A 57671-nucleotide genomic window follows, 5' to 3' on the forward strand; every position below is an offset into this window, starting at 1 on the left:
AGTGGTGAGTAATTCGGTGAGTACGAATTGAAAACCATTCAAGATATCAAATAAGCGCAGAAAATTAAGGTTAAAACAAATCCCTAACTCTCCGCATCAAGTATTATTCAGTTAGGATAAAAAGCGCTGTAAATGAAATATTTACGGCGCTTTCTGTTTTTAGCCATCGCCAAAATAAACCGATCAATCGCGTTGTTCCGGTACCCGTGGGTGACCTTTTTCAAGGTAAGCTTGCCGATCACCGGAACGTTATAAGTCTCCTATATTGAACATTTTCTTAATTTAAACATCTTGATTTCAGTAGGATATGTAACTGATTTTATTCACTTAAAGCTTCAGTGATGAACAGATCTTTTAACCTCCTCTTTTACGTAAAGAGATCAAAAGCAAATGCCGAAGGCCTCGCCACATTTACCTGCGTATTACTACCACTGGGCACTTTAGATTGGCGAAGAGGGGGCAATATCACTGGTATATCCAAATTACCGCCTGAAACCGTCATTTTTCAGGGCGCAAAAAGGGCGCAGGAAAGAATTTAATTACAGTCTATTTAAGTCCTTTCAATCACTTATTTAAATACATAAACATCTTAATAACAGTACATTAACAAATAAATGCGCCTAAAATTAGAAACTAATTTCAGGCGCATACATATGCTTCAGCTTTCGGTTCTCTTCCTCCATCTCTTTCAGCCGCTTCAGTTCCTGGCTATCCATACCGGCATACTTTTTACGCCAGTTGTAAAAGGTTGATTTGTGAACGCCCAGTTCGCGGCATAAATCGTTAAACTCACGGCCTCCTTCGTATTCTTTGATCGCCTTGACAATCTGTGCTTCGGTAATAATAGAGTGCTTCATCGTTTGACTGTTTAAAGTTAAGGCTTTTCGTCCTTTAAGCAGTCCGATTTTTAGGAGGGGTTACACTGCTCCCGCTTAATCAAATAACGACCACAATCGTTACTGTTTTGCCAGTCCCTTAAGATATCCTAAGCAACCTTTTTACTAACCCTTTATCAAATCAGGTTGGAATCTACGTAAGCCGCTTTTGCCTCATATATTCTCTTTAGCTGAGCATTTGCGCGAGTAAAGTTTCTGATTAACATCTCTTTATCGTCATTATTTCCTTTTGATACATCAGAATAGCCGAAGTATTTTTGCACCGAAATAAACGGGAAAAACACCATTTTATTAATCACCATTTTGGAAAGCAGAATATCCGCAACTACATTATTATTATAGGGTTCGTCCAATATTTTTTGAAATACAGGTTTATACAAAATAGTAAATTGTGTACAATGGGAATAGCCTATCCAGGCTCTATTATTGGTAATGGGAAGGGCCTTAATCAATCCACAGATACCACCCAACAGCATCTCGGCCTGCTGCAAATAAGCCTCCATAATATTTTTAAGTAAAAATGACCTGGAGTAGTCGGATGTAAACTCATGATCATCTTCACAAATAATAATTACATCATCCCCGTTTTCAATAGCTAGTTTTATAATTTTACGAACGGTTTCCCATAAGCCAACGGCGCCGACTGGATTTTTACAGGCCTCTATTATCTGGATATTGAACTCATCCTTCCCAGCAAATTGCCCTTTTATATGTTCCAGTCTTTCCGTTCGTTCCGGCAGATTAATTATATATGTTGGAATAATGACGTTATCATAGTTTTCTTCATTTAAGGCATCTGCATTTTCGATTGAAAATGACTTATAAAAGGCAGAAATGCGTTCTATTAGTTCAACTTGTTCCGAAGCATTGAAACTTGGTCGTTTTACGCGTGCCTCATTAGTATCCGACTTTAAACCGGTACCTTTTGGCTCTGTCAAATTTGATATAAATGGATATATAAAGAATTGTCCATTCGCAATTGAAAATATATTTTTATCCGCCAGTAATATGTCTTCAAAAAATGGGCGAAATATAATTGTAAACTGCGATTCGGAGAAATTCTCTACCCAAAATATGTTATTTGAAACTCTTATCGCACTCCCAAATGAGGTTACGTCACCACATAAAATATCTGCACCTAACTTTTCTGCCTGCCTTATACATTCTAATAAATTATCCGTCGAATAATTGGCCGTAAATTGATGGCTGTCTTTACATATCAAAATGTAATCTGCATTTGTGCTTATTACATTTTGTACAATTTGTTGGATAGTTTTCCATAAATCACTTATTTTATTTTCATCGGTAATGGGTTCCACAAAATTCAGTGCAAATTCTTCTTTCCCGTTAAACTCCTTAAGGATATTTCCTTTAAAATCCATCCGGTCTTTGGGGTTGATAATAAAGGTGGGGATGCATTGTCTTGTCATATTCATTTTTATAACTATTAATACGTGATGGGTAAAACAATCACTGATGATTGTTCTTAAATATTTCGAATCTATACATTAGAACATACAATTCTTGTCAGGACATTTGCAAACTCGAATAAGCGGCCTTTGCTTCATATATTCGCTTTAATCTTGTGTTCTCGCGATAAAATGACTTGGCAAACAACTCTATATTTTCATGATTACCTTTAGTTACATCTGAATAGCCAAACGGCTTTTGGGCAGAGATAAATGGGAAAAACACCATTTTATTACTCAGTATCATCGAAAGCATTGCATCTGCCGTTACCGTATTGTCGTAAGGGGTGTCCAATATTTTTTGAAATACAGGTTTATATAAAATTATAAATTGCGTACAAAAGGAAGTACTCACCCAGGCTCTGTTAGTGGTAACAGGAAGGGCTTTATGGAACTCACAGATACCGCCCGAAATCATTTCCGTATGCTGTTCATGAGCTTCCAATATATTTTTAAGTAAAAGTGATTTGGAATAATCGGCCGTAAACTGATGATCGTCCTCGCAAATAATGATTACATCATCTTCGTTATCCATAGCAATCTTTACTATCTTCCGAATGCTTTCCCAAAGCCCAACCGCACCAATCGGATTTTTGCAAGCTTCGATTATTTGAACTTTGAACTCATCCTTTCCCGCGAATTGCTTTTTTATATGGTCGAGTCGTTCTGTTCGCTCGGGAAGATTGATAATATAGGTTGGAATAGCTACATCATTCAAAAATTCTTCGCCCAAGTCGTTCTGCTTTTGCCCGGAAAATTCTTGATAAAATGCGGAAATATTATCTAATATTTCAACTTGTGCTGAAGCCAACCCGCTTACATTTTCCGTTCTGCTTATTTCGGTATTGCCGGGCGTTGCGTTATCACGGACGAGTTCCTTCTTAATTGATATAAAAGGATATATAAAAAATTTACCATTGGTAAATGGGAAAGTTTTATAATCATCTGTTAGAATGGATTCGAAGAATGAGCGGAAGACAATTGTAAATGGCAACCCTGCAAAATCCTCTACCCAAAAAATATGTTTTGAAATCCTCAAAGCACTCCTGAATGTGCCCAGCCCACCACATAAAATATCGGCACCTAAATCTTTGGCCTGACTAATGCACTTAATTAAATTATTCTTTGAATAGCTATCGGTAAATTGATGGTCATCCTGGCATATTAGAATATAATCGGTTTCGGTTGCCGTCACTTTTCGGATAATATGCTGAATAGTTTTTGGTAAGCTTATTACATTATCTTCGTCCATTACGGGCGCTATAATGTTTACCAGAAATTCCTTTTTTCCTGAAAATTCTTTCAAAACAGTTTCTGTGCCATCTGTACTGTTGTTGTTAATAATAAATGCGGGGATGAAGGTTTGATTTGTCATTTCTTGTTTTGCGATTATTAGGCTGGTAAATTTGCTTCCACCTTTTATGGAATTCCCACCTATGTTACTTTTCAGAAGCAACCGATTGTTTTATTTATTTAGCTTGGCGACTTTCCAGGCTTTAACAGTAAAGGCTCAACCTACCAAGAAAAACCCAGCGTATTCAAGTTTATATAGCCTTGTTCATTTTATTTAACAGCTTTAATTATTTTAGCTTGTAACATAAGTTTTATTCTACCGATAATTAACAACTCAAATTCAGCTAAAGAAGCCTTAAGATCATCCGGCTCAAAAACGGACCTTATTTCAGTTAATACATCATTTATTGCTACCGGCTGTTCCGATATCTGTAATAAGCGCATATCCAAATCATCAATTATTGACAACGAATAGCCCTTGTAATGGCATTCCGGTATAATGCATACATAAACACTTGTTGGCGTTTCATTTAAATTTAGCGGCCGTTTCTTTAAATTTTTACTGATTTCAGTATCAAACGACCTCCAGTCAAACGAGCTTTCCGTTATTTGAACTATCTTATCTGCTACGATCTTCTTAGCATAGCTACTGTCTCTGTCAGCAAAAATGTATTCAAAATAATTAGTATGTGCAATGTCTCGTTGGTACAGAAATTCATTTGAATGTTGAGAAAAATCGTTTTCTATAGTATCATTAAGCCTTGCCTCAAATAACTTTGCGTCATTCAGCATTTTGGAATATATGGCATCATCTATATTATTTGTTTCTGTATTATCGATCGCTGCTAATACATTTTCAACTATTTTACTTTGAAACTGACGTTTGGTTTCTGATTTAATACCTGTATTCTTTTCTGATATTACCAAATCCGGATGTTGTTGGCAATCCTTCAAATTAAAATATCTATCTGTTAAATATTTTTCGGTGGGCTGATTAATAAAATAGTAATAATCCTTTTTTAAGGGAGTCTGCTGATTCTTAAACAATGCAATTATCCGGTAATAATATTCAGGATAATCCTGCCTTAACCTGTTTGCCAGTTGTTGACAAACATTCGAAGTTCTTTTATATTGACCTATCAGATGCAGGTAATTTTTGTTAAAAGGCACTTCCGTAAAATCGCCGAACGATTTATATTGGTTATCAGGAATGATCTCATCAAATAACACATTTACCTTTTTATTAAATTTAGCTGCCAGGCAATAAAAAAAGATTTTGCTCAAAATATATATTGAAAGCGCCAATGTTAATATTGGAGAGACTATTGACATTATTGCTTATTGTTTCCTTTGATCGTGCTGTATAAAGGTTAAAAAAACTCAAGTCGTTGCCGCCTATGATCCCGGCGTTGTAGGCATATATTTTATCTTTTTTATCTTTTTCTTCTGTTACTTCAATTGGAATGTAGGTTAATCTGGGTTCCAATTCGCTAAATAAATTTTCATAAAAGCTAGTTCCAACTTCCAAATTCTGTGCTATCAAATCGCCATGAAGCAGACTTTCATCAAAGGGTTTCCAAATAATTACATCTCCGTCCACGTGTAAAAATGGTACGGCTTGTTGTGAATAGGTATGTATTTTGGGCAACCCCCATAACTCAGAGGGGTTTTGATCGAATTGATCCAAGTCGCATACTACATCTGTATAGGGTAGCCGTAAGGTATCAATTAGAGTTTTTGCTGTAACACTATCGGCATGTAATACAACCTCATCGTAATATTTTTTTAATTGCAGACAGCTTAAAGCCCAGCCCATTAAATGATATTCGGGCGAATACCATCCGGCATTAAATTTCAGCATATCCTTTTGATTACATGCCCAGGAAGTTTGAACGATTTTCATATTGGATTTTTAGTTGTGTAAATGTTCTAAGTCATTATTTAGCCGGTTAATGAATAAAGCTCCCGTCTCCCCTGCGTTTCAACGGCTGGCCGTTATGCATCGGCGTCCCCCCCCATTTTTGCAGATTTAATTTTAGCCCCACCAAAAAATATCGACTTAAAGTATTTGACTGTGTGTAAGTTGTGGACTGCGGCGTAACCGATTGCTGTAAAAAATTGTTCTGGTGTAATAGATCGAATACATCAAAGGTGAGTGCCAAACTCTGTGTCCGCATTGAAAATCGCTTTTCAAAACCGGCATTAATTACCAGCGGGTTTTGTTTATAATTTGTAAAGCCCGATATGTAATTCTTGATGGCATTATAATGTAACTGAAAATTTCTTGGTAAATAGATCTGACCATCAATCGCCAATTTGGTGGTTTGAATGGTGTTTGAAGTTGCATTTAATGTGTTGGTGAATGACCTGTTGACCTCATAACCTATGTAAGGGCTTATTATAAACTTATTATCATTTAAACTTATCTGAGGGCCAAACCTTTCATTAAAATCCCATTGGGATGTATGGTAGGATATACTATTGCTTACCGCATTGAAATAGCCATAAGTAATGCTTCCGTTTAACCCAAGATAATAGTTCCGATCATTTAATTGTTTTGAAATTGAGTAGCCGCCTGTTATTGCCTTGTCGCCGTTTATATTAACATAATTAATTTCATTGATGGTTTTATTTAATGTCGCCGAAATGGGTGCTGTGATCTGCACAATATTGGTCGCTACCTGATTATCATATAATCTTCCGTCTACATTAAAAGAAATATTAAACTTGTCATTGGGGAAATATTTGTTGTAACTGGCCGTAACGCTATGGGTAAAGGTAGGCTTAAGGTTGGGGTTGCCTATAATAATGTTATTGGGATCCGATCTGTCTATAAAAGGCTGTATTTGTTGAAACTCCGGCTCGGTGTTGATACCGGAATACGCTATTTGAAATCTTTCGGAAGTTGACCAGGAGTAGGAATACCTGAATACGGGTATGATCCTAAAATCCAATCGGGAGGTAGAAACATTATTGGCCGTATTATTGTCGACCTGTGTGCCTGATAGTGCGGTAGATACAAATGTAGCCCCCAGGGATAAATTACTCTTTCGGCCGCTATACCGGTAATCAACCGTGGTCCTTGTTTCTGTAAACGAAAAATGATAAGTATTCTCTAACCGGGTGAGTTCCTGTAACTGACCATTCGCCAACACCGTATCCGATATCGCTTTATTGTCATAAACTGCGTTTCTTATTTGTCCGGTAAACTCAAGTTGCGCCCTGGCCGTTAACGGCTCAACATAAGTAACAACGGAACGATAGACTTTGCTGTTACTTGTTTTGTTAATTATTAAATGGGATAAGGAGTCCTTTACCAACGTGTTCTGCGTTGTGTCAAGGTAATAACGGTACTCAGTGCTTTTATCCCCCTTTATCTGGCTATTTGATTGAGTGAAGCCAGCCTGAATAGAAAAGTTTCTTTTGGGCTTTTTAAATGTATGCACAAATAGTGCTGTTAAACCATAGCCATGACCGGTAGTTGAATTGACTGCTTCGAGGTTTACCACCGGGTGTTCAAATCCAGTGGTAAAATAATTTAAATTACTTGTTAGCGTACTGGTGGTTGCCGAGGAATTAATATTATTGAATGTTGCGTTGATTTGGAGATAGTTGGATTTATCAAGGTTATCCTCCAGTTGAAATTTTACAGTGTTGCCACGGCTTGAGTTTTTAACCGTGCTATTGTTAATGAAATTACTTAACCCATTGCTTGAATTTGCAAAGCCGTAAGTATTGCTTATTGAGTTGGTATTATTAAAATTGTAAACGTAACTGCCGGTGGCCACTATTTTACTGCCCCAATCATCAGTATAACTAAAGGTAGGTGACCCGGATCGGGTTGTTCCGGGAGCGGATATCACGGAACTTGTTGGCGACGTTGAAGCGACACCATTGACAGTGCTGCTTACATTGCCAATTAAATTTATTACCCGGTTGGCATTGATATGCTGTACCGAAAGCTGTTCATTATACCGGCCATGATTTCCTTCTTGCGATACGATCCGGGCAATAGTACCAATTGACTTATCGGCCCTGGTGGTGATGTTCAATGTTTTTGAAGGGGCGCCATCTTTTATCCCGGTCCGGGCAGCCTGATCTCCATAATCATCAACTATCTGAATTTTATCCACGATGGAAGCCGGCAAATTCTGGATGGCCTGTGCTACATTTCCCCCTCCAAATACTTTTCCGTTAAGCTTGGCTTTTGTCACTTGTTGACCCTGGTGTACCAATGTCCCATCTGCTCCAACCTCCATTCCCTCCATCTTCTTCAGTAACTGATCCACGGTAGAGTAAGCGGGTACTTTATAATCGCTGGCCCTGTATTGGACGGTGTCCGTTTTATAAACAATCGTGGGCGTTCCGTTAACGTTGACTTGTTTAAGCTGATAATATTGATCTTTGAGTATTATTGGTGCCAGTACAATTTTTTTTGTCTCCTCATTATTTAAATACCGGCTCACCTTGGTTGTAAATCCTACTTCGGATACGGTAAGTAAAAATGTCGCCTCTCTTACATTCTCGAATATAAAAATCCCATCTTTATCAGAGCTTGTCGCCATCGAATCTTTTGCAGACTTTAGTATGACCGTAGCCCTGGCAACCGGCGTTCCGGTACTGTCCTGTACAATCCCGCTAACCTGGCGAAACTCCCGCGCAGGCAACTTCGGTGCGTCTTTATTGATAATTTGTTGCGCCTTCAAATTTGTCGCTACCATTAAAAAAAGGATAAAAAAAATATGTTTCATTTTATCCCTCTCATTAAGCTGTTAATTAAACGGTGAAATAAAGTGGCTTTGGCTGTTATAATTTCGGCGTCGGCTATCATCCCGTTCTTCAATAATAAATATCCGCTTCCATGGTTATCAAAAGCCACCTCTGCAACATATTCTCCTGTTTTTACTTGATCATCGGTAACATACCTGATTATACCGTCCAACGTACGTTGGTCATCAACAGGATTTCTAAGTTTAATTAATACTGTTTGCCCTGATTTAACCTTATAAATATCATTTTGCGAAACAATCATTTCTCCGTAAAACCCTCTATTCTCACCAACTATAAAAAATACATTCTGATTAGGATGTAATTGTTCATTTTCATGTATCACCCCCGCATAAATTAATTGCCCATCGACCGGTGCTTTAAGGTTCTTTCTGCCGGTCGAATTTTCGAGGACTGCCAAATAATCGTCTTTCTTGACGGAGCTATTATTTTGTACCAATATCTTGATTAATCTCGCCGAATCTTTTATTGACAAGCCATATGGTGAGTTTACCGAATGTATTTTTATCTGTGTTTGAATAGCTTCGGGATAGCTTATAGTTGATGAAATGAACACACATATTATTGCGATAGCTAATACCAGACTTATTCCCCACCTATACAACCACATTGGCGGTGTACCGATAATATCCTGCATTTCTTCAGCATGTACCGGCTCTTCTTGATTTAATAATTCCTTTGCCATGTAATTATATGCCTAATTCAAGTTGATTTTTTACCAGGTTAAAATATTCCCCCCTCATTTCAGTTAGTTGGCGATGAGTACCTTGTTCAATAATTTTGCCCTTATCCATAACAATAATATTATCAGCATTTCTTACGGTGCTTAAGCGATGTGCAACCACCACCACGGTTTTTCCGTTAGTAAACTGGTTCAGGTTGTCCATTATTATTTTTTCGTTGTTTGCGTCCAATGCATTCGTTGCTTCATCAAAAAATAAATAAGCCGGATTTTTATAAACAGCACGGGCGATAAGCAGGCGTTGTTTTTGGCCCTGACTTATTCCATGTCCACCTGCTCCAATCTTGGTATAGAGACCAAAAGGCAGCTCGCTTACAAAATCATTCAGGTTCGCTGTTTCAATGGCCTTATTTAATTTATCCAAATCCGGAAAATCATCTCCAACCGCTATATTATTGGCTATAGTGTCTCCAAAAATAAATCCGTCCTGCATTACGGTCCCGCAACTGCTCCGCCAAATCTTATAGCTTAAGCTGGTTAAGTGTATTTTTCCAACTTTTATTTTTCCGGTTTCGAGCGGATAAAAACGGAGAAGTAATTTCAGCAATGTGGTTTTACCGCTGCCGCTCATTCCCACTATTGCCGTAGTTTTACCCTGCGGAATGTTTAAATTTATATTTTCCAAGGCGGGATTGGCATCGGCTCCCGGATATCTGAAAGTAAGGTCTTTAATACTAATGCTTTTGTCAGCGGGCAATTCATTGATAAACGTACAGTCAGCAGGCTCTTCATCTTTTAGCTGGTGCACTTCATTCAAACGTCCCAGGCTAATTTTGGCATCCTGATACGCCTGTATAAAACCAATCATTTGTTCGATAGGGTTACTTACCTGACCAACAATGTATTGTATAGCCATCATGCCGCCTAAAGTAATATTGCCGTCAATAACAGCCTTTACGCTTATAAATGTTATCAGTATGTTTTTTCCCTGATTTATGAATGCTGATCCGGTTTGCTGTATCTGGCTTAGGGCAAGATTTTTTATTTTAAATTTGTAAAGGCTTGCCTGTATATTTTCCCAGTGCCAGCGTTTTTGTTTTTCACAATTATTCAATTTAATCTCCTGCATACCATTTACAAGCTCTATTACATTGCTTTGATTATTTGAAGCGATGCCGAACTGTCTGTAGTTAAGGTCACGCCTGCGTTTCAAAAACAGAATTATCCATAAAACATAGAGTACGGTACTAATAAGAGAAATTAAAAAAATCAGCGTATTATAATAAATCAATACAATGGTAAAAACCACCAGGTTAAGCAATGAAAACAAGGTGGTTAATGCGGTGCCGGTTAAAAAGTTTTCTATCTTTTGCTGGTCATTCATTCGCTGCAGAACGTCGCCTGTAGTTTTTGTTTCAAAATAGCTGATTGGCAACTTCATGAGTTTTACCAAAAAATCGGTTAAAATAGAAACATTGATACGCACACTGATGTGAAGCAGTATCCATGATCTGATGAAATTGATGCTCATACTTCCCAAAAAAAACATCAGCTGAGCAATCAAAATCAAATAAACGAAGTTAAGGTTACGGGTATTGATGCCTGTATCTACCAGGGCCTGCGTAAAAAACGGGGTGACCAACTGTATTAATGTGCCAACACCCAGTCCAATAATCAACTGAAAAAAAAGTTGTTTATATTGGAAATAGTAACGGAGGATGGCACTCCATTTGACCTCATTTTGCTTATCTTCTTCAAGTTCATAAAACGAAGGCATTGGTCCTAGTAAAAGTGAGATGCCATCATAAAGCTCTTTGTGCGAAAACCAATTTGATTTAAATTCTTCTTCCTGTAGCATAACCAACCCTTTGGCCGGATCGGCGATGTAGTAGGCCGTGCCTCCTATTTTATAAAGTATAACATAATGGTTTTGACGCCAATGCAAAATACAGGGCAGTTGTACTTGCTTAAGCTGTTCAATAGTTACCCTTACGCCTAATGAGCGTAAGCCTATTTTTTCTGCCGCGTCGCTGATGTTCCATAAAGTTGTCCCCCCTCTGCCCGTAAAACACAAAGCCCTCAATTTTTGAATGGAATAATTGCGATTATAATACTTCGCAATCATCCGCAAACATGTTGGGCCGCAATCTAAATTGTCTTGCTGTTTGTAAAAGGTAAATTTCAATTGACTTGAGTTATTTTATTGTTTTCTGCCAAGGCATACTAGCCGAAAAAATCTATAGTTTGAATACCCAGGTATAAAGCGTTCTTGGGCATCAATGCGCTGAATTTGTTTTGCTTTTAATTTTCATACCGGCAGGTTCACGCGGACTGTTTTTTGAAAGATGTAGAGACTTTAAGCTTTCTTACCAGTAATGCTAAGCGCCATAACAAACAATATCAGTTTAAAATTCATTATTTATCCATTTACTTTTTTGCTAAAGTATATTCACCCCAAAAATCTGTGGAGGAAGTAAAAGCCTCTATATGGACTTTAACAGGAAACGAAGGCTGGTTATTTTTGATGTATTCGTCGCTAACCCCAGGCAGGGGCCCGATGGGGACAACATATACTCCCCCAGCCAACGTTGTTGCTTGGCCGGCCGCGTTATATACAGCGGCCATATCTACGCCCGGCAATTTAATATTATAAGTAAATTTTGCAGGCGCATTTGCATCAAGTCCCAATTGTTTTAAACTGATAGACAACTCATAGGTAAAAAACAATTTATTATTAAAAGCTCCGGCTGCTTTGATGCCATCATGATTGTATACCGAAATAAGGCTGTCCATGCTTTTTATTCCGGTTACCTTAATGAGTTTGGATGCATTTGCGTAATCTGTATTTTTTACCTTCATAATCGAGTCGGCTTCCGTCTGAGAAGCTGGCTGGTATTTTAGATTAACCCAGACCCGGTTGTGCATATCTGGGAAAGGATAAGTTATACTAATGCCATTTTTGATGTTTTTTTGATTAGATGGATTAATAGTCAGAATGATACCGCCTCCCAGTATTTTATTGATATTGGTATGTTCCGTTGCCTGTATAGTTAAATACAAGTTATCATCATCGTTAGCCATCGTATAAAAAATATCTGTAGCATGGTTATAAGCCTGAAATTTGTTGCTCCATTCCGTTGATTTCCCGTCAATTTTCACGTTCGACGGAGCGCGCAGGCTGCTTTGTTGGATGCCGGGCAGCTTTTGAGCATAAATAATAACGGGTATTACGATTGACAACAACAGTAGTGAGAGGTGTTTAAAGTTCATTTTTTTACAAAAAAAGATTCACGGAAAAAACAACCATGATTTTTGTTATCATGGTTGTTTACTCAAAAATTAATAACAATCAACATTGTCGCAACAATCGTTCGTATTGCAATTATTATCTGCACCAGATTGAGTACCACTTGTGATACTGGTGTGAACTCCTACTGCCCCTGCACAACCGGGGGCACTACTCCAGTACCATGTACATGAGCCTCCACTAATCATTTTCATTTGATCTTTGGTGAGCATTTCCTTAATGTCTCCAAACTTAAGTTCCAACTTTTTCATAAATTTTTGTTTTTAAATTGATGCCTCTATTTTAGGGTTGCGGCTTTCCTTATCCTGTTTTACCAAGGCAGGCAACTTTTTTGTTCGCGAAACAAATTCTTTACACCTTTTACAAAACATATTTAATATCTTCTGCCTGGTAAGCAGAAGGTAATCTGCGACCGTTGATGAACAGCGTTGGCGTACTTGTAATTTCTACCATCTTACACCACTCTTTTTGCGCTGAAAGTGCGTTAGATTCAATCGCAGTTCCCATAGCCGGGTATTTCTCTTTCCATAATTCATATTTTTTTTTCTCCTGTTTATACCAGTCATTTATTGCTTCTTTAAGCCTGATTTCGTTCTTTTCAAACTTTAATGCCATAAAGTGGCTGATAACATTTTTGTCCAGTTCTTTTTGATATAGTCTGTTAACAAAAACCAATTGAAGTTTTATATCATCTCTTGAATCAAGTAAATTATCCAAAAGCATATGTGTTTTTGTACAATGAATGCAAAAAGGGTTAGATACCAGCGTAATCACGTTGGTAGCTTCTTTGTTACCTATCATGATAGTATTTTCTTCGGTTGGCAAAGCATACTTATTCTCCCGGTGCAGCATATTTTGGAATAATTCTTTATTGTATTTATACCTATACAACTCCAGTCGAAGCATTTGTAATTGCATAGAATTAATCAAGTAAGGCTTTATGAAGACCCATAAAAGGATCGGAACAAGTATTCCGACAAACAAATTGCTCAAGGTATGTAAATCGGGATACTGAATTCCATTGGATAGATAAGGTATAAAAGCAGCAAACTCCAGCCATAAAAGAGCCTGGACCGTGCAACAGAAAATACACCATTGCTTTGCTACCCGCCACTGATAATAAATGGAATAAAAAGTATAGGGTAAGCTTAGTAAATTTAGAATTCCCAATATTTGTATTAAGTGGGCGTTTGCGGCATTAAATAGCAAAGCAACCAATGTACCTGAATAGTAAAAAAAACCAATTTCGCTCCAACTCAATTCTTCGGTTACTTTTGCAGCCTTTGATGATAATATGACATGGCAATTTTTACTATTATCGTCCCCGCAAAATTTTTGTATCAGAGGATTATTTGCATCGATGCTTTGTATTAGTAACAATATGGAAGCTAATAAGCCTACCGTCTTAAAAAAAGCTAAGATGCCGATATGCCAATTTATAGTTTGTAGATAGGATTGATTGAAAAACAAATAAGCGAGAAAAACAATGATTAGTCCTGATACAACAAACGGCATGCGTAGGGTCTCGATGATTTCTTCCCTGCGTTTGGCAGAATAATCATACTCACCGGATGAGTCATCTTTTTGAAACGCTAATATAGATCCCTGATAACGACTTTTAAATTCGTCTATACTAAATGAATGGTTATTCCAATGGTCATTCGATATGGTGATTTGGCTTTCATCTTTTTGGTTTACTAAAACAAATTCCCCTTTTGCAAAACAAGCTATAAAAGGCAAAGGTATTTCCGTCTCAATTAATTCTTCAACACTAACCTGGTAAGCTTCATTGGGGATATTCCAATAGGTCAATACCTCACTGATAGCAAGTAGGCTGGAAGCATCGGTATGTTTTTGCAATTCACTAATAATGCTATTCCGGGTGACGGGAATACCCAATTGTTTCACGACAAGGCTTATTACCTTAACTGAGTTACGGTGTTCCATAGGATATTAAAATGGCTAAGCGATGGTCAATAAACGAGGACGATCAGGATGTTTTTCGAATTCCTTAGTGATATTATCACCAATAACGGATATATCAAATGCGTGGCCAATACAGGTTATTACCTGCGAAAAATTACTTTTCATAATAAGGTTTAGATGTACAATTAATACTCTTCAGTACTAATTAGTTGTATTAAATTGATCGTATTTAATCGGTAGTATAAATTGGTATTTCAAATATATAATTATATATGTCAATAACACAAGTATTTTAAAAATAATTTTCATTTACATGTATACCGGCCTATTTAATCTGGATCGTTGTGTTTTGTCCATATCCAAATCCGCAATTAACCCCCTTGAATTCGAATTTTCCAACTTCGAATAACTGCTTAAGCAAGATATTGTTATGAATTCCAAATTTTGTTTGACTTTTTCCCTGATTGTCATTTCGAGATTTGTGAATTGCGGCTTTCTAATATCGATCTTAGCTTTGTTTTTCCAGCGGCAAGAGGTCTTTTTGCCCTACAAAAAGTCTCTTGCCCTCCGGGGATTTGTCGGAATTTCGCAACTCATTCCGATGTATTAAATATTTTAAGTTCTATTTGAAAATATAATTTCGAGTATCTGAAAAATATCGATTTCAATTTTTGGAGTTTCATTACTACGTCGTCGTTAAATCGGCAGACACTTTTCTTTCAGTAGCCAAATGTACGAGCCTCATTTTTGTTGCCTGTCGTTTAACGGCGGTTGACAAACCAGGCAGGACAGCGCCGGAATTCCGCAATCATGAACAAGCCTGATTCTACCATGGGATCTGATTTAAAAACATTTTCTAAAGTGATGGCTGATTGCTTCCGCCCTACTATTGAAGATTTCTTTTTGGGGGTGGTAAAACGTTTGCTTTACTTTATGCTTAAGCTGATGGTCCGAAGGGGAAAATAACCTCTTCGAATGAAAAATACGACTTTCCATGTTACGTATTTTACATTTTTATTTATGCCGGATTACCACCCTTTTCGCGCTGTTTTCGCTATCTAAAACCCTGTTCATTTGCTCATAAGAAACAATTCTTAAAAATGGAACAAGCATCGGTCAACGAAAAAAGATCAGTAGCAGCACCCGGGCACTCCATTTACCTCCTGGAACAAGGTATTACATTTTCGCATACCCACCCTATCTGATCTCGGGCGCTCTGACCGGTCCGGAATCCTGGCTGATCCACCTCTCTATCGTAAGCCAGCAATTTGATTCGTACATCAGGCCAATCCTGGATTTCCTGAAATCAGAAGGTCTGCCATTGGCTATACCCGCAGACGCTGTACAACATAACAGCATATTGGGTGGCACAGGCGGTTTTCAGTTCACCGGCAAAGTGATCTCGGTCAGGGTTAGCAGAACCAATGACCTGACAAGAATAACCGAAAAGATGCGCGATCTGACCAGGCACTGTCGTTTCTGGAGCCATGCGGCGCTCCTATTTACCCTCCCGTATGCTACTTACGTGATCCTCATGTACTGGGTACAGTTGGCGACGGTGATCCCCGAATCGCTGCGTGACCCGCGCGAAACCATCTTAACGGTAAAACCGCATTCCATTTTCTGGACGCTGGATGCGCTCGGTTTTATCTGCATGGGAAGTTCCACGTTTTTGGCGGCCTTGCGCTGGAAAAGAGCGACCGGAAAGCTTGCCGGCTGCGCGGCTTTTTACTGGCCAACGGCTTGCCTATTTCTACCCGCGTTTTTCCACCTTAGTGCTGTTCATCGTTTCGCCCTGGCTGGTCACCGCGCCGGGGTCGATGCTGGCGATGGCGATGTTTCTATGGACGACACAGGATGAACTTTAATGACCGGAAAACGCTGCTGCTGGCTTATGCGGCTTCCAAAGCTGTATCGCAGCTTTCTTTTCCCTGGCCGGACCCATGAACGATACCATATGGTATCGGTTTGATACTTGCAATATTATCTCGATGAATTCATCTTTAAATATAATCATAGAGGCAATAGACAATCTTTAACTTTTTAGTCAAAAAAACGGCTACTGCCTCCTGATGGGCTATTACTTTCAAGAGCCCCCGCCGGGGCAAAACAAACTAAAATAATTAAGCGCGCGACCAGTGGGATCTTTACTATTTTAGGGATTCCGATCGGACAATGCATCGATTATTTACTTAAAAGCTTAATAAAAGCCTGCCCAAAATTGTCACCATTTTCTATTTCAAAATCATTTGATATAGCGAAACTGAAGATACAGCCCAATAATAACCGCATAACACATACTGCCTACAATCGCCACAATTAATCCTGTTATAAACAGATGCCCGTTATAACAGGCGGGGCGTGGTACGTCGGTCTTTTTTTTTGCCATTTTTAATGCGTAATCCGGAATTGTATTAACAAAGTATCCATTTGATTAAATCACCCAAGAGGCGATCTGCTTAAATGTCGATGGTAAAACCAACCCGCTCTTATTTAAAATCAGCTGATAAATCAGCTGTTTGATAGTAATCTGTAACAGAATTGGCGTCGCCGTTGGGCATAATCGAAATAAGCTGGCTGTCTCCTTTTGCAAAGGGGACAAATTGTCCGTAATTGTTTTCTGGGTCGGTGATGAAAACATGTTCACTGCTCTTATAGGGCAGATCCTTCGTTCCGGATTTATAGACCTTGAAATAATACTGATGATCGGGTTCAAGCGAAGGCAGTTCCATGAAGTCACTGAACGCGCCGCTTACATTCTTAATTACTTTATTCAAGGGTTTATAAACAAACTCAAATTTGTCATAGTCTATATATTCGTCAAAAAACTCGACATCAACAGGCCCTCCGTAAAAATCAATAAAAGTTGTTGTAAACCGGAGACGAAAGCCCATGTTTTCAGGGTTTTTAACAGGTGTAATAGCGACATTATCAGAAAACGTCACACCGTCATAAAAGATCCGTTTGGTCTGATTAAAAGGATTTTCTGCCAAACTGATCCTACTGACGGCCTTATGGTCGCTTTTTTTGCGGACCTGTATCTGATCACTTGCGTTAAAAAGTGACACGTTAATTTTAAACTCGTTGTTGATGGCTTCGCCGATATTTTTATCATTCAGTGTAAATTCAAGTGTATCAGTCAGCACCAGCCCTTTAATGTTGAGTTGTACAGCTTTTACAGGATTGTTATTTAACAACTGCTCTTTCTTACAGGCAAATAAAAACAACGATAATATTGGGAGCAGGTATTTTATTTTGATCATATGTTAATTATTTGAAGAAAACCGGGACATCAGCTGATGCCCCGGTAAATCACAATTCGGTGAAAATATTAGAAAGTAAATTTGGTCCAGTTGGCAACCCAGTTACCTGAACCAACGGTTAATGCACCGCTTGTACCAGGAGCAAGGAAATTAACCGCGCCTGCATTGTAGAATGGCTGGCTCATGCCCCAGGTAGGTGCAGTGGCAGCTGTTGATGTAGGATTGGCTACAGTGCTGGAATAAGCGCCGGTTGCTACAGAGATAGCAGCGCTGAAGCCGTGAACACTGGTACCATTGATGGTTGATGGTGTAGCACTTGCATCAGCATCAAAGACAACACCGGAAGGATAACCGGTAAAGAATGAGTTGCTCAAAGTAACTTCAGTACCACGACGGTTACGGAAGCCGTATTTAAAGCCTGGTGAGGTGATAGCCGGCGATAATGTAGCAGTTTTTGTACCGATAACACTAAAATTAGCTAACGTAGGGTGTGTTTTTGGTAATAAGCTGAAGGTAGCATCTTCAGTAGGTGCATTATTATCAGATTCGATACCGTTTGAATCACTTGCACCACTGCTGGCACTGTGTGTAGAGTAGGCATCAGCCACAGCGATGGCGTATTGGATAGAACCTGTAAAACCGTTATCAAAGTCAAACTGGTCGTCATCGTTACCAAATGAAACCAGGTATTTAGGGCTTACTTTACCACCAAAGAACTCAAACCCGTCATCCAGGCCGTATGAAGCCTGTACGTGATCAATGGTTGTTCCGCTACCGACGCCACCTAAAGTTAAAGAGTTTACCTCCACATTTGGTGCCAGTACGTAACCAGCATATTCAATACGGGCATATTGCAGGGTACCGCTGTTGTCTGCATCGTTCGAACCACCGTAATGGAATTTAGGATCATCAGCCAGACCTTCGATCAGTTTATCACCAACGTTGATCTTCGCGTTACCTAACAGGATGACACCGCCGAAATCACCAGGATGACCAACAGTGCTTGCGTTACCGTCCAATAAATAACGGCTGGTGAATACAATCGGGTTTGTTGAAGTACCAACTGCGTTGATTTTAGCACCTTTGGCAATTACCAAAACACCATTTTGAACACCAGCAGTGTTTACAGTTGATTTGATGAAAGTACCGGCATTGATGGTCAGGGTAGCACCGCTTCTAACAGTAACTACACCACTAATTTCCCATACATGACTTGCATCCCAGGTGGTATTGGTAGTAATATCACCACTAACAGTTGTAACCGGTAATGATGACGCGCTGTAATCTGCAGCTGATGTACTGCGGTTGTCAAATGCTTCAACGTTTTTGGCTTCTTTTTTACAAGATGATACGAAGATACCCGCAGCAAGGCACAGGGTAATTATTGATAATTTTTTCATTTTTTCTGTTTTTCAGGGAGGTAATTTTTGTTTTATGCTCCCACTTTTTAAGGTTCATTTTTGGATTTGGATCATACCGGTAAACTTTATACTGCTTTGCGAGATTAGATCAGCTCCATGTTTCCGGCATACATTTTTTATTATATCTTTGCCGCCAGTCCAAATCCAACAGCAACGATCTTATGTTTATACCCTTGGTTTAAACACGTATCCCTTTCGGGGGCTGATATATTACTTTCAGGTTATCCTGTTTGTGCCGGTAGCGGGCAAGCTAATCGGTTTTAAACGAAGGACTGTACGAGGTCCTTCGTTTTATTTTATGGCACAGCGGATTTACTTCATCCTCCTTTTTTTTAGTTAAACCATTATATATCTACATACAGGATGTATTCGTTCTGTTAAAAATTGTAGGTGAGCGATGTGCTGAAGGTCCGTCCAAAACGCTGTTGAAACATCACCTGGTCACCCTTTTCATAATTATTACTAAATCCGTTTTTTAAGCGATAAGCTTTGCTTTTATCACCACCGTTATCGCCTGGTATAAGTTCGTAGCTGGCAGTGTTACGATAAACATTGAATATATTATTGGTAAGATTGGCCACGTTGAATTTAGCCTCCATCTTATTTTTCAGGAAACGATAGCTGATCTGAATATCAAGTTGTTCTCTTGGCCTTTCATATTCAATAAAAGTAGGATCGTCACTAACGATGTAGGTTTTACGCCCCGACTTATTATAAGCCGCGTTGAAACCAAGATGATTGCCAAGATATTGCAGACCGATATTATACAAATAAGGTGATTGCCCATACAGCGATCGTTTTTGTTGGGATGGAACCTGTATGTAGGGTTTGCCGCCTCCGGGGTCTACGGTATAGGTATTTTGAACAGTTGATTTTTGAAAGGTAAGGTTACCGTACCCTGCTATATTTTTGAAGATCTCATTATCAGCTATAAAGCTGAAGTTTTTTCGCAATTCAAATTCCAGGCCGTATACTTTTGCCCAGTCCGCGTTTTGAAGGTAATAATTAGGATTGCCGTTTACCATAATAGCGTTCAGCTCTACGGGCTTATCAAAGCGTTTATAAAAACCGCCCACCGAAATAATCTCACCCAGGCCGGGAAACAATTCCGCTTTAAGGTCATAACTGTTGATACGGGTACTGTATAAGCCTTTATTACCGTATAAAGCATCAAGCGTGGGGCTATATCTCAAAAAGGGATTATTATCCATCAGCTCGGGCCGTACCACGCTGCTGGAAACAGCTCCCCGGATGTTTAGCGACTGTATAGGGCTATAGGTCAGATTAACCGATGGAAGCCATTGCCATCTTTTATCAGGTTTTACCGCGAAAATATTCTCTCCGCCTCCCTTAATGATCGCGCCTGCTTTGATCTCGGTATATTTATAATATTCGCCCCTTAAGCCCCACACTAACCGGAGCTTATCAAATAGCCGGTTATCAAGCATCACATAGCCCGCGTGTGTTTGGCTTTTGCCTTTATAATTGTCTATAAAGGAAGGATCAATCGCATATACATATTTATCATAAGCTATATTTCCAGGACTGATCAACTGTCCAATTGGCTTATAGCCTGAACTGTCCGCATATTTTTCAGTTGTGGCCAGGGCTGCGATCTGCCAGTCAAATTCCGCTTTTTTATGCGTGCCGAAATAGCCGGTTTTTATGGTGCTGCGGAAACCTGCCAATGTGAAAGGCAATGTGCCGGAGAGGTTCCATGAATAATGAGTTTCTTTATTAGCAGCATGCTGACGCGAGGTTTGCGATATCCTGGGTTCCGTAAGTTTACTCCCGTTATAGAAGTATTGATAGCGATCACCGACCAAAACAGGTCCGCTTGTGGCAATACCAGCGTCCTTTTCCTGCCTGTTTACCGAAGTTCTGGCTACGTCCCACTCTATCTTTAATTTTGCCACCTGGTGCTGCCCGTTTAGTTTATTTTGCAGCAAAGAGGTATAGGTAGGATCATCGGCCTCTAAAACCCGTCTTGGAGGCCTGCCGGCAGCTATGTCACCCGCCCCGTTATCCGGCTCGTAGCCAGCAATTCTTGTTAGGGTATTATCATACACATGGGTATAGGTATTGCGCAGGCCAAAGCGGTTATTGCCCAGTTGCAAACCCATATTGAGCAATGCCCCCAGGGTGGTGTTAAATACGTAGGCCGAACCGGTATTTAAATCTGGTCGCTGAATATACCAGCCTCCCCTTGATTGATCATCAATAACATTGATATTTTGTGTGTTACGGTAACTTACAGCGCCTGTAAAACCAAATTTGTTGTTCCTGGCAGTATCCAACGCCAACAAACGGCCTATCGAGAACTGATAGTTTTGCGAGGGAGCCGTTTTGTATTTATACATGGTAAAGTTGTCATTGATCAATCTTTTACTTTGATCAACTACCTTTTTTTGATACTCTGCGTCAGAAAGTGCGCGGTTAGGCTCAGTATTTCTGTTGGTGTGTACCAGCCCTGCGGGGAAATCTCTCCTGCCATCATCAAAACCCCAGTAATCGTACTTCCCGCGTTTGTGGCTCAGGAAATCTTTACCTGTGCTTTGGTCATTATACGAGGCCCCTGCCGTAAAATTCATGAAATTTTCGGCCGGGATATCCTTTGTATTCACCTGGATCAGGCCGCCCCCAAAACTGGCATTCATATCCGGGGTAACTGTTTTGCTGACAACCACGTTATCCACCAAACCTGCAGGGATCATATCGAACGAAAAGTTGCGGCTTTGTGCCTCTGTACTTGGCAATACCGTTCCATCCATCATGGCTGTATTGTAGCGCTCACCAATGCCCCGTACCAGTACAAACTTATTGTCAACAGTGCTTACGCCGCTAATCCTTTTCAGACTTTCGCCTATGTTCCTGTCGGGTGTGCGGTCCAATTGCTCGGCGCTGATGCCATTGCTGATCTGCGATGCGTTTTTTTGCCTGGCGAGCAATCCTTCGACCGATGCTTTTTGATAACTTGCCGTAACGACAACTTCTCTCAAGGCCGATGCGGCAGGCTTTAAAGTCACATCAAGTGCTGTATTTTTGTTTTCGTTAACAACTATTCCGGTTATACGCTGTGTTTGATAGGATATATAGCTGACTTCCAGGGCGTAGGATCCGGGTGGCAGGTTCAGCAAATAAGTCCCGTCAACGCTTGTTTGTGTTCCTGCGTCGCTTCCGATCACTTTTACCGAAGCACCAGGTAAGGTTTCCCCTTTCTCATCCAGCACTTTTCCTGCTATGGTACCGGGCTTGACAGGAACAGGAAGTTTGTACAGCAATATCGTTGACTGGTCCGCAAATTTAAACGTGACATGGGTATTAGCTAAAATTATTTTAAGCACGTCTGTAAGGGAAACATCCTTTACCTCCAGGCTGATCCTGCTGTTGGGTTTAAAAATTGCTTTGTTGTAATTAATTACGCAACCCGCTTTATTTTCGAGTGCAGTAAGCCCCTGGGGAATGCTAACCGCTACCAGTTTAAGTGTGATAGTATGAGGAGGTGTTCCCTGATAAGCAGTTGCATAGGTATCCCCGAAAAGCAGGGCAAGCATCAGGGGTACAAGCAGGATTGCCCTACAGCTAATTTTGAAAAAATACAGATATACTTTTTTGTAAAAGCTTATATTCATAAGTTTACGATGTTTTTTAATTTTCACGATTTAAAAACTATTCCCGAAACCGTTCTGTTGGCGCAGAGCGGTTTCCTTGTATGATAAGTGGCGAACCCCACAACGGGCAACTGTTTGCCTGACTTTATAAGGTTATGTCTTCATTCACAAGTCTCCCCCCATAAGACGACTGTTTTATTGTTGTTGATCCTGTATTTGATGTGCCCGCTGCTCATAATGCTGAGCTGCCGCATAACACCATGGATGTTTTGGTTAAAAAAGGTAGCATTAAACCTGCAACGGGCAAGTGCCGGGTTTTTTATCTCAAAACGAACGTCATAATAGCGCTGAAGTTTAAAAAGGATATCACCCAGGTTTTCGTCCCTGAAAACGAAACGGTTGCTTATCCAACCATCAGACTCTGTGGCCTTAACACTGCTAACCTGGTAATTATGGTCATTGTTACGGTACGTTATCCGCATACCCGGCGACAGCAATGACAGGGTGGTACGAATGCCGTTCCGGTTCTCGATAACACCCACTTTCCCTGTTCGTACGGTCACGGTTACTGTATTATCGGCAGGGTAGGCATAAACATTAAAAGAGGTACCCAAAACCCTGGTTTCCAGCTTTCCGGATTTTATAATGAACGGGCGGGTTGCGTCGTGCTTCACCTCAAAAAAAGCTTCGCCTTCAAGGCTTATATACCTGGGATGGCCAGGTTCAAAATGTTCTGGCCAGGTAATTTTTGTTTCGCTTCCGAGATAAACTACAGAACTGTCAGGCAGCAGCATTTTAATTTTTTCACTGGCCACGGTTGTTTTACTTACCAGAGCGACGGGATCAACCACATGCTGCCGGCCCGGTTTCAACTTGTACCAGATCACTGCAGCCGAGCAAAGTAAAATCAGTGCCCCGGCATATCTGAGCAGTGGGAAATGGGTGCTTCTTTTCCGCCTGCTCCGGTTAATTTTGGTCCATATCAGCTCCAGTTCAGCTTCCGGGTCAGTTGCTTCGTCTATGGCCATTTCCTCCTCCCGCCACACCGCTTCCATAACAGCTGACAACTCTGATTCCGCATCTTTATGATCTCGCAGGTACCGTAACAGGATTTTCTCCTGAACCGCGTCAGTTTTACCTTCCAGATACATTTTGAATAAGCTCTTTATTTCGTCGCTGTGTTCCACGTTTGTTACTTCTGCCGCAATTGGCCATTTTATAGTATATAAGACTGGCAGGCGAAGTATGGCTATATGAATATGAAATTATTTGAAAAAAGTTCGGGCTTGAATAAAAAGCATCTCCTCAAACACGATAACGATGTTCTACCTCTGTATAACCTGCGTGCGCAATTAAGGCAAACCGGCATATCGCCGTGTTTGCTATTTGAAGCAATAGGAGAACTTATAGGAAAAGAGAATTTAGCCCAGTTCCGGGGTAAGGGATATGATTATCAGCAAAGCAGGAAGAATTGTATCTGGAGACAGATATCGAAATCTTGCACGGATGTGGCCCAGGGATTTTTTAATGTGGTTATTAACGGTATTGGGAGAGATACCCATTTGTTGTGATATAGCAGCGTGTGAGCAGCCGCCTTCCCTGCTCAAAAGGTAAGCAGCCCTGGCCTGTGGAGACAAAGACTCGATCGCCTGCATGGCAATTTTTCCGCACTCGCGCAGCTCGATATATTGGTCTGTGGAATTATGGGTTGGTTCGCCTTGGTTCGCCGCTCTGTAAACAGACATCCTTGTTTTCTTTTTAAGAGCATCCAGAAAATAACTTCGTACCATACTGAACAGATAAGCGTCAAAGTTTTTTTCCGGGTCTATCTTACCACGGCTTTCCCAAAGACGGACAAAAACATCCTGCGTAAGCTCATGCGCATCTTCTGCACATCTTACAAAACGATAAGCGAAAGTGTAAACTTTTTTTCTGTATAGTCTATAAATTTCACCGAAAGCATCGCCATCCCCAGCTTTGACGTTTGCTAAAAGTTGCTTAACAGATAAGGTTTTCAAATATTTCATACAGCAGCAGGTTAAGACAATTGCAAGTTAACCGGGTTAATTTGAAGTTAATGTTAAATGTGCAAGATGCTTTTGAGTTTTAGCGGTGTGTAACAACCACACTTGATGAACTGGCCGATAGTTTGGAGTCTGCAAGTACAGTTAGCGCCCCCGTCGTCCTTTTTTTCGTTTGCGCAGCGAGCGTTACTCTTTGCGCATGAGCATCTTTGATAATAGTTATTGCGGTGTTTATAAGCGGATCATTCTCCGATCCAAGCGGGAGCAACGGTAAAGTCGCCAGCTCGTTTACGGAAATATCAGGATTAATCCCTCCGCTGTAATCTCCGCTCCCGACGGCGTTAAAGAGTTTATACACTATCGGATGCATTTCCCATGCTACCCGCTTAGGTACGCGCATATCAGAAATTTTAAAGGACGCAGCATCCTTCCCCCGCGTTACTTCGCCTATAAGCGTAACCTGCATGTACGGTTTTAAATTATTGATCATAACCTCAGATGCAGAAGCAGTAGCTCCGGTGCCCAGTATATAAATTTGTTTTAAGCCTAAGTTGTATTGTAATGCCAGCTCAAAATTTACGGTACCATCATAAGTAGCGGCATCCCCGACAGACTCTTTTCGCCTGCCGCCGTTCTTATTGCCCTGGTAAATGATAAAGGGCGTTGAATAATTTATACCATTCGCTATCATTGCCGTAAGACCGGCAGCCTCTGCAACTTGTCCGCCGGAGTTATAACGCAGATCAAGTATCAGATCTGAAATCCCGGAACTTTTAAACCCTGCAAAAACACTATAAAGAGAAGCAGCCAGCCCGGGGCTAAAATCATTGATATAGAGATAACCGATCTTTTTATTTCCGGCCGCTATAACTTTGCTGGTGGCCGGCTGTTCAAAGGTGGCACCTGATGAAATTTCCACATCCCTATCCGCGATCAGCTGATCTCCGCTAATGCGAGCTATGGATAATGTGACACTATTGCCAGAAAGTAGTTCGCTCTGGAGGTCTTTGGCGTTATCACGGGTTAATTGCTTACCGTTGATCTTGTTGATATAATCCCCCCTCACCAAACTGTTCCTGGAGGCAGGCGAATCATTCAGTACCAGTTTAATTACGCCAATAACCAAACCTGTTCTTTGTTCAACGATCGTACTGTAATCAAATCCGAATTTACTTTTGCTGTTCGCAATCCCGCTTGTAGGATCGCTGGGGAGAATAATATAAGAAAAGGGATCGGCCGTGTTTTTTACAGTGTTAAAATATACCAAAGGGGGCTTGCTGATGTCTGCATGTGCAGGCAGTTGGTCTGTCCAATAATAATATCGTTTGAGACTATCCGTTATCCAGGTATTAATATCTTCATTGCTCCCGGCAGGATACACAACTTTAACGTTCTCTTTTTTGCAGGAAAACTGAACCAAAATACTGAAACAGAGCAGCAGATTTGGTAATTGCCTTTTAGACAACCGGAAAAAAAGCACCATAGGTATGATAGGTTTTTCACAAAGCTATCATAAGCTTGTTAACAAATAGTTAATATATCATATATTATATGATATATTAGCAACTATCTTTTTATCTCTAAAACAATGTGTTGCGCCGCTTTTCAACCATTCTTCACAAGGAATAATATCTTCATTGCTAAAATATTCTGGTGTAACATATATACAACCAACGCGGTTCGCCACTGGCTATATTCAGTTTTTGAGATCTGGCAGTATTATAGTTTTTGAAAACTTTTGAAGGAATAAAACCGTTCCGACCAGACCATGGTTCTCATTGAAGAAAACTGTCGACCAGGGAGGGTGATGCGCCGCTGCCGTCCTTCAAACAAAAAGCCTTTACCTAATTCCAGCATAAAGTGCTCCAGTTTATTGATGATGGCGGTCTCCAGATCATTCTCCGAATAGCCGCTATCCTCCTTTAAGCCCAAAAACTCCAGTACGAACGGGCTTTTCAACGCGCGAATGGGTTCTTAGCTTGTTTGACCTGCCTCCGCACCATCCGGTACGCATTTTTTATCGCGGCTTAACGCCAGCCGCTCGAACAGGGAAGAATTGTACTGACGCTGCAATTCCCGGACTGACCAGTTATTCGTTACCGATTGCTGCTCATAAAATTCCCGTTCACCGGGGTCGGCAATCTTCATTAACTGGATGTAATGTGTCCAGCTTAATTTGAACAGACCGGAAAACGCAATCAGTGATTGCGGAATCTGTTCCTGATATAACAGGTAGAACCTTTTGAAATAGTCCAGGTTACGATGCGAATAACCTTTGCCATATTCGCGCGTCAGCGCTTGACTGAGGTCTTTGACGATTGTTTCCGTATAAGCGGCCCGCTGGCTGCCGGCCTGCTCTTCATTGACGATCATTTCACCTATATGATAATAGGTGTAGGTCATTACGGTGTTCACATTCCGAACAACCTCGCTGCGGGATTTTTCGATCAGTTCCCTGACTGACCTGAAAAGTTTGTCATTGGTTAGCTGTTCCATTAGCTAACGCGTTTCATTGCGGGTTTAACATTCGATCTTCTTGCTGCCGGGCGCTTGGGTTCCGGTTTCTGTTTTTCCTTCAGCACGCTCATATCCTCGCTGATCTTTTTAAGCAGTACACGGGCATAGATCTGCGTCGTGGCGATCTTGGTATGGCCCATCATTTTGCTGACGGTTTCAATAGGTACGTTATTGGCTAAGGTGATCGTCGTGGCAAACGTGTGGCGGGCTACACCGAAGGTGAGGGTCTTTTTGATACCTAAGATCTTGGCAATCTCTTTAAGGTGCATATTAACCTTCTGGTTGGTGAGGGTCGGAAAGATCGTGCCGTGGTAAACTGCCCTGGGATCGTCTTCATACTTCTTCATCAGGGCAAGTGCCGGTGCCAGCAAAGGGATATTGGTTGCCTTATTGCTTTTCTGCCGGAACAGCTTCAGCCATTTTCCACCGTCTTCGCCATCGACCACATTGCGTTCCGTCAGATTCATCAGGTCGACGAACGAAAGGCCGGTATAACAGGCATATACAAAAAGGTCGCGGATCATGACGAGCGACCCGGAAGCGAACTCATGCTCCTGAACGAGCTTCAGTTCTGAATTGGAAAGGAAGGCTGTTTCTACCTTCTTATACCGGAACCTGTAATTTTTGAAGGGGTCTTTATTGATCCATTGCAGTTTGAAAGCCAGCGTGGTCATCTTGCGCAGTCGGATCAAATGTTTCATCACACCATTATTGTTGATCGGCTGAGGGTGGTCAGCTGGCTTGTGATTGCGCAAATACGTTTCAAAATCGACGATAAATTTGTAGTCGATCTCATGGATGCGGATATCGGTGGTCTTGCGTTTCTCTTTCAGGAACTTTTCCAGGTAGCACCGGATCACCGCGTAGTGCTTAAGGGTACTCCAGGTGAATGCTGCCGAAGCGACCTCATAATGATAATCCATCAGCCTACTGAGCGAGTAGGTTTCCTCAGTTACTTCGCCGAGGAAGCAAGCTTTGAGTAAAGCCGGCGTGATCTCTTTTCCGGCGATCTGCAATTGCCGGTAGTAGGTGGTAATGGTGAATCTGACCTGCTCCAGATAGGTGTTGGATTCTTTGGCTTCCGGCAGCCTGACCTTGACACAGCCGCGTCCTTTGTCCCAGCTTTCTGCATTCACGAAATGCGGCAGGGCAATGATTACTTTTTCCTTGTTGACCGTGATCGAGGCGTAAACCTTGGTTTTACCATCTTCTTTTTCTCTTCCTTTCTTGATGCTGAAATGCACATCAAACGACTGCGATGTTTTCATTTTTGTAACAGTTTGTTTATGAATAAATGATTAATTACATCCTGAAACCGTTCTTTTCAGGCCGCTTTTGTCCGCCGGATTGCGATTTTTAACAGTTTTTCTGAGTGCATTTGAGTCCTTATTTCAGGAACTCAACTAACTGTATTACAATCAATTAATTCATAAAAGCGGACAAATCTAAAAAACGATTTTTGTCCGCCGGATTGTCCGCCAAAACGGTGCATTCGAAAGGATTGAGAAGGATTGGAATAAAATAAAAAATCCTGTAAATCAACGACTTACAGGATTTTCTTAGTGCCGAAAACACTAATTTGTGCGCCCACCTGGGCTCGAACCAGGGACCAAAAGATTATGAGTCTTCTACTCTAACCGACTGAGCTATAGGCGCGGTTATTTTGTTTTTGTTTGCGGGTGCAATTTTACATATTTGCGGCCATATCTCAAACTCTTTTTATGGAAAATATTAAAAATATCATCTTCGATTATGGTAACGTTATTTTCAGTATCGACTTTCTCCGGGTTCAACAATCTTGGAATCAATTAGGTATAAGTAACCCTGAAGCGTTTTTTGGCCACAAAACCCAGGATGAAATTTTTGATAAATTTGATCGTGGCGAAGTTACCGCGGCACAATTCAGGGATTACGTAAGGGAAAAAACCAACAACCTTTCCCTGACGGATGATCAGATTGATGCCGCATGGAACAGTATCCTGGTCGGAATTGCCGAAGGAAATCACGAATTACTGTTAAAGCTGAAAGACAAATACCGTACTTTTTTGCTTAGCAATATTAACGCTATCCATTATGATTATATCATGAACTATCTTAAAACCGATTTCGGTTTTGAAGGAAACGATCTCCTGTTCGAAAAAACATATTACTCGCACCTTACAGGCAAGCGCAAGCCAGAGCCTGCCATTTTTGAACAGGTACTTAAGGAGAATAATTTAAAACCCGAAGAAACCTTATTTATTGACGATAGTCCGCAGCATTTGGAGGCCGCAAAAAAGTTGGGTATCCAAACCTTTCTAATGACAACTCCAGATACCATACAGTCCTTTGCAAAAAGAGAGCAATTAATTTAATAAATGCCCTCTTTGTATGGTAGTTTTATAAGTTAAGCGCTTCGGCGCTTTCTTTCTTTTGTAATTAGACTCAACTCGCGGCTCATTTGCCCGGCTATAGCTGTATTTTCCTGTGCACGGCGAAATAAATATGGCAGTACAGCCTTTACTGGTCCATAAGGCACGTATTTGGCTACATTATAATCGGCATGGGCCAGGTTAAAACTTAAGTTATCGCTCATGCCAAGCAATTGCGAAAAATAAACATGCGGATGTTTATGATCAATACCTTTATTGTCCAGTAATTCGGCCAGCAAACGGCAACTTTCTTCATTATGTGTACCTGCAATAAAAGCTATTTCATTGATATGACTTGTACAATAATCAAGCGCCGAATCATAATCAAGATCAGCAGATTTTTTATCGGGCTGAATTGGCGATGGGTAGCCCTTTTCTTCGGCACGTTTACGTTCTTTTTCCATGTAAGCACCGCGTACTATTTTTGCTCCCAATATAAAACCTTCGCTTTGAGCGATGGCATGATCATTTAACATCGAGGCCAGTTTATCATGCCTGTACATTTGATAGGTATTATAAACTATCGGCTTTTGCTTGTTAAATTGGGTCATCATGGTAAGCGCTAAAAGATCAATAGTATCCTGAATCCAGCTTTCTTCAGCATCTATCATTACAGGCACGTTGTTTTTGAACGCTTTATCACAAATAGCCAGTACACGGTTTTGTACCCTTCTCCACTCCTCTTCTTCGGTATCGTTCAATTTAACACGGGCATCCAATTTTTCAAGGAGGCCCAAACGTCCCACCCCCGTTACTTTAAATACGGTAAGAGGGATCGCTTTGTCTTTGGCAGCGCGGTCAATGGTACGGATAATCTCATCGCGGGTATTATCAAATACGGTTTCTTCCTCTTCACCTTCTACCGAGTAGTCCAAAATGGTACCCACCCTGCCGCTATAAAGGTTTTTGATGGTATAATCACATTCGGCAATAGTTTCGCCGCCGCAAAAATGTTTAAATATGGTAGCTTTGATAATATTCCTTATCGGCAAACCTATCTTCATGGCAAAATTGGTAACCGGTGGGCCTATCTTTACCAAAAAGTTAATATTGATCATCCTGAACAACCAGTAGGCACGGTTCAGATCGGTATTGGATGAATGGCGAAAAGCTATTTCTGTATTTTCGAACGAGGGCGTATTTCGTCCTTGATTATTGTTAGTTTCAAAAGAGGTCATCTGCAAAATTATAAAATGATAACTCATAATTGCATGAATAGTTTATTTTTGCCATCCCATGATCGAATTTAAGTTAGAAGGGGACTTTATCCCCATGATCCAGCTACTCAAGGCTGCGAACTTAGTGCAAACCGGCGGCGAGGCGCAAATAGTTGTAACTGAAGGCCTCGTGAAGTACAATGGTGTAGTTGACTACAGAAAACGCCTCAAAGTAAAAAGAGGTGACACGGTTGAGTTCGATGGAAATAAAATTATAGTCATATAATAATGAACACTATTTTAAGCGATAATTACTCGGTTTATTTTGATAATAGCCTTGATAAATTAGTTGATTTTGTTAAAAAAGGCAACTATTCAAAATTCTTTATTTTAACCGACGAAAATACAGGCGAACACTGCCTGCCCTTACTTACCAGCAAACTTAAAGATTTTAATAATTACGACCTGATCGAGATTTCGTCGGGAGAGGAAAGCAAAAACATTGATTTTTGTGTGGGCGTTTGGAAAATGCTGATTGACTTTGGTGCCGATCGTAAAAGCCTCATGATTAACTTAGGTGGCGGTGTTATTACAGACATGGGTGGCTTTGCCGCTTCTACCTATAAAAGAGGGATAGATTTTGTACAGGTGCCAACTACCCTCCTTTCACAGGTTGATGCCTCTGTGGGCGGCAAAACAGGTATCGATGTTGACGGCATAAAAAATATTATCGGGACATTTACTATGCCTAAAGCTGTGTTTATAGCGCACGAGTTTTTACAAAGCCTTCCGCCTCGCCAGATCCTTTCGGGTTTGGCCGAAATGCTGAAACATGGTTTAATTGTTGATGCCAGTTATTGGAATCAACTTAAAAATAGCGACCTGAAAAACCCTTCGGTTGAGCTTGTTTACCGCTCCGTAGAAATCAAGAATGAAATCACCATTGAGGATCCGCATGAGAAAGGTATCCGCAAGGCGTTAAACTTTGGGCATACTATCGGGCACGCGGTTGAAACATACTCTTTATTACATGACGAAGACAGCCTTTCGCACGGTGAAGCAGTAGCTATCGGCATGATCTGCGAATCATACCTCGCCCACAAAAAAACAGGGTTGCCTTCAGAAGAACTTCATGAAATTGTAAAGGTATTGACCGATCTTTATCCGAGGTATACCATCAACGAAGACAGTTTTGACGAACTGCTGTTGAATATGAAAAAGGACAAAAAGAACATTGGAGACGAAATTAATTGCACCCTGTTAACACATATAGGTGAGTTTAGTATTGATAATGTGTGCACCGCCCACGAACTTTGTGAAAGTTTAAGATATTACATTAACCTGTAACATGTTTCAGCATTTAGATCCGCGAAATCAGGCGGCCCTTGTTTTAATGGGCTTATTGGTTGTTTTAACGCTTGTTGAAATGGCTCTGAGCTATTGGGAAGATCGCAAGTACTATCAAACCCGCGATACGTTAACCAATATTTATCTTACTTCGCTGGCCGTTATTACTAATCTCTGCGTTAAGGTATTTACCTTTTTTATACTTGATTATACCTACCAGCATTACAGGCTTTTTCAAATTCAGAATGTTTTTTGGTACTGGTTTGTGTTGGTTGTTGTACAGGACTTTTTATACTGGGTACTGCATTATACGGGGCATTACTGCCGTATGTTTTGGGCAATGCATGTTACCCATCATTCGTCCGAGCATTTTAACTTCACCACGGGCTTTCGGTCAACAGTATTTGAACCGCTTTACCGGGTATTCTTTTACCTCCCGCTTGCTTTAATGGGCTTTACCGCTTTAGATATCCTGTACGCATACCTTATTACCCAGCTTTATGGCAATCTGGTGCATACGCAGTACAAAATTCCCTTGCCAAAATGGTATGGGTGGATTTTTGTAACGCCCGCGCATCACCGCGTTCACCATGCTTCAAACATCCCTTATCTTGACAAAAATATGGGAATGGTGCTTATCATCTGGGATAGGCTATTCGGCACTTTCCGTGATGAAGATTTGCCCGAGCCTGTTAAATATGGCCTGACCAAACAACCGGAAGATATGGGACCGGTAAACGTTTTGTTCCATGAATGGAAAGCCCTGCTGCATGATGTAAAAAATGCCCCCGATCTTAAATCAAAAATCAGCTATTTCCTAAATCCACCGGGCTGGAGCCATGACGGCAGTACACAAACTGCGCGTGTGCTGCAACGTGAATATAAGGCAATGGAAGGGGCTCATAGAAAACACGAAACTGCCGCATAACAATATTATATTTGGCGTGACACTTTTGTGTCGCGCTAAACCATGTTACAATTAATATCCAAACTCCAGCACAACACTTACGAAAAAAGCGAATATTCTGACGAGCAACTTCGTAATGTTGATGAGACTATCCAAGTCATTAAAGATTTCCCGTGGGACGCAGAGCGGGCATTAACTGATATCCAGTTAACCGGGCCATCGGTAGTTATTCAGGATAATAACCTGAACTACCTCAAGCTTGGCCTTTACTTTAATAGTAAATTCTGCGTTTATTATCTTGATAACGGCAATCATCTATATGAATATTATGCCTCCACCATTGATAAGGCTTGCGATCTGGTAAAAGACTTTTTTGAGCAGACACTCAATCTGAGTTCATTTGAAAAACACTTCTTTAATATCGGGAATCAACCACATTTCGTAACCAGTGACTTTATCTATAGAGTTAACCCGGCGAGAATATTTGTTCTTGCAGCTTTTTTCTCAATATATCTATTATTTGCCATTTCAGTATTTTGTGCAAGCGTACTTCATATTGGCGGCGGTTCGTATCCGATAGTGCTTCTTTTAATAATTCTTGGACTGGGGATATTTATTGGCAGTATATCCTCTGTAGCCATAAAAGGCCGTAATCAGTATTTGCGAATATCACGTGGCAACCACATATTCTATTACGGGATTGACGAAAAACACATTAAGGAGTACAATAAAGCCGATGTAGCAGAACTTGCTCATAGAACAGCGACGAGCGACCGGAATATGGGTAACGTACAAATCAGGTTCAAAAACGGAGAATTTATACAACCTAAAATGTTAATCCATGATATGGATCTTATTCAGAAGTTTCCGGAAAATTTGGGAATAAAGATAATCTATCCCCAAAATTCTCTCTTCAAACGCTCCCAAAGCGCCTAACACAGAATTTAATTTGGTTGATCTATTATTTTTTACAAAAAATAAAATTTTCTATTGACAAACTCTTTTTTTACCGTACATTTACGTCGTAATAAAAAACAGCAAATGAAATTAACAGGTGCATACTTCTTTGGCTACTACTTTTACTTTACCAGTGAGAGCCGGGACTAATATGTACAAAACAAACATATAAAGAAACTAAAAAGTCCCGGCCTACCAGCCGGGACTTTTTGCTTTAAGCAGGTTTATGAAAATAGAACAACCAAAAGTCGCAATTCAGGGTATCCGGGCCTCTTTTCACGAAGAAGCTGCATTGAAATACTTCGGCGAAAACACCGAGACCATTGAATGCAACTCTTTCAAACAAACATTTGAGAGTTTAAAGAACCGTGAGGCCGATTATGTGGTAATGGCTATCGAAAACAGCATCGCCGGCAGCATCCTGCCAAATTATACCTTGCTGCTTGATTATGGCTTCCCAGTAGTTGGTGAAATTTACCTGCCCATCCAGCTGCACCTGATGGCTTTACCGGGAGTAAAATTCGAGGATATTAAATACGTAACCTCCCACCCTATTGCCTTACGCCAGTGTGTTGATTTTTTTGACGAATATCCGCACCTTAAAATTGTGGAGAGCAGTGATACCGCGGCCTGTGCTAAACGCATCAGGGATGAGCAGCTAACAGATACGGTTGCTATTGCAAACTCTTTAGCCGCTAAGCTTTACGGCCTGGATGTTTTGGAACGTCGCATCGAATCGAACAAAAGAAACTTTACCCGTTTTCTGATCCTAACCCATCATGATAATATTGAAAAGAAACCGGCTAACAAGGCTTCTTTGTGCTTCCAGGTAAGTAACAAAGTTGGTGCATTAGCTAAAGTGCTTAATATTTTTGCCGAAGAAGGCGTAAATATGAGCAAAATTCAGTCGATGCCGATTTTAGGCAAGCGCAACGAATACAATTTTTATGTAGATATAGAATGGGAGGAACAAAAACAATATGACGCTTCAATAAGGCAGATCCTTAAGTATACCCATAACTTCAATATCCTTGGCGAGTACGAAAGGCACGATGATGAACATGCGGTGAGCCCGAAACCTCGCCGGGCCGAACGGAGCATCCGCAAGTATATCAATATCAGGCGTAATGTATAAATAAAGACCATTAACAAGCAGAAACCAAAAAAACTAACATAATTTAAATTATTAACTAACATTCCCGGCTATCGCCGGACAAACAAAAAAACGATGAAACTAAATTTAAACATACAGCCGCTTAACACCTGGATTAAAACAGGTAAGGAACCCTTGGTTATTTCAGGCCCGTGCAGTGCTGAAACAGAGGAACAATTAGTAGCCACAGCTCATTTATTAGCCCAAACAGGTAAAATCTCAGCTTTGCGTGCAGGTATCTGGAAACCACGTACACGCCCGGGTGAGTTTGAAGGTATTGGCAGCATTGGTTTGGAGTGGTTAAAACGCGCCAAAGAAGAAACAGGCTTGCCAACAGCTGTTGAGGTTGCTACTGCAAAACACGTTGAAGAAGCTTTAAAAGCCGGCGTTGATATCCTTTGGGTAGGCGCCCGTTCAACTGCTAACCCTTTTACAGTCCAGGAAATTGCTGATGCTTTAAAAGGTGTTGATGTTCCTGTAATGGTTAAAAACCCGGTAAATCCTGATCTTTCGTTATGGGTTGGCGCTTTAGAGCGTATCAACAACGCAGGTATTACCAAATTAGCTGCAATTCACCGTGGTTTCTCATCTTACGAAAAATCAGCTTTCCGTAACGAACCAATGTGGGATGTTGCTATCGCCTTAAAAACCCTGGCTCCTGAGTTACCTCTTATTAATGACCCAAGCCATATTTCGGGTAACCGCGATCTGATCGGTTATGTTTCACAAAAAGCTTTGGATCTTGATATGCAAGGCTTAATGATCGAATCACATATCGATCCAAGCGTAGCCTGGACAGATGCTAAACAACAGGTTACCCCTGCTGCTCTTGCCGATATCATTGACCACTTAACTTTGCGTAAAGCGGAAGTTAGAAATTCTGAAGTAAATGATAAGCTGGCCGAGCTACGTAACCAAATCGACAAGATTGATGACCTGGTGATCCAGAAAATTGCTGAGCGTATGCAGATTGCTGAGAAAATCGGTCAGTACAAAAAAGATAATAACATTACTATTTTACAAGTTGGCCGTTGGGATGAAATCCTTCAAAAACGTACAACTTACGGTAAAGCATTAAAATTAAGCGCCGAGTTTACTGAAAAATTGCTTGAACTGGTTCACAACGAATCTATTCGCAGGCAAACAGAAGTAATGAACGCCGACGCCGCTCAGGGCCAGGCAGCAGAAAAACTTACACACGCCTAATATTTTAAATGATGCATAACATCATTCTGAAAAGAAACAACAAGTTCATTAACGGCACGGTTAACCTTACCGGTTCAAAAAGTGAGTGTAACCGCGCCCTGATCATCGAAGCGTTAAGCAAAGGTAAAGTAAGGGTTGAAAACGTATCTGACGCCGCTGACGCTGTTTTACTGGCAGGTGTTTTAAGGGAGAACCAGGACTCAAGAACTAAGAGCCAGGAGGTTCCGGCAGGAAACGCTTCTCCCGATAATTACGAAATTGAAAATTGCAGATCCGAAATCGTAGACATCGGTCCGGCGGGTACGGCTATGCGTTTTTTGACGGCTTACTATGCTATACAGGAAGATGAAGTGATCTTAACCGGTAGTAAACGCATGAAGGAACGGCCAATAGGTATACTGGTTGATGCATTACGGGTGCTGGGCGCTAATATTGATTATGAAGAGACTAATGGCTATCCTCCTATCAAATTAAAAGGAGGTTTCAGGCAACAAACCAATAAGATCAGTATAAAGGGGAATATCAGTAGCCAATACATTACCGCATTGTTACTCATTGCAGCTCAGTTGCCTTTGGGCTTGGAATTGCATATTGAAAGCGAATTAACCTCGCGCCCTTATGTTGAAATGACACTGGCCATGCTGGAAACCGCCGGCATCAAGCATGCCTGGCAAGACAATGTCATTGCAATTGCTAACCAGGAATTTACAACAACATCATTACACGTTGAACCTGATTGGAGCGCTGCTTCCTACTGGTACGCTATTGCTGCGCTTGCAGATGAGGCCGAATTGTTTTTAACAGGCCTTACTCCTTACAGTTTACAGGGCGATAGTGTGATCACCGAAATCATGGCTAACTTTGGTATTACTTCGCAGTTCAGGGATGGTGGCGTTCATCTTAAAAAAGAGAACAAACCTATCTCCCGCCGTGAGTTTGACCTGAAAGAATGCCCCGATCTGGCACAAACAGTAATTGTTGTTTGCGCCGCGCTTAATCATGAAGCATCTTTTACCGGCCTTGAAACTTTAAAGATCAAAGAAACCGACCGCATCCTGGCCCTGCAAACAGAGCTTGGCAAAATGGGTGTTAAGCTGATTGAAAAAGATGAAGTTTACACGCTTGATTGCAGCGACAAATTTATCCCTGATAGTATCTTCATCAATACTTATCATGACCACAGAATGGCAATGGCCTTCGCGCCGCTGGCCCTCATTCTTCCGCAAATGGAATTTGAGAACGGTCCGGTGGTTGATAAATCATATCCCGCTTTCTGGAATGACCTGGAAAAGCAAGGGTTTGAAGTGGTAGAGAAGGAAGCTTAAAGCTGAAGGCAAAAAGCCTAAAGCAAAAAACATACAAAAAATGCGTCACTACGGGGTACGAAGTAATCCCAGGCGAGGTTAAGACTTACGAAGTTTTGAAAACTTCGTAAGTCTCGATTTTACAATTACAGTTATAAAACAACCAATTAAAGATATTCAGATAGGATTTTCTCCTGTCTCCTATCTAACATCTCATATCTAAAACTATGGCAGGCAATTCATTCGGGCAATTATTCAGGATAACCACTTTTGGCGAATCACATGGCGAAGCCATAGGCGTAATTATTGACGGATGCCCGGCCGGCTTACAAGTTGATCTTGATTATATCCAGGGCGAACTGGATAAACGTAAGCCTGGCCAGTCAAAGATCACTACCCAACGTAAAGAAAGCGACACGGTAAAAATCCTTTCGGGTGTATTTGAAGATAAAACTACGGGCACCCCTATTGCTATGCTGATCCCCAATGAAGACCAGCGTTCAAAAGATTACAGCCACAACGTGGATGTATATCGTCCGTCGCATGCCGATTATACTTATCAAACTAAATATGGTATCCGTGACCATCGCGGCGGCGGCCGCTCATCTGCCCGCGAAACCGCAGCCCGCGTTGCTGCAGGCGCTTTGGCCAAACTGTTGCTTAAAACACAGGGCATTGAAATTGTTGCCCATGTGAGCAGCGTAGGTAAAATCAATGCACCAAATGTATTTATTAACGATCCGCTTGAGTTTATTGAGGAGCGCGAAAAAAATATTGTACGCTGCGCCGACCCGGCCACTGCGGAAGAGATGATCGAATTTATTGACAGCGTACGTAAGGATGGCGATACCGTTGGCGGCAAGATCAGCTGCTATGTAAAAAACTGCCCGGTTGGCCTTGGCGACCCTGTGTTTGATAAACTGCATGCCGATTTAGGCAAAGCGATGCTAAGCATCAACGCTGTTCATGGCTTTGAGTTTGGCTCGGGCTTTGAAGGCAGCGAAATGCGTGGGTCTGAGCATAACGATATCTTTGTAAAATCGCACCTGGGTGATATACAAACCATTACCAATTTCTCGGGCGGGATCCAGGGAGGCATCAGCAATGGTATGCCTATCGAATTTAAGATAGCCTTTAAACCCGTAGCCACCATCATGAAAAACCAGGCAACCATCGACAGCCAGGGCAATGCTGCTGAAATATCGGGCAAAGGCCGTCACGATCCTTGTGTGGTTCCGCGCGCCGTACCTATTGTTGAAGCCATGGCTGCTCTCGTATTGGCTGATCATTGGCTCAGGAACAGAAACGCTAAGTTAAGCTGAAAGCATTTTTTTAGCTCAAAGCAAAAGGCCGAAAGCTTAAAGCGTTCTACTGAAAAGCTTTGAGTTTTCGGCTTATTATTTATCATATTTTCTTTGCTTTGGGCTTTCTGCTTTAAGCTTTCCGCTCAATAACCTACCTTTATAAAGTCATGCTTATCTCAATTATCCAATTATACAAACAAGCCTATAGCGGACTTTCAAAAAACAGCTGGTACCTGAGCATCGTAATGCTCATTAACCGTAGCGGTACCATGGTTGTACCTTTCATGACCATTTATACCATCAGGCAGCTGCATTTTACCATTGAGCAATCAGGATACATCATGGCCATTTTTGGTGTGGGCGCAGTGTCCGGCGGTTTTATTGGCGGTAAGCTGATTAATAAGATAGGGTTTTATGATTTGCAGGTTGGCGCATTGCTTACGGGCGGTTTGCTATTCCTGGTACTGGGCTATCAAACAAGTTTCATCAGCATGGCTATTTTTACATTGGTTTTGAGCATTTGCAATGAATCATTCCGACCCGCAAACTCAACTGCTATAGCGCACTACAGTACTGGAGAAAACAAAACGCGCTCCTACTCGCTTAACCGGTTAGCTACAAACTTAGGCTGGGCCTTTGGCGGCGGTTTAGGGGGATTATTGGCGTCTATAAATTATCATTTACTTTTTTGGGTAGATGGTTGTACCAATATCGCAGCAGGTATACTATTGCTCACTTTGATGCCCCGTTCAAAAGTGGCAAAAACAATCAAAGAAGCAGTGGCCGGTTTTGATGAAGTGGTTTCATCGGCTTATAAAGATGGTGTTTACCTGCTGTTTATCTTATTGGCAACCCTGTTCGCAACTTGCTTTTTCCAGTTCTTTATTATGCAGCCTGTATTTTATAAAATACAATGGCATTTTAACGAGCGTTTTATCGGTTTCCTGCTGGCGCTAAACGGGATACTTATCGTTTTGATTGAAATGATATTGATTAACTGGCTTGAAGGCAAACGCCATGCGCTAACTTATATTATCTCGGGTATCCTGGTTACCGGGGCTGGTTTTGTTTTGCTTAATCTGATGCCGCATGTGCCTTTGGTAGCCATATTAATTGTCTGCATGATAACTTTGGGTGAAATGCTTTCCATGCCATTTATGAACACGTTTTGGATAAGCCGTTCAAATGTACGCAACCGAGGTGAGTATGCTGCATTATACAGCATGTCATGGGCCGGCGCACAAATCATTGCTCCATTTTTGGGCAGCCAGGTTATCGCCTACGGAGGGTTTGAGCTTTTGTGGTGGCTACTTGGCGGTGTCTGCCTGATTGTGGCCTGCGGCTATTTGATCATGAAACGTTCAATACATACCACTAAACGTGTGCCTGTTTTACCTTAATTTGCTATCATGAAAAAAGCCATCATATTGGATCTTGATAATACCATATACCCTGTAAGTTCCATTGCCGATCATTTGTTTAATGAACTGTTCAACTTTCTTGATCAGCATATTACCGGCGAGGGTATCGAGCATATCAATAAAGCAAAGGAGGATTTAAAGAAGGTTCCCTATCAGAAGGTGGCAGACAAATACCAATTCAGCGATCTCATTAAAAACAAAGGGCTCGAACTATTAAATAATATTGAGTACAACCGGCCGATGCAGCCTTTTGATGATTATAAGCATATCCGCGAAACTAAGATCACCAAGTTTTTGGTTACCACGGGCTTTACCAAACTGCAATGGAGCAAAGTTAAAATGCTGAACATTGAAGCAGATTTTGAAGCCATCCACATTGTTGACCCTGAACTTTCGCCCCTTACCAAGAAAGATATTTTCGCGTTGATCTTGGAGAAATATGATTACAAACCCGAAGATGTACTCGTTATTGGTGACGATCCCGAATCTGAAATAAAAGCAGCAAGCGATTTGGGTATCGATACTTTTCTATACGATCCCGAAAATAAACATCCAAACGCCCGGGTAACCTATCGCTCACAAAATCTTAAGGATGCGGCCGCTATTGTTGCTTAAGCACCTTTACAGTAACCAAAAGCTGCCCAAGATGGCGCATGGTATGTTCGGCAGAATGCGTATACAAGCCGATAACTGTTGATGGTAATTGCCCCCGGCCTACTCCTCGCCATTCGGTTAATATGGTCTCGTCGGTAGCTTTGAGTTTATCGATAGCGTTATCAACCTCGGTATTAAACGCTTTTATTAAATCAACAACGGTAATTTCATATTCACCAGGTTCACCTTCGGCTGCAAGATAATTTAGTTGTGCCGCACTAAGCCCTTCACCTTTTGCATAGGTAAAAAGCCGATTGAGTACCCCGGTGAGGTGTTGCAAATGAAAAGCCGGCGATGCCACGCCGGCAAGCTTTTCCCACAGCAGCTTTTCCGGAAAATCGGCCATCAATTCATTAAGTTCTTCCCTTGCCTGTAAAAGCGCGTGTGCAACAGGTTGAAGCAAGGCCGGCACATCATCCAGCGGGCCGCGGAGCCAAACTTCAGGTAGTTTTTGAGTAGACATTAGTTTTTATTTAGCATTGTTTTCACCTGTTCGTGATTCAACGTTTGGGGTAAGCCATATATGGTTCTTACCCGTTCATGTGTATTATCAGTCCACAGCCAGCTTGTCCATACCATAAACCAGGCCCATTCGGGTTGGGCTGCCAGAATTTCGGGTTTTGGCAGTTCGCCGGTTTCCGTCAGCGCAATGATCTTGCCATTGGCAACCTTAAGCAAATCGCTATAATCCCGTTGTTCATAATCGAAATGATAGATATCAGCACCTAAAATATCCACATAATCAGCACCGGGATAAAAGTCTTTATAGTCATACGCTTCATCTAATGGCAGGTCGCGCAAACCGTTAGGCCCCCATACCCAAATCAGGTTATTTAAATGATGATAATTGGTATAATGATCATACATCATTTTCCAAAGTTTAATGATGCCGTCATTACCTTTTTTGTTTCCCCACCAAAACCATACGCCGTTCATTTCATGGTAAGGCCGCCATAAAACAGGCACATGGGCATCTCTTAGCTGTTTCAGGTAACCGGCTACCACATCAATCTGGGCAAGCCATTTCTTATTTAAATCTGTATTAGGGGTTGTCAGTTCTTTCCATTGCGCATCAGTCAACTTTCCCTGGATACTTTGTTTCCAATCGTAGGGAGGATTATCAATCGGCCGGCCCTGGTGCCACATGAGTGTTACGAGGTAACCATCCTGCCATTTTTGTTTTGCTTCATTAACCAAATCCTGCCCCAGGTCCTTATCGCCCCAAAGCATAAAATCCGAACCCCACACAGCGGGATAATGTCCTGTAATGGCTTTAGCACTGTCTGAAAAAACGTCACGGTCACTGTTATAATTTTGTTGCCCCGACAAAATATGTTTGCCTTTTATACTATAAAGGAAAGCAAGCAATTTATTTACCTCAGGCGACGCTTCTTTATTTACTGGTTTAAAACTTTGTGCTAATGCCATGAAAGGCAATGATATGATTAAAGTAAGCGGGAGTAGTTTTTTCATTTTAATTAAACAGGCTATTCGGCTTAAAGGCGATAACGGGCTTTGTTCAAAAATAAATAAAAAGTACGGCCGTTTATGGTATGGCTATTGCTATTCATAAGCAATATTTAACTATCTTTCGTCTATATGATACCTATTCCCTTTAGGAAACACTTTATCCCGATTATACTTTCCACGTGTTTGGTTTTGCCTGCTGTATTACAAAGCTGCAAGAAAAAGCATGAAATGATTGCTGAAGATATGTTCAGGATCACACAAAATGAAATTTTCAAAAAGGCCGATACTGAAGGATACATCCCCGTTTTTAAAAGAGTATTCACAAAATACCGGTCTAAGACTGCCAATCCGCTGGTTATCGAATCATTTTTCAAAAAGAATGAATACCAGCCACTTTTAGTTATAAACCATTTAAACAATGGCGATCTCGAAGCTTTACCAGAGTATCTTGATAAGATCAATGAACACGGCCTCGATCCAACTGTGTATCCATCGGCAGAGATCAAAGCACTTGTAGCCAAACTCAAAGACAAAAAGGCTATAAAAACAATTGATGAAGCCTATGAAACTGTTGCCAAGCTTGAGGTGTTAACAGCGGGCGCTTTGATAAAATACTCCAATGCGCTGCAGTACGGGGTGATCAATCCTAAAAAGATCTACTCAAGATATTTTATGGCCACCCGCCGACCCGATAGCACAACGATGCTTGCCGCTTTAAACCGGGCAGATTTTAAAGCATTCCTTGACAGTATCCAACCCAAAAGCCCTCAATATTTAGCATTGCAAAAAGCATACAGGGATAGTGCAATTATAGAAGGCCTTTCCCGCGAGGAGAGCAAACGCTACTTATTGGTGAGCCTGGAGCGGCTGCGTTGGAGAAATAAACCTTTCGAACCCAAATATGTGATTGTAAATATCCCCGATTTCAGGCTCGACGTTATCGAAGATGGCAAATCGGTTTTAAATATGAAAGTTTGTGTAGGCCAGGGACGAAACATGAAAAACCAGAACACGCTTGAACATTTTGATGATACAGCGAGGGCTGATAAACCTTTTCCCCGGGAAACGCCGATACTGAACAGCCTCATCCATAGCGTTGAAGTAAACCCTATTTGGAATATTCCTCGCAGTATTGCCACAAAAGAGATCATTGTTGAGGCCGCCGAAGACCGTTACTACCTCTCCAACAAAAACATAGATGTTTTTAAGGACGGCAAAAGGATTGAAGACCCGGAAACTATCGACTGGTCGCAGGTTACGCCCGACAATCTGGAATACGAGTTTAAACAACGCCCCGGAGAAGACAACTCTCTGGGTAAAATAAAGTTTCTGTTTAAAAACCGTAGCAGCGTTTACCTGCACGATACACCTAATAAAGAAGCATTCAGACATGCTATGCGTGCAGTAAGTCACGGCTGTGTACGATTAGGTGATCCGCTTGGTCTGGCACAAAACCTGTTTGGAGAAGGCGCCGCCCTCGACACCATTTCGAAAGATATGGTTGAAGATAAACCGAACCCTACCAATATAGGTTTGCCAAAGAAAACGCCTATTTACATCACGTATGTAACCTGCTGGGCAGATGACGATGGCACCATCCAATACCGCCCGGATGTTTATGGTTTAGATATAGTGCTTTATGCACACCTGCAAAGTTTTTTGGCGAAATAAAAAAGAGCCCGGCGAACTTTTCGGTAAGCCGGGCTTCATGATTTGGTTTATAGTTGGGTTGGATTTAAAACTTTGTAAAATTGAATGACGTATCAGCGCTTGCCATTAAATTAAGCGGCCCCGTTTCATCCAGGTATCTTGAATAGTACGACTCATCGTTTCCGTTAATAAATAAAACGGTTTTGCCGGCAATGGTATTGATAACTTTATTAACCACTTTTGGCGATACCGCGGGGCAGCCAAAGCTTCTGCCGATATATCCCTGCTCATTGATAGCAGCAGGCCCAACATAATTAGCGCCATGTACAACAATGCTGCGCATACGGGCATTGCCGTTAAAGCCTTCATCCATACCGTCAAGGTATAGTGAACGGCCATGTTTACCATTATAAACCTTATCAGTTACATAAAATCCGAGACTGCTTTCATGTGAATCGTTCGCATCCGAAAAATGACTTGCCATTTCCTGTCCGCTGCCTGATCCATGTGCAACCCATGTATTGAGCACCAACTGTTTGTTCAACAAATTTATAATCCACATACGCTTTTCACGGCTTGATTTGCTAAAATCAACCACCGTGAGCACGTCGCTGCTTTGAGGTACTTGATGCGAAAGCTTCAGATTGGTATAGCCTGTTACAGCTTTTTCAAACACATTAAAAGCTAAACCGGCCTCTTTAAGGCGCGCTGCCTCATATAAATTATTAACGTATTGCTCAAATAGTTCTTTAGTTGTAAACGTTGCATTTTCTTTCCTTACGCTCACTGATCTGTTTGCACCATCCGATTTCCAGCTTAAAATTGTTGCTGAAAGAAAAAAAATCGACATAGTGACCCACAAAAAATGTTTCCTCATACGCTTTCCTGAGTTTAATTTAATTTAAAATAATTAGGGTATAGTAACAGGTTTTGGACGGCTTGTTAACCTGGTATTAACAGGTAAACACAAAAATATACTTTAAAACCTAAAATCCAAATTAGTAAATCAATATTTTTTTACTTAAATGAAAATAAGTTTAAAGATAAGCAATATTTTAGACTGTTATACGGAGCAAAAAAAGGAAAGGTTATGGGTTAATTTTACTTAACCCATTTAATTTTATTTTCAAGCGGAATAGTACGTTTACCTTCGGGATACAGGTCGGCATAACCAAGATATAATACGCCCATTACATTATCTTCATCCCGCAAATTCAAAAATTCTTTAAAAGCGGGCTTCAGGATAGCACCGCCGGTACTCCAGAAGGAGGCCATATTTAAGGCGGTTGCACCTAAAAGGATATTCTGAATAGCGCTCGACACAGCTGCAACTTCCTCGAATGGCGGTATTTTAGGCAAATCGCCGCGCTGCATTACCGTAATGATTACATGCGAAACTTTGCTGCCGAGGGTTTTCAGGTTATTGTATGCAGCCTCATTAAATTCTTCGGCAGATACACTCTGTTTATAAACTTCGGCATGTTCGGCACAAAACTGATCGGGATTTTCATAAACAATAAAGCGCCAGGGTTCGGTAAAACCATGGGTTGGTGCCCAATCGGCAAGCTCCAGCAGGGCGGCTATATGACCGTTTGGTGCCTTATGACCATTCATCATGGCTGGTTTTACGGTACGGCGGGTTTTGATATTCTCGGCAACGGTTAAAAAAGTATTGTCCATTTCAGATAAAAAGGGTTGTTGAAATCAGGATTATGAATCACTGATCTCAACAACCTGTAATTATGTTATTAATAAATAGCAGGATATTTCGATGGATTAGCCTCGTTCATCATAGCGTAAACAATTTCAACAACATCATCAACAGAAGGCTTGCTGAAGTAGTCTCCGTCCGAACCATAAGGCGGCCTATGTTCTTTTGCGGTAAGCGTTTTTGGCTGGGCATCAAGCGCATAATAGCCATTTTGGCCTTCCATTATTTTTTGCAGAATATAAGCTGAGCCAGCACCCGGTAAGTCCTCGTCAACAACAAGCAACTTGCTGGTTTTCTTTAACGAAACACCACAAACACCCTCTGTATCAAAAGGGTATAAAGTTTGCGGATCGATAATTTCAATATTGATACCCATTTCTGCGAGCTCTTCCGACGCTTCCTGTACAATGCGTAGCGTTGAACCATAAGATACAACGGTAATATCGCTGCCTTCGCGCAAAACTTCGGCTTTACCAAGCGGTACAGTAAATTCGCCGACATTGGCGGGTAATTTTTCTTTTAAGCGATAGCCGTTCAGGCATTCTATTACCAGCGCAGGTTCGTCGCCCCTTAACAGCGTATTATACATACCTGCTGCCTGGGTCATGTTACGGGGCACACAAATATGAAAGCCGCGCATCGACCCTAAAATAACACTCATTGGCGAACCTGAATGCCAGATCCCTTCTAAACGATGGCCCCGGGTACGGATAATAAGCGGAGCTTTTTGCCCGCCCATAGTACGGTAACTTAAACTTGCTATATCATCACTGATGATGGTTATGGCATAGATCAGGTAGTCAAGGTACTGGATTTCTGCTATTGGCCTTAGGCCGCGCATAGCAAGGCCCATACCCTGCCCTATGATACTTGTTTCGCGAATGCCCGTATCTGTAATGCGGATTTCGCCATATTTTGCCTGTAAACCAGCAAAGCCCTGGTTAACATCGCCTATCGCACCCAAATCTTCACCAAATGCAACGATGCTTTTATCGCGTGCAAAATTGGCGTCGAAAGCTGCATTCAATACTTCCCTTCCATCCATTAACCTGGCATCATCGCTATAAACAGCGGGCACAACAGGCACATACAGAGGCGATTCAGGAGTTCCGGTAAAAAGCTTTGAATTGTAACGTTCGGTATTTTTTGCTTTCTCAGCTTTTAACCATTCTGTTAAAAGCTGGCGTTCAACATTATTTTCGGTGGTAGTTAACCGTAATGTTTTGCGGATGGCCGAAAAAATTTCGCGACGCCCGGCATCAATACTGGAGCGCAAACCAGCTGATAATGCTGATATTACTTCTTTTTTACCCGGCACTGTTTCGGCAAAGGCATCGATCAATGCTGCAGCTTCTTCTATTTCGCTTTTTATTACGACAGCCAATTCATTAGCCGCCTCACGTTGACATTCGCGTACATACCTTTTTGCTTCAGCTTCAAGCTCTTCCAGTTCTATTTCGGTCGAGATTGCCGATGTGATCATCCATTCGCGCATTTTTAACAAACAATCGTGCTCATCTTCCCAGGTAAGGCGTTCCCTGCTTTTATAGCGTTCATGTGAGCCCGAAGTTGAGTGTCCCTGTGGTTGGGTCATTTCGGTAACATGGATCAGCACAGGCACATGTTCCTCACGGCAAATATTAATGGCGCGCTCGTAAGTTTCACAAAGGGCAATATAATCCCAACCACGCACTTTAAAGATCTCGTAACCGTTGCTTCCGTTTTCGCGCTGAAAGCCTTTTAATATTTCAGAAATATCTTCTTTGGTAGTTTGCAGGTTCGCTGGCACAGAAATAGCATACGCGTCATCCCAAATAGAGATGGCCATAGGCACCTGTAGTACCCCCCCGGCATTGAAAGTTTCAAAAAACGAACCTTCGGATGTGGCGCCGTTACCAACGCTGCCAAAAGCAACTTCATTACCATTAACCGAAAATTGTTTCAGATAATCCAGCTCTTTATTTTGGCGATATAGCTTTGACGCGTAAGCTAAACCTAATAAGCGGGGAATTTGTCCGGCGGTGGTTGATATATCCGACGAACTGTTCATCGTTTCAGCCTGGTTAACCCAACTGCCATCAGTATTTACAAAACGTGTAGCGTAGTGGCAGTTCATTTGCCTGCCGCCAGAGGCCGGATCTTTTTCAATATCGGGGTTAGCATATAACTGGGCAAAAAACTCTTTCATATTGCTCATGCCCGTAGCAAACATAAAAGTTTGATCGCGGTAATAGCCCGCGCGCCAGTCGCCGGCGCGGAAAGCCTTGGCCATTGCCAATTGCGCAACCTCTTTACCGTCGCCGAAAATACCGAACTTTGCCTTGCCCGTTAGCACTTCCCTGCGGCCTATTAAACTGGCCTGACGGCTCTCATAACCAATGCGGTAATCATCAATAACAATCTTCTTGAAATCATCAAAACTGAGCTCGGCAGTATTAAATTTACTGGTAGCGCGTGTTGTAGTTTCAGGCATATAAAATTTTGTTTAGACGGTAAAAGTATAAAATTCTATTCTGTATTAGGCAAACTAACAGATAAAACCCGGAGTTTGAGTAATAGTTTTGTAATTACATTAAACCTTTTATATTTGTAATAATCAAATATAACGTATGAAAAAGATATTAATGATTTGCGCGGTAATATTAGGCTTTGCCTTCACCGCATCAGCACAAGATAGCGGAAAAGCTGAGTTTAAATTTAACGAAGAAAAGCATGATTTTGGTAAAATACCACAAGGCACTCCTGTTACTACCGTGTTTGAATTTACCAATATTGGTAAAGAGCCGCTTATTTTAACAGAAGTAAGACCGACCTGCGGCTGTACCATTGCCGACTATACAAAAACCCCTGTAAAAAGCGGCGATAAAGGAACAATCAAGATCACTTACAATGCTGCCGCTGCTGCTCCGTTTAATAAAACTATCGTAGTTAAATCAAACGCAGTAACGCCCGAAAAATATTTGAATATTGTTGGTGAAGTGGTAGCTAAACCCGCGGCGAGCAAATAACTGATTGCATGCTTGATATATCCCCTATATCAACCGGGATATTTAAAAATATATTTAAAAGACCCGGTTTCGGGTCTTTTTTCGTTTACAAAGGTTTTACAAAACAGTATTTTGATTTTTAGTAATTTTGCAGGATGCCAAAAATATCTGAAAAAGGGCAACGGATGCCCGCATCACCGATAAGAAAATTAACACCTTACGCCGATAAAGCTAAGCAGGATGGAAAAAAGGTGTATCATCTCAACATCGGCCAACCCGATATTGCTACACCCGATGGCATGCTGAATGCCGTTAAAAATATTGATTTTAAGGTTTGGGCTTATACCCCGAGCGAAGGCACATTAAGCTATCGCAAAAAGCTTACTGAATATTATAACAAGCTGGATTATAATATTACCCCCGAAGATATTATTGTTACCACTGGAGGTTCGGAAGCGATTACCATTGCTATGATGGCCTGTCTTGATTCGGGCGATGAAGTGATCATCCCTGAGCCTTTTTATGCCAATTATAATGGATTTGCAAGCCAGGGCGATGTTGTGGTTAAGCCTATATTGTCATACATTGATAATGGTTTCGCGCTCCCTCCTATCAGCGAATTTGAAAAACTTATAACGGATAAAACCAGGGCCATCATCATATGCAATCCTAACAATCCTACCGGGTATTTATACTCAAAAGAAGAGATGGAAGCGTTGAAGCAACTTGTTTTAAAGCATAACCTGTACCTTTTTTCGGACGAAGCTTACCGCGAGTTTTGCTATGATGGCCGTTCATTTATATCACCAGCGCATATGAATGGGCTTGAAGAAAACGTTGTAATACTGGATACAGTAAGCAAACGCTATAGCGCGTGCGGTGCCCGGTTAGGGTGCCTGATCACTAAAAATAAAGAGTTGCGTGCCACGGCTTTAAAATTTGCCCAGGCCCGTTTAAGTGCAGGCATGGTTGAACAAATTGCCGGCGAAGCTGCAGTTGATACTCCGGATAGCTATTTTGAAGCCGTAAATAAAGAGTACACCAGCAGGCGCAACACACTTGTTAGTGCATTGAACAAAATAGAGGGCGTTTATTGCCCTAACCCGGGCGGTGCTTTTTATGTGGTTGCCAAATTACCTATTGACGATGCCGACAAGTTTTGCCAATGGATGCTTGAATGCTTCAGCCTCAACAACGAAACTGTGATGATGGCCCCTGCCACCGGCTTTTACAGCACACCAGGCGCGGGACTAAATGAAGTGCGTATGGCATACGTTTTAAATAAAAACGAGCTTAAAAAAGCGATGATTTGTTTGGATGAAGCATTGAAAGTTTATCCGGGCCGCGTGGTAGCTGAAAGCTCAAAGGAAAAGGCCGAAAGCGTTTGAATTTGCCCAGTTTGCTAAAGTTTTATATCTTTGATGGCTTTTTGCTTTATCCTTTCAGCTTTAAGCTCCAATAAATGGGGTCGACCGGAATTGACAGGATGGAGATAAGTAGGTAAGCATGCAGCGCGTTGGGTGAATTAGCGCTTTAATCTGAACACTCAAACTTACAAATGGCGAAAATAACTACGCCTTAGCTGCCTAATTTAGAATTAGCATAGCTTTTGTCCCGCCGGTTTTCCGTTTCATCGGATCGGCAACCGGGGCATCGAAAGATGAAACTGGCCTGCTTAAGGTGTGATAAGCGGGTAAGATAAAGCACCTAAGGAAGACGGTACAGGTAAGCGACTGACCTTCCCCTTCCCTACAATTAAACAGAAGCTAAGCATGTAGAAAGCTTACCTTATACCATGTTTGGACGAGGGTTCGAATCCCTCCGGCTCCACTTGAAGGGATTTTCTCAGGAAAATCCCTTTTTTTATCAATTTCAAGCAATCCTTTCTCCTTCATTATCAATTCATTACATGCCAATACCGGCACTATGGTAGGTGTTCGATAGATGCCATTTTTATAGTATAAATTGCTGTCGAACACCAAAGAAATGAGTTCGCGCTTCGCCAATGTATCAGAACTCACATAAACGTGTTCCATATCAGTTAGCTTGCCAATATGCTGAGCAATTAATTTATATCCTTCAGATGGGTCGCGGCTTAAGCGTTCAACGGATGCTTTCAGGCTGTAGATTTCCGAATTATAATTTGAATACCACCTGCTATAAGTCTCGCGGGTAATTTGGTTACTAATCCATTTCTCTTCAACAGCAAATAGTTTTTCCTGAACCCTTTCGATTTCGGCTTTCTTTTCTGCAACTAATACCTGGTTCTCTTTGAATTTTTCCTTCAACGAGTTTTCGGCTGTTTTTTCAACTTGGTCAATTTGGTTTGAGGATAAGCTCATTAGCTGACAAATCTGTAAAAGCTGATCGTGTGCTTTCAAAGCACTGATATTGTTATGCCTTGAATGCTTGCATTTGTAATAGTAATACCAATTGCCGGCTTTCCCGCGCGAGGGTGCTCCAGACAACGGCTGCCCACAGTGGCATTTTAATATCCCGCGTAAAGGAATTTCATCATCAAGACTTTTCTTGCTTCTGTCTGGCTTTTGGAGTTTGTTTTGGACAATGTTCCAGGTTGTCATATCGATCAAAGGCTCGTGCCTCGCAGGAAAAAGCCCCCCTGGATATTCCTTAAATGGTTTGGCCTTCACCATTCCGGCGTAGGCAGGATTGCTTAGTACCCTTTCCACAGCCATATTACCGCCGCGATCAAACCCCATTGCTCGTACTTCCTCTTTTATCGTTTTGAGGGGCATGTCTTTGAGGTAAGATTCATAGATAAACAGGACAACTTTCGCCTGAATTCCATCAATTACCAATGTGCGTGCCTTTCCTTCGCCAACCTTTTTATAACCAAACGGAGGCAGGTTACTCATAAATCGTCCTTCTTTCGCACGGGCAGTATAGTTACCTCCACGAATTTTGATACTGCGGTTGATGTTGTCCTCTTCCGCAAGCAATAGCTGAAGACCTGTTCGGAAATAGCTCCCCGGCGTATCATAGTCGAACACGATACCTTCGGTGACGCTAACAATTTGAATGCTGTGTTGCCTCTGGAGATTTTTAACTAAGGTCATCGCCTCACCCGCATCCCTGCTGAAACGGTCTAACTGATCGACAATAAGGTAATCTACATCGTTTTGATGTTTTTTTATAAATGCCTGTAATTTCATAAAATCGGGCCGGTCAAAAGTCTTGGCACTGTGCCCCCGATCAATAAAAGTATCTACGAGAGTGATATTATTGTATTGTATATATTGATCAGTGTACATCTCTTGACGCTCTATCGAACCGTTACTTTGCCCGAGATTACTGAATCTTAAATATCTAATTGCCCGTTTCACATAAGTCCTTTAAAACCGCTTTTACTAATATTTCTGCTATTAAATTTAGTAATTTCAACTCTTTTTCCCGTTCAAATTCTTGAATATTTTCAATGATTTTTTCGTCCAGCGATGCCGTGCTGTTAACAACTTCTTTCATGGTTCTTGCCTAAATAGGCTCAAAACTGGCACGATTTTGATCCATTTAGTCATGAGTTTTTCGGTACTACCTGTTTATTAATACCGTTAAATTGCCAGGCATTTACATATAGAAGCTGTATTTTATTGGGGGCGTCTCATCCGAATCGAGGTATTTCAAGATTTCCCCTACTTTACGGGAGCATTCAATTGTTATTGAAAATTTGCGATCAAATTGTGTATTATTCCAATTCATTTTCGATAGCGCTAAAATCTCATCGCAAATAAGTTCAGGAGATTCGTCATGACTGAACAATCTGATTTCTATTGGGTGACGGTATGTAGCTTCCGGGATAAGTGTTATAAAAAGGCACGAACCCTCTTGTATATAGCAGATGTGTTTTATCGTCGAAGCTTGCCATCGTTCCGCGTAGAGGAGGATACATTGTTTCTCTATACAGTCTCAAATCTGACCGCATGATTGTGACCAAATCGACGGCGTGTATGTTATTTTTGTAGGCAGCTTCTTTAAAGCCCTCAATCTCATTTGAGTTGAAATTTGAAGTTTTGTGAAGCACGAGACGTTGCGGATAAACTTTTAAAGCTTCAAAATACTCTTTAAGCGAATGATCCAATAAATCGAACGCCTGAGCCTCTGAACCGACCCGGATCGTGGAAGTCTTACCGGCGATATGCCCGATCAGTAAACTGGTAGCTGAACTGGCCACGCTCACCATATTATGATGCTCGGCAAACCAGTAACGCGTGTAGCCCAGGGCTTCCGCCTGCTGCGCATTCGCTACACTATAGTTAAAACTGTCCGCAATGCTATGTCCCTGGATGACCGTCGCCAGGTCGAGAACCGAATAGTTGATCGCTGCCATGCTGCAAAGTTAGCCGATGCCAAACCGGCTTCTGTCAGCTCAGTTCCATTTTCAGGATGCCGGATCAGGGTAGCCTAGCGATTTACAAATTCACCTTGCTGTTCGGCAACCTGGTTACCCCATTGCAGGATGGCATTAAGCAGTGGAATGCAGGATCTTCCAAATTCGGTTAAGCCATAGATCACTTTGATCGGCGGCTTTTCGCCGTAGACCTTTCGATAGATCAAACCATCTTCTTCCATTTGCTTGAGCTGCAGGCTCAGCGTTCTTTCGGTTACGCCGGGCATTTCCTTGCCGAGCTCGCTGTACCGTTTAGCCGCATCTTTCAAATGGTAAAGGATGACCGCCTTCCATTTCCCGCCGATCAAATCCATCGCCAGGCTTACGGTACAAGGATATTGTTTGTCACGGAGCTGGATAAAATCGCTTTTACATTCTGTCCGCATGTTCGTCAGGCTATCCAAATGGATAGTTATTGCAAATCTATGAAACGATAAATAGTTTTGCAACTATCATTTTTATAGTTTAATTTATGAAATCGGAATTCAATCAAACAGCGCTCAAACCGCTGATCACCATCACAGGAATTTTAGGCAAGCAGGGCTACAGCGCCGCACAAACGCTTTTGCAAAGTGGCCGGTACCGGGTGCGCGGTATTACCCGCCGTACGGATTCACCGAATGCGATCAGCCTGAAAGAACAAGGTGCGGAATTAGTTAACCTGCCACTGGATATCGGTCATCAGAAAGCTTATACCGAAGCATTCCGCGGCTCGCACGGCGTTTTCATGATGACGCCTGGTATCGCGCCGCCGGATACCCACGAATTTGAGTTGGGTAAGCAACTGGCCGATGCGGCGGTGGAAGCCGGGGTACAGCACGTGATCTTCAGCAGCCTGGAAAACGTTGATGAGATCACCCGGGGAAAGAAGTTCGCACCACATTTTACAGATAAAGCCAGGATCGAAGCCTATATCCGGACACTGCCTGTTACCAGTTCCTTTATTTATATGGCTTTCTTCTACACGAACCTATTAGAGTTTTATACGCCGCTGGTCAGGGAGGATGGTACGCTGATCTTTCCCATCTATCTGCCGGAAGACTTCCGCGCGCCTTTTGTTGATCCCTTAACAGCTACCGGGCCCGCTGTACTGGAGCTGTTTTCCGACCCGCAGCAATATGGCGGGCGGTCGTTGCCTGTGATCGGCGACATCATTTCGCCGCGGGAGATGGTAGCTGCTTTTAGCCGGGTAACCGGCAAAGAGGCCGTTTACAGTTCAGCTTATTCACGTGAAGACTTTCTCCGGCATTTCCCGGCATTTGTTTCCAACGAGCTGTTGGTGCAGGAAACTATCGGAATGGTGAAATACGCCGTGGAAGATGGTTATTTCCGCGAAGGCCGCGACCTGGAATGGAGCCGCCGGATCGATCCCGGTACCCTAACCTGGGAACGTTTTTTGCGCAAGACCGGATGGCAGGGCGAAAAGATGAGCTTTTAAACTGATCTGCCTTCCGGCTCGCGACGATGTGCTGCCGGCTTTTTTATGCGGATTAATTTATTACATCGGCGATATCTTATCCCTGGCAAAGGGACACGTTATTCAGAATAACTCCAAATAAAAACAGAGACAATTTTAATGGGTAATATTCTTTCCGGCTGCTGCTATCACAGCAACAGTAGCGGACGCATGGAGTGGGATATGGACTAAAAGAAATCATCAAATTTGTGCGCCGGCAATCTTTTCCCGGCGTTTTTTGTTAATGAACAAACATAACGCATGAAAGCACCGCATTTATTTTTTATCGTTAACCCCTCGGCCGGGAAAGACGAACCTATCGTAGAACAGATCGGCGAAGTATTCCGGGACAGCGGGGCAGTGATCACTGTTCACGTATTGGAGGAAAAAGAAGAACCTGCCGAACTCATCCGCTCGGTGCTGAATGAAACCGATCTGGTAGCCGTTTATGGTGGTGATGGCAGTGTGACGCAGGCCGCTGCGGGTTTGATAGGAACCGGCAAACCCCTGCTCATTATTCCCGGCGGAACGGCCAATGTTTTTGCCAAAGAACTGGGTATCCCGCAAGATACCATGGAAGCTTTAAAGCTGTTCCGCGACCAAAAGTATCGCTTGCAAGCGGTAGATACAGGACTGGTTAACGGCCACCCTTTTCTTTTGCGGGTCAACCTGGGCATCATGGCAGAAATGATCACCGAAACCGACCCGGGTTTGAAGGACAAGATCGGCCAGCTGGCTTATGGTGTCGCCGCGGTGAAAAGCGCTGTAAATACCGAACCGGTTGCTTACCATTTAACGATAGACGGCAAAACGGCCGAAGCAACCGGCGTAGCCCTGACTGTTACCAATTCCGGCAGCATCGGTATCGGCGGCTTGCAAATGCACCCGGGGATCAGTGTCAATGACGGCTTACTGGATATTATACTGCTCAAAGATGCGGGGATGCTATCGCTGCTCAAAGCCGCGGGGTCCAGTCTCCTGGATCAAACAACCGACGCCGTTGATCATTGGGCCGGTAAAGACATTAAGATCAGGTTGCCTGAAAAACAAGTATATCTTTGTGACGACTGTGAAGCAGAAGCTAAAGAACTTACGCTAAAGGTTGTTCCGGGGTCTTTAACGATTGCTGTGCCATGTTAACGAAAATCAAAAGTATCATTACCTTCCTGGTTATTTTCTGGCAGAAGATATGGGATAATATTTACCGTTTCTTTAATGGCGTTCCAACCCTGAAGCGCAGCCAGATCACCGCCAATCTTTTTTTAGGGAGCCAGTACAGCCTGATCGGCCTGCAAAAACTCAAAGCACTGGGCATCACTGCTATTGTCAATATGCGGGAACATCCGGCTTTCGCCGAGTCGAAATACGAAGGATTCCATTACCTGCATTTGCCGACGGTTGACAATACCCCGCCGCCGCTGGAAACATTGATCAAAGGCGCGGAATTTGTCACTCACGAGATCAAAGCCGGCGGCAAGGTTTATATCCACTGCCGTCAGGGCCTGGGGAGGGGACCTACCATGACCATTGCCTACCTGATCAGTACCGGCCTGACCTATGACGCCGCTTTTGCACTGGTCAAAAAGGTGCGCTCTTTTATCAACCCACGGTCATCGCAAATTGCTCAGTTAAAAGCATTGGAACAATACTATCAGGAACATCCCCAACCAGTGAGCGTGACCCCTAAATAATTAAAGCGGTTGGGCCAAACCCACCAGCAGTCCTTCGGCACCTCTGATATAACAAAGCCGGTAAGCATTTTCATATTGTACGATTTCGCCAACCAGCATTGCGCCTTGTTTTTGCAAACGCTCCACCAGTTCATCAATATTCGTCACGGCAAACATCGCCCGCAAATAGCCCAACGCATTGACCGGTGCATTGCGGTGATCCTCGATGACCCCGGGATCAAGAAAACGCGATAGTTCTAAACGGCTGTGTCCATCCGGCGTCACCATCATCGCAATCTCTACCCGCTGGTCAGGGAGGCCTGTGATCCGGCCCGCCCATTCACCTTCAATGACCATCCGCCCCTCCAGTTTCAGGCCGATCTCGGTAAAAAAAGCTATGGCTTTATCCAGGGATTCCACCACGATCCCCATGTTGTCCATTCTCAATAATTCACTTGTTGCCATAAACCTGTTGGAATAAAATTTGTTAACTATTAACTAATTATTCATAACAAATATATCGACCTATGAGTACAAGAGGAAGTAAAGTGGAAAGGAATTCCGTTTCGAATCAGCCCCACGAGATCAAATACGAAGCACAAAAGGAAGGTACCAGTGCCAAAGCCATCAAAGAAGCCAAGAAATCGGTAGGCAACCAGCGCGCCGCCATAGAAAAGAAAGTGAAATGAGCCGGGGATTTGTCAAAGAGGGCGATGCCGATCAACTCAAAGATGTGGCAGCGAATAGGACTTCGCTGCTCTTCTTTTTAAAACGGGAGAATGGCGGCCCGGTATATGAACTGCGTACGCGCTACAGCGAGAAATACCGGAAAGAAGTGCACGAAATGAGCGACGGTTTAGGCTATATGCTCAATGACGGGAACCAATGGCAAATCATATTAGAAGATGAACACACCAGGAAAAAATAAAGTACAAACCGATGAGATCGGTGATGATTTGGAAAGCGGCGATGAAGTAAACCAGGCGATCGAACAACAAGGCGATGACGCTACCGCCGGAATCCCGCGCGATACCGATGCGGCCAAACATGAGCCGAAAAAGCAGGATGATAACCAGGAATTGCAGGGCGCGCCGTAATGAAGATCGCGACGTATAATATCAACGGCATTAATGGCCGCCTGGAGAATTTGCTGCGTTGGCTCCAGGAAGCACAGCCGGATATTGTCTGTCTGCAGGAGCTCAAATGTGAACAGCATAGTTTCCCTGAAAGCGCTTTAAAAGATGCGGGCTACAACGCGATCTGGCAGGGCCAGAAAAGCTGGAACGGCGTAGCCATCCTTGCCA

55 protein-coding genes, 1 tRNA gene, 1 other RNA gene and 1 pseudogene (1 of these 58 running past the window's edge) are annotated in these 57671 nt (G+C 42.0%); 25 read left to right on the forward strand and 33 right to left on the reverse strand.

Going from position 1 to position 57671, the window contains the following annotated elements; all coding sequences use genetic code 11:
- Positions 1-341 precede the first annotated feature (341 nt).
- Positions 342-539, forward strand: coding sequence for a hypothetical protein (locus tag FHW88_RS29210; RefSeq protein ID WP_176629017.1), 198 nt, complete (start codon positions 342-344; stop codon positions 537-539).
- 87 nt (positions 540-626) lie between these two features.
- Here FHW88_RS29210 and FHW88_RS29215 read toward each other — a convergent pair whose 3' ends face one another.
- From FHW88_RS29215 to FHW88_RS30280, 12 genes are all read right to left on the reverse strand, one after another.
- On the reverse strand, positions 627-857 hold the full coding sequence (locus FHW88_RS29215) for a transposase (protein ID WP_176629018.1): 231 nt from the start codon (positions 855-857) through the stop codon (positions 627-629).
- A 155-nt stretch (positions 858-1012) separates the two neighbouring features.
- Positions 1013-2278, reverse strand: coding sequence for a hypothetical protein (locus FHW88_RS29220; protein WP_176629019.1), 1266 nt, complete (start codon positions 2276-2278; stop codon positions 1013-1015).
- Between the two features lie 145 nt (positions 2279-2423).
- Entirely contained in the window at positions 2424-3740 is a 1317-nt protein-coding gene (locus FHW88_RS29225; protein ID WP_176629020.1) for a hypothetical protein, read from the reverse strand.
- 188 nt (positions 3741-3928) lie between these two features.
- On the reverse strand, positions 3929-4942 hold the full coding sequence (locus tag FHW88_RS29230) for a DUF6734 family protein (RefSeq protein ID WP_176629021.1): 1014 nt from the start codon (positions 4940-4942) through the stop codon (positions 3929-3931).
- On the reverse strand, positions 4908-5561 hold the full coding sequence (locus FHW88_RS29235; RefSeq protein ID WP_176629022.1) for a DUF6734 family protein: 654 nt from the start codon (positions 5559-5561) through the stop codon (positions 4908-4910). Before FHW88_RS29235 ends, FHW88_RS29230 begins: the two co-directional genes overlap by 35 nt.
- A 46-nt stretch (positions 5562-5607) precedes the next feature.
- The gene (locus FHW88_RS29240) at positions 5608-8379 is read right to left on the reverse strand and encodes a TonB-dependent receptor (RefSeq protein WP_176629023.1); all 2772 of its coding nucleotides are present in this window, start codon (positions 8377-8379) and stop codon (positions 5608-5610) included.
- A 26-nt stretch (positions 8380-8405) separates the two neighbouring features.
- Complete coding sequence (locus tag FHW88_RS29245) at positions 8406-9131, reverse strand: hypothetical protein (RefSeq protein WP_176629024.1); 726 nt, start codon at positions 9129-9131, stop codon at positions 8406-8408.
- 4 nt (positions 9132-9135) lie between these two features.
- Entirely contained in the window at positions 9136-11313 is a 2178-nt protein-coding gene (locus FHW88_RS29250; RefSeq protein WP_176629025.1) for a peptidase domain-containing ABC transporter, read from the reverse strand.
- 242 nt (positions 11314-11555) lie between these two features.
- The gene (locus FHW88_RS29255) at positions 11556-12398 is read right to left on the reverse strand and encodes a hypothetical protein (RefSeq protein ID WP_090525812.1); all 843 of its coding nucleotides are present in this window, start codon (positions 12396-12398) and stop codon (positions 11556-11558) included.
- Positions 12399-12467: 69 nt separating this feature from the next.
- The gene (locus tag FHW88_RS29260; RefSeq protein ID WP_090525813.1) at positions 12468-12686 is read right to left on the reverse strand and encodes a hypothetical protein; all 219 of its coding nucleotides are present in this window, start codon (positions 12684-12686) and stop codon (positions 12468-12470) included.
- A gap of 109 nt (positions 12687-12795) precedes the next feature.
- Positions 12796-14382 carry a vitamin K epoxide reductase family protein gene (locus tag FHW88_RS29265; protein ID WP_176629026.1) on the reverse strand — a complete coding sequence of 529 codons (1587 nt, stop codon included), beginning with the start codon at positions 14380-14382 and terminating at the stop codon, positions 12796-12798.
- Positions 14383-14397: 15 nt separating this feature from the next.
- Positions 14398-14526, reverse strand: coding sequence for a hypothetical protein (locus FHW88_RS30280; protein WP_255485486.1), 129 nt, complete (start codon positions 14524-14526; stop codon positions 14398-14400).
- A 645-nt stretch (positions 14527-15171) separates the two neighbouring features.
- On the opposite strand from FHW88_RS30280, the gene FHW88_RS29270 reads away from it, so the two are divergent.
- Both FHW88_RS29270 and FHW88_RS29275 read left to right on the forward strand, forming a co-directional pair.
- Positions 15172-15327, forward strand: a complete 156-nt coding sequence (locus FHW88_RS29270; protein ID WP_175489940.1) for a hypothetical protein — start codon at positions 15172-15174, stop codon at positions 15325-15327.
- 394 nt (positions 15328-15721) lie between these two features.
- Entirely contained in the window at positions 15722-16222 is a 501-nt protein-coding gene (locus tag FHW88_RS29275; RefSeq protein WP_176629027.1) for a hypothetical protein, read from the forward strand.
- A 628-nt stretch (positions 16223-16850) separates the two neighbouring features.
- Here FHW88_RS29275 and FHW88_RS29280 read toward each other — a convergent pair.
- From FHW88_RS29280 to FHW88_RS29325, 10 genes are all read right to left on the reverse strand, one after another.
- The gene (locus FHW88_RS29280; protein WP_176629028.1) at positions 16851-17624 is read right to left on the reverse strand and encodes a hypothetical protein; all 774 of its coding nucleotides are present in this window, start codon (positions 17622-17624) and stop codon (positions 16851-16853) included.
- A gap of 68 nt (positions 17625-17692) precedes the next feature.
- The gene (locus tag FHW88_RS29285; protein ID WP_176629029.1) at positions 17693-19024 is read right to left on the reverse strand and encodes a hypothetical protein; all 1332 of its coding nucleotides are present in this window, start codon (positions 19022-19024) and stop codon (positions 17693-17695) included.
- Between the two features lie 398 nt (positions 19025-19422).
- The gene (locus FHW88_RS29290) at positions 19423-22677 is read right to left on the reverse strand and encodes a TonB-dependent receptor (RefSeq protein WP_176629030.1); all 3255 of its coding nucleotides are present in this window, start codon (positions 22675-22677) and stop codon (positions 19423-19425) included.
- Positions 22678-22817: 140 nt separating this feature from the next.
- Entirely contained in the window at positions 22818-23843 is a 1026-nt protein-coding gene (locus FHW88_RS29295) for a FecR family protein (RefSeq protein WP_176629031.1), read from the reverse strand.
- A 234-nt stretch (positions 23844-24077) separates the two neighbouring features.
- Positions 24078-24683: an RNA polymerase sigma factor gene (locus FHW88_RS29300; protein WP_176629032.1), complete on the reverse strand. Its 606-nt coding sequence runs from the start codon at positions 24681-24683 to the stop codon at positions 24078-24080.
- Between the two features lie 79 nt (positions 24684-24762).
- On the reverse strand, positions 24763-26163 hold the full coding sequence (locus FHW88_RS29305) for a S41 family peptidase (RefSeq protein ID WP_176629033.1): 1401 nt from the start codon (positions 26161-26163) through the stop codon (positions 24763-24765).
- Between the two features lie 236 nt (positions 26164-26399).
- Entirely contained in the window at positions 26400-26639 is a 240-nt protein-coding gene (locus FHW88_RS29310) for a PDDEXK nuclease domain-containing protein (RefSeq protein ID WP_176629034.1), read from the reverse strand.
- A 15-nt stretch (positions 26640-26654) separates the two neighbouring features.
- Positions 26655-27176, reverse strand: coding sequence for a DUF1016 N-terminal domain-containing protein (locus tag FHW88_RS29315; RefSeq protein WP_176629035.1), 522 nt, complete (start codon positions 27174-27176; stop codon positions 26655-26657).
- Positions 27176-28465, reverse strand: coding sequence for a site-specific integrase (locus FHW88_RS29320; RefSeq protein ID WP_176629036.1), 1290 nt, complete (start codon positions 28463-28465; stop codon positions 27176-27178). The genes FHW88_RS29315 and FHW88_RS29320 overlap by 1 nt, the downstream gene beginning before the upstream one ends.
- Before the next feature lie 314 nt (positions 28466-28779).
- Positions 28780-28853, reverse strand: a tRNA-Ile gene (locus FHW88_RS29325).
- A gap of 65 nt (positions 28854-28918) precedes the next feature.
- Between FHW88_RS29325 and FHW88_RS29330 the strand changes: the two genes are divergently transcribed.
- A complete protein-coding gene (locus FHW88_RS29330) occupies positions 28919-29551 on the forward strand; it encodes an HAD family hydrolase (RefSeq protein ID WP_176629037.1) in 633 nt (210 codons plus the stop codon).
- 32 nt (positions 29552-29583) lie between these two features.
- Here the strand turns inward: FHW88_RS29330 and FHW88_RS29335 are convergent, their stop codons facing one another.
- The gene (locus FHW88_RS29335) at positions 29584-30786 is read right to left on the reverse strand and encodes a proline dehydrogenase family protein (RefSeq protein WP_176629038.1); all 1203 of its coding nucleotides are present in this window, start codon (positions 30784-30786) and stop codon (positions 29584-29586) included.
- A 58-nt stretch (positions 30787-30844) separates the two neighbouring features.
- On the opposite strand from FHW88_RS29335, the gene FHW88_RS29340 reads away from it, so the two are divergent.
- The 10 genes from FHW88_RS29340 to FHW88_RS29385 all read left to right on the forward strand — a co-directional run bounded on the left by FHW88_RS29340 (position 30845) and on the right by FHW88_RS29385 (position 40979).
- Positions 30845-31051 (forward strand): RNA-binding S4 domain-containing protein, encoded by a 207-nt coding sequence (locus tag FHW88_RS29340; RefSeq protein WP_090525828.1) that lies wholly within the window; start codon positions 30845-30847, stop codon positions 31049-31051.
- A 2-nt stretch (positions 31052-31053) separates the two neighbouring features.
- Positions 31054-32112, forward strand: a complete 1059-nt coding sequence (gene aroB / locus FHW88_RS29345) for a 3-dehydroquinate synthase (RefSeq protein WP_176629039.1) — start codon at positions 31054-31056, stop codon at positions 32110-32112.
- Between the two features lies 1 nt (position 32113).
- Complete coding sequence (locus tag FHW88_RS29350) at positions 32114-33040, forward strand: sterol desaturase family protein (protein WP_176629040.1); 927 nt, start codon at positions 32114-32116, stop codon at positions 33038-33040.
- A gap of 42 nt (positions 33041-33082) precedes the next feature.
- Positions 33083-33955, forward strand: coding sequence for a hypothetical protein (locus FHW88_RS29355; protein ID WP_176629041.1), 873 nt, complete (start codon positions 33083-33085; stop codon positions 33953-33955).
- Between the two features lie 247 nt (positions 33956-34202).
- Positions 34203-35111 carry a prephenate dehydratase gene (locus FHW88_RS29360; RefSeq protein ID WP_090525832.1) on the forward strand — a complete coding sequence of 303 codons (909 nt, stop codon included), beginning with the start codon at positions 34203-34205 and terminating at the stop codon, positions 35109-35111.
- Positions 35112-35204: 93 nt separating this feature from the next.
- A complete protein-coding gene (locus FHW88_RS29365) occupies positions 35205-36335 on the forward strand; it encodes a chorismate mutase (RefSeq protein WP_090525833.1) in 1131 nt (376 codons plus the stop codon).
- Between the two features lie 8 nt (positions 36336-36343).
- Entirely contained in the window at positions 36344-37660 is a 1317-nt protein-coding gene (gene aroA / locus FHW88_RS29370) for a 3-phosphoshikimate 1-carboxyvinyltransferase (RefSeq protein ID WP_176629042.1), read from the forward strand.
- A 206-nt stretch (positions 37661-37866) separates the two neighbouring features.
- The gene (gene aroC / locus FHW88_RS29375) at positions 37867-38961 is read left to right on the forward strand and encodes a chorismate synthase (protein ID WP_176629043.1); all 1095 of its coding nucleotides are present in this window, start codon (positions 37867-37869) and stop codon (positions 38959-38961) included.
- A gap of 149 nt (positions 38962-39110) precedes the next feature.
- Positions 39111-40343 carry an MFS transporter gene (locus FHW88_RS29380; protein ID WP_176629044.1) on the forward strand — a complete coding sequence of 411 codons (1233 nt, stop codon included), beginning with the start codon at positions 39111-39113 and terminating at the stop codon, positions 40341-40343.
- 9 nt (positions 40344-40352) lie between these two features.
- Positions 40353-40979 (forward strand): HAD family hydrolase, encoded by a 627-nt coding sequence (locus FHW88_RS29385; protein ID WP_176629045.1) that lies wholly within the window; start codon positions 40353-40355, stop codon positions 40977-40979.
- Here FHW88_RS29385 and FHW88_RS29390 read toward each other — a convergent pair.
- Positions 40966-41481 carry a DinB family protein gene (locus FHW88_RS29390; RefSeq protein ID WP_090525838.1) on the reverse strand — a complete coding sequence of 172 codons (516 nt, stop codon included), beginning with the start codon at positions 41479-41481 and terminating at the stop codon, positions 40966-40968. The genes FHW88_RS29385 and FHW88_RS29390 overlap by 14 nt on opposite strands.
- Positions 41481-42491, reverse strand: a complete 1011-nt coding sequence (locus FHW88_RS29395) for a glycosyl hydrolase (protein WP_090525839.1) — start codon at positions 42489-42491, stop codon at positions 41481-41483. The genes FHW88_RS29390 and FHW88_RS29395 overlap by 1 nt, the downstream gene beginning before the upstream one ends.
- A 225-nt stretch (positions 42492-42716) precedes the next feature.
- Between FHW88_RS29395 and FHW88_RS29400 the strand changes: the two genes are divergently transcribed.
- The gene (locus tag FHW88_RS29400; protein WP_254780069.1) at positions 42717-44159 is read left to right on the forward strand and encodes a L,D-transpeptidase family protein; all 1443 of its coding nucleotides are present in this window, start codon (positions 42717-42719) and stop codon (positions 44157-44159) included.
- 64 nt (positions 44160-44223) lie between these two features.
- Here FHW88_RS29400 and FHW88_RS29405 read toward each other — a convergent pair whose 3' ends face one another.
- The 3 genes from FHW88_RS29405 to FHW88_RS29415 form a co-directional block, all read right to left on the reverse strand.
- Positions 44224-44988 (reverse strand): murein L,D-transpeptidase catalytic domain family protein, encoded by a 765-nt coding sequence (locus FHW88_RS29405; protein WP_176629046.1) that lies wholly within the window; start codon positions 44986-44988, stop codon positions 44224-44226.
- A gap of 251 nt (positions 44989-45239) precedes the next feature.
- The gene (locus FHW88_RS29410) at positions 45240-45818 is read right to left on the reverse strand and encodes a nitroreductase (protein WP_090525842.1); all 579 of its coding nucleotides are present in this window, start codon (positions 45816-45818) and stop codon (positions 45240-45242) included.
- Positions 45819-45886: 68 nt separating this feature from the next.
- Positions 45887-48322 carry a thiamine pyrophosphate-dependent enzyme gene (locus FHW88_RS29415; protein WP_090525843.1) on the reverse strand — a complete coding sequence of 812 codons (2436 nt, stop codon included), beginning with the start codon at positions 48320-48322 and terminating at the stop codon, positions 45887-45889.
- 136 nt (positions 48323-48458) lie between these two features.
- Here FHW88_RS29415 and FHW88_RS29420 point away from each other — a divergent pair, with 136 nt between their 5' ends.
- The 3 genes from FHW88_RS29420 (at position 48459) to ssrA (ending at position 50669) form a co-directional block, all read left to right on the forward strand.
- The gene (locus FHW88_RS29420) at positions 48459-48857 is read left to right on the forward strand and encodes a DUF1573 domain-containing protein (RefSeq protein ID WP_090525844.1); all 399 of its coding nucleotides are present in this window, start codon (positions 48459-48461) and stop codon (positions 48855-48857) included.
- A 134-nt stretch (positions 48858-48991) separates the two neighbouring features.
- Complete coding sequence (locus FHW88_RS29425; RefSeq protein WP_176629047.1) at positions 48992-50224, forward strand: pyridoxal phosphate-dependent aminotransferase; 1233 nt, start codon at positions 48992-48994, stop codon at positions 50222-50224.
- Between the two features lie 76 nt (positions 50225-50300).
- Positions 50301-50669, forward strand: a transfer-messenger RNA (tmRNA) gene (gene ssrA, locus FHW88_RS29430).
- Positions 50670-51391: 722 nt separating this feature from the next.
- Here the strand turns inward: ssrA and FHW88_RS30465 are convergent.
- The 4 genes and pseudogenes from FHW88_RS30465 to FHW88_RS29455 all read right to left on the reverse strand — a co-directional run.
- Positions 51392-52180 (reverse strand): annotated as a pseudogene (locus FHW88_RS30465) (recombinase family protein); the annotation flags it as partial.
- Positions 52164-52319 carry a hypothetical protein gene (locus tag FHW88_RS29445; protein WP_176629048.1) on the reverse strand — a complete coding sequence of 52 codons (156 nt, stop codon included), beginning with the start codon at positions 52317-52319 and terminating at the stop codon, positions 52164-52166. The gene FHW88_RS29445 and the pseudogene FHW88_RS30465, both read right to left, overlap by 17 nt.
- A 280-nt stretch (positions 52320-52599) precedes the next feature.
- Complete coding sequence (locus FHW88_RS29450; RefSeq protein ID WP_176629049.1) at positions 52600-53181, reverse strand: LLM class flavin-dependent oxidoreductase; 582 nt, start codon at positions 53179-53181, stop codon at positions 52600-52602.
- Positions 53182-53255: 74 nt separating this feature from the next.
- A complete protein-coding gene (locus FHW88_RS29455; protein WP_255485488.1) occupies positions 53256-53645 on the reverse strand; it encodes a winged helix-turn-helix transcriptional regulator in 390 nt (129 codons plus the stop codon).
- 68 nt (positions 53646-53713) lie between these two features.
- Between FHW88_RS29455 and FHW88_RS29460 the strand changes: the two genes are divergently transcribed.
- From FHW88_RS29460 to FHW88_RS29470, 3 genes are all read left to right on the forward strand, one after another.
- Entirely contained in the window at positions 53714-54679 is a 966-nt protein-coding gene (locus FHW88_RS29460; RefSeq protein WP_176629050.1) for an NmrA/HSCARG family protein, read from the forward strand.
- A 279-nt stretch (positions 54680-54958) separates the two neighbouring features.
- Positions 54959-55837 (forward strand): diacylglycerol/lipid kinase family protein, encoded by an 879-nt coding sequence (locus FHW88_RS29465; RefSeq protein ID WP_176629051.1) that lies wholly within the window; start codon positions 54959-54961, stop codon positions 55835-55837.
- The gene (locus tag FHW88_RS29470; protein ID WP_176629052.1) at positions 55831-56388 is read left to right on the forward strand and encodes a dual specificity protein phosphatase family protein; all 558 of its coding nucleotides are present in this window, start codon (positions 55831-55833) and stop codon (positions 56386-56388) included. Before FHW88_RS29465 ends, FHW88_RS29470 begins: the two co-directional genes overlap by 7 nt.
- Here FHW88_RS29470 and FHW88_RS29475 read toward each other — a convergent pair whose 3' ends face one another.
- Positions 56389-56832 (reverse strand): VOC family protein, encoded by a 444-nt coding sequence (locus tag FHW88_RS29475; RefSeq protein WP_176629053.1) that lies wholly within the window; start codon positions 56830-56832, stop codon positions 56389-56391.
- A 62-nt stretch (positions 56833-56894) separates the two neighbouring features.
- Between FHW88_RS29475 and FHW88_RS29480 the strand changes: the two genes are divergently transcribed.
- The 4 genes in view from FHW88_RS29480 to xth are tightly spaced (each overlapping or abutting the next) and all read left to right on the forward strand, a layout consistent with a single transcriptional unit that may run on beyond the window.
- Entirely contained in the window at positions 56895-57056 is a 162-nt protein-coding gene (locus FHW88_RS29480; RefSeq protein ID WP_090525853.1) for a DUF3606 domain-containing protein, read from the forward strand.
- The gene (locus FHW88_RS29485; RefSeq protein WP_176629054.1) at positions 57053-57295 is read left to right on the forward strand and encodes a hypothetical protein; all 243 of its coding nucleotides are present in this window, start codon (positions 57053-57055) and stop codon (positions 57293-57295) included. Before FHW88_RS29480 ends, FHW88_RS29485 begins: the two co-directional genes overlap by 4 nt.
- A complete protein-coding gene (locus FHW88_RS29490) occupies positions 57273-57464 on the forward strand; it encodes a hypothetical protein (RefSeq protein ID WP_176629055.1) in 192 nt (63 codons plus the stop codon). Before FHW88_RS29485 ends, FHW88_RS29490 begins: the two co-directional genes overlap by 23 nt.
- Positions 57464-57671, forward strand: the 5' portion of a protein-coding gene (xth, locus tag FHW88_RS29495) for an exodeoxyribonuclease III (RefSeq protein ID WP_176629056.1). The gene runs 563 nt beyond the window's last position; the window shows 208 of its 771 coding nt (coding positions 1-208); it begins with the start codon at positions 57464-57466; its stop codon lies beyond the right edge, outside the window. Before FHW88_RS29490 ends, xth begins: the two co-directional genes overlap by 1 nt.

This window comes from Mucilaginibacter sp. SG538B, assembly GCF_013376065.1.
Taxonomy (GTDB): Bacteria; Bacteroidota; Bacteroidia; order Sphingobacteriales; family Sphingobacteriaceae; genus Mucilaginibacter; species Mucilaginibacter rubeus.

Excerpts from the sequence above, each read along its gene's own strand:
- aroC (WP_176629043.1), top strand. The coding sequence starts at position 37,867 with ATGGCAGGCAATTCATTCGGGCAATTATTCAGGATAACCACTTTTGGC.
- FHW88_RS29405 (WP_176629046.1), bottom strand. The coding sequence starts at position 44,988 with ATGTCGATTTTTTTTCTTTCAGCAACAATTTTAAGCTGGAAATCGGAT.
- FHW88_RS29270 (WP_175489940.1), top strand. The coding sequence starts at position 15,172 with ATGAACAAGCCTGATTCTACCATGGGATCTGATTTAAAAACATTTTCT.
- FHW88_RS29225 (WP_176629020.1), bottom strand. The coding sequence starts at position 3,740 with ATGACAAATCAAACCTTCATCCCCGCATTTATTATTAACAACAACAGT.
- FHW88_RS29220 (WP_176629019.1), bottom strand. The coding sequence starts at position 2,278 with ATGGATTTTAAAGGAAATATCCTTAAGGAGTTTAACGGGAAAGAAGAA.
- FHW88_RS29215 (WP_176629018.1), bottom strand. The coding sequence starts at position 857 with ATGAAGCACTCTATTATTACCGAAGCACAGATTGTCAAGGCGATCAAA.
- FHW88_RS29300 (WP_176629032.1), bottom strand. The coding sequence starts at position 24,683 with ATGAAATATTTGAAAACCTTATCTGTTAAGCAACTTTTAGCAAACGTC.
- FHW88_RS29395 (WP_090525839.1), bottom strand. The coding sequence starts at position 42,491 with ATGAAAAAACTACTCCCGCTTACTTTAATCATATCATTGCCTTTCATG.
- FHW88_RS29410 (WP_090525842.1), bottom strand. The coding sequence starts at position 45,818 with ATGGACAATACTTTTTTAACCGTTGCCGAGAATATCAAAACCCGCCGT.
- FHW88_RS29460 (WP_176629050.1), top strand. The coding sequence starts at position 53,714 with ATGAAATCGGAATTCAATCAAACAGCGCTCAAACCGCTGATCACCATC.
- FHW88_RS29355 (WP_176629041.1), top strand. The coding sequence starts at position 33,083 with ATGTTACAATTAATATCCAAACTCCAGCACAACACTTACGAAAAAAGC.
- FHW88_RS29255 (WP_090525812.1), bottom strand. The coding sequence starts at position 12,398 with ATGAACTTTAAACACCTCTCACTACTGTTGTTGTCAATCGTAATACCC.
- FHW88_RS29350 (WP_176629040.1), top strand. The coding sequence starts at position 32,114 with ATGTTTCAGCATTTAGATCCGCGAAATCAGGCGGCCCTTGTTTTAATG.
- FHW88_RS29415 (WP_090525843.1), bottom strand. The coding sequence starts at position 48,322 with ATGCCTGAAACTACAACACGCGCTACCAGTAAATTTAATACTGCCGAG.
- FHW88_RS29210 (WP_176629017.1), top strand. The coding sequence starts at position 342 with ATGAACAGATCTTTTAACCTCCTCTTTTACGTAAAGAGATCAAAAGCA.
- FHW88_RS29490 (WP_176629055.1), top strand. The coding sequence starts at position 57,273 with ATGAACACACCAGGAAAAAATAAAGTACAAACCGATGAGATCGGTGAT.
- FHW88_RS29470 (WP_176629052.1), top strand. The coding sequence starts at position 55,831 with ATGTTAACGAAAATCAAAAGTATCATTACCTTCCTGGTTATTTTCTGG.
- FHW88_RS29315 (WP_176629035.1), bottom strand. The coding sequence starts at position 27,176 with ATGGAACAGCTAACCAATGACAAACTTTTCAGGTCAGTCAGGGAACTG.
- FHW88_RS29445 (WP_176629048.1), bottom strand. The coding sequence starts at position 52,319 with ATGAAAGAAGTTGTTAACAGCACGGCATCGCTGGACGAAAAAATCATT.
- FHW88_RS29360 (WP_090525832.1), top strand. The coding sequence starts at position 34,203 with ATGAAAATAGAACAACCAAAAGTCGCAATTCAGGGTATCCGGGCCTCT.
- FHW88_RS29450 (WP_176629049.1), bottom strand. The coding sequence starts at position 53,181 with ATGGCAGCGATCAACTATTCGGTTCTCGACCTGGCGACGGTCATCCAG.
- FHW88_RS29265 (WP_176629026.1), bottom strand. The coding sequence starts at position 14,382 with ATGGAACACCGTAACTCAGTTAAGGTAATAAGCCTTGTCGTGAAACAA.
- aroA (WP_176629042.1), top strand. The coding sequence starts at position 36,344 with ATGATGCATAACATCATTCTGAAAAGAAACAACAAGTTCATTAACGGC.
- FHW88_RS29465 (WP_176629051.1), top strand. The coding sequence starts at position 54,959 with ATGAAAGCACCGCATTTATTTTTTATCGTTAACCCCTCGGCCGGGAAA.
- FHW88_RS29260 (WP_090525813.1), bottom strand. The coding sequence starts at position 12,686 with ATGAAAAAGTTGGAACTTAAGTTTGGAGACATTAAGGAAATGCTCACC.
- FHW88_RS29235 (WP_176629022.1), bottom strand. The coding sequence starts at position 5,561 with ATGAAAATCGTTCAAACTTCCTGGGCATGTAATCAAAAGGATATGCTG.
- FHW88_RS29380 (WP_176629044.1), top strand. The coding sequence starts at position 39,111 with ATGCTTATCTCAATTATCCAATTATACAAACAAGCCTATAGCGGACTT.
- FHW88_RS29335 (WP_176629038.1), bottom strand. The coding sequence starts at position 30,786 with ATGACCTCTTTTGAAACTAACAATAATCAAGGACGAAATACGCCCTCG.
- FHW88_RS29485 (WP_176629054.1), top strand. The coding sequence starts at position 57,053 with ATGAGCCGGGGATTTGTCAAAGAGGGCGATGCCGATCAACTCAAAGAT.
- aroB (WP_176629039.1), top strand. The coding sequence starts at position 31,054 with ATGAACACTATTTTAAGCGATAATTACTCGGTTTATTTTGATAATAGC.
- FHW88_RS30280 (WP_255485486.1), bottom strand. The coding sequence starts at position 14,526 with ATGAAAAGTAATTTTTCGCAGGTAATAACCTGTATTGGCCACGCATTT.
- FHW88_RS29340 (WP_090525828.1), top strand. The coding sequence starts at position 30,845 with ATGATCGAATTTAAGTTAGAAGGGGACTTTATCCCCATGATCCAGCTA.
- FHW88_RS29480 (WP_090525853.1), top strand. The coding sequence starts at position 56,895 with ATGAGTACAAGAGGAAGTAAAGTGGAAAGGAATTCCGTTTCGAATCAG.
- FHW88_RS29420 (WP_090525844.1), top strand. The coding sequence starts at position 48,459 with ATGAAAAAGATATTAATGATTTGCGCGGTAATATTAGGCTTTGCCTTC.
- FHW88_RS29305 (WP_176629033.1), bottom strand. The coding sequence starts at position 26,163 with ATGGTGCTTTTTTTCCGGTTGTCTAAAAGGCAATTACCAAATCTGCTG.
- FHW88_RS29385 (WP_176629045.1), top strand. The coding sequence starts at position 40,353 with ATGAAAAAAGCCATCATATTGGATCTTGATAATACCATATACCCTGTA.
- FHW88_RS29290 (WP_176629030.1), bottom strand. The coding sequence starts at position 22,677 with ATGAATATAAGCTTTTACAAAAAAGTATATCTGTATTTTTTCAAAATT.
- FHW88_RS29365 (WP_090525833.1), top strand. The coding sequence starts at position 35,205 with ATGAAACTAAATTTAAACATACAGCCGCTTAACACCTGGATTAAAACA.
- FHW88_RS29280 (WP_176629028.1), bottom strand. The coding sequence starts at position 17,624 with ATGATCAAAATAAAATACCTGCTCCCAATATTATCGTTGTTTTTATTT.
- FHW88_RS29400 (WP_254780069.1), top strand. The coding sequence starts at position 42,717 with ATGATTGCTGAAGATATGTTCAGGATCACACAAAATGAAATTTTCAAA.
- FHW88_RS29320 (WP_176629036.1), bottom strand. The coding sequence starts at position 28,465 with ATGAAAACATCGCAGTCGTTTGATGTGCATTTCAGCATCAAGAAAGGA.
- FHW88_RS29245 (WP_176629024.1), bottom strand. The coding sequence starts at position 9,131 with ATGGCAAAGGAATTATTAAATCAAGAAGAGCCGGTACATGCTGAAGAA.
- FHW88_RS29285 (WP_176629029.1), bottom strand. The coding sequence starts at position 19,024 with ATGAAAAAATTATCAATAATTACCCTGTGCCTTGCTGCGGGTATCTTC.
- FHW88_RS29240 (WP_176629023.1), bottom strand. The coding sequence starts at position 8,379 with ATGGTAGCGACAAATTTGAAGGCGCAACAAATTATCAATAAAGACGCA.
- FHW88_RS29425 (WP_176629047.1), top strand. The coding sequence starts at position 48,992 with ATGCCAAAAATATCTGAAAAAGGGCAACGGATGCCCGCATCACCGATA.
- FHW88_RS29390 (WP_090525838.1), bottom strand. The coding sequence starts at position 41,481 with ATGTCTACTCAAAAACTACCTGAAGTTTGGCTCCGCGGCCCGCTGGAT.
- FHW88_RS29330 (WP_176629037.1), top strand. The coding sequence starts at position 28,919 with ATGGAAAATATTAAAAATATCATCTTCGATTATGGTAACGTTATTTTC.
- FHW88_RS29475 (WP_176629053.1), bottom strand. The coding sequence starts at position 56,832 with ATGGCAACAAGTGAATTATTGAGAATGGACAACATGGGGATCGTGGTG.